Source organism: Paraburkholderia phytofirmans (genome assembly GCF_046028095.1).
Lineage (GTDB): Bacteria > Pseudomonadota > Gammaproteobacteria > Burkholderiales > Burkholderiaceae > Paraburkholderia > Paraburkholderia phytofirmans_A.
This window is the reverse complement of record NZ_JAQQDJ010000010.1, coordinates 228,221-285,891: the sequence shown is the minus strand read 5'-3', so window position 1 is coordinate 285,891 and position 57,671 is coordinate 228,221. Positions and strand designations below refer to the sequence as shown.

Annotated in this window: 45 protein-coding genes (2 of these 45 running past the window's edge); 33 read left to right on the top strand and 12 right to left on the bottom strand. The window is 60.8% G+C overall.

Features of this window, described 5'->3' with window-relative positions:
• From pyrR to PQR54_RS26690, 4 genes are all read left to right on the top strand, one after another.
• Nucleotides 1-160, top strand: partial view of a bifunctional pyr operon transcriptional regulator/uracil phosphoribosyltransferase PyrR gene (gene pyrR / locus PQR54_RS26705; protein WP_408250907.1) — the 3' portion only. 380 nt of this gene lie to the left of the window's left edge; the window shows 160 of its 540 coding nt (coding positions 381-540); the start codon falls outside the window, past its left edge; its stop codon occupies nt 158-160.
• A 197-nt stretch (nt 161-357) separates the two neighbouring features.
• On the top strand, nt 358-1,383 hold the full coding sequence (locus tag PQR54_RS26700; protein WP_179706555.1) for an aspartate carbamoyltransferase catalytic subunit: 1,026 nt from the start codon (nt 358-360) through the stop codon (nt 1,381-1,383).
• A gap of 92 nt (nt 1,384-1,475) precedes the next feature.
• Nucleotides 1,476-2,756: a dihydroorotase gene (locus PQR54_RS26695; RefSeq protein WP_408250905.1), complete on the top strand. Its 1,281-nt coding sequence runs from the start codon at nt 1,476-1,478 to the stop codon at nt 2,754-2,756.
• Between the two features lie 85 nt (nt 2,757-2,841).
• The gene (locus PQR54_RS26690) at nt 2,842-3,687 is read left to right on the top strand and encodes a lysophospholipid acyltransferase family protein (RefSeq protein ID WP_408250904.1); all 846 of its coding nucleotides are present in this window, start codon (nt 2,842-2,844) and stop codon (nt 3,685-3,687) included.
• 49 nt (nt 3,688-3,736) lie between these two features.
• On the opposite strand, the gene PQR54_RS26685 is transcribed toward PQR54_RS26690, so the two are convergent.
• Nucleotides 3,737-4,615, bottom strand: coding sequence for a symmetrical bis(5'-nucleosyl)-tetraphosphatase (locus tag PQR54_RS26685; RefSeq protein WP_408250902.1), 879 nt, complete (start codon nt 4,613-4,615; stop codon nt 3,737-3,739).
• Nucleotides 4,616-4,808: 193 nt separating this feature from the next.
• On the opposite strand from PQR54_RS26685, the gene PQR54_RS26680 reads away from it, so the two are divergent.
• From PQR54_RS26680 to PQR54_RS26610, 15 genes are all read left to right on the top strand, one after another.
• The gene (locus PQR54_RS26680) at nt 4,809-5,720 is read left to right on the top strand and encodes a GDP-mannose 4,6-dehydratase (RefSeq protein ID WP_408250900.1); all 912 of its coding nucleotides are present in this window, start codon (nt 4,809-4,811) and stop codon (nt 5,718-5,720) included.
• Between the two features lie 467 nt (nt 5,721-6,187).
• The gene (gene rfbB, locus PQR54_RS26675; RefSeq protein ID WP_408250898.1) at nt 6,188-7,249 is read left to right on the top strand and encodes a dTDP-glucose 4,6-dehydratase; all 1,062 of its coding nucleotides are present in this window, start codon (nt 6,188-6,190) and stop codon (nt 7,247-7,249) included.
• Nucleotides 7,250-7,259: 10 nt separating this feature from the next.
• A complete protein-coding gene (gene rfbA, locus PQR54_RS26670) occupies nt 7,260-8,153 on the top strand; it encodes a glucose-1-phosphate thymidylyltransferase RfbA (protein WP_408250896.1) in 894 nt (297 codons plus the stop codon).
• The gene (rfbC, locus tag PQR54_RS26665) at nt 8,138-8,689 is read left to right on the top strand and encodes a dTDP-4-dehydrorhamnose 3,5-epimerase (protein WP_408250895.1); all 552 of its coding nucleotides are present in this window, start codon (nt 8,138-8,140) and stop codon (nt 8,687-8,689) included. The genes rfbA (PQR54_RS26670) and rfbC overlap by 16 nt, the downstream gene beginning before the upstream one ends.
• Nucleotides 8,690-8,698: 9 nt before the next feature.
• Nucleotides 8,699-9,595, top strand: coding sequence for a dTDP-4-dehydrorhamnose reductase (gene rfbD / locus PQR54_RS26660; protein WP_408250893.1), 897 nt, complete (start codon nt 8,699-8,701; stop codon nt 9,593-9,595).
• Nucleotides 9,592-10,488, top strand: a complete 897-nt coding sequence (locus PQR54_RS26655; RefSeq protein WP_408250892.1) for a glycosyltransferase family 2 protein — start codon at nt 9,592-9,594, stop codon at nt 10,486-10,488. The genes rfbD and PQR54_RS26655 overlap by 4 nt, the downstream gene beginning before the upstream one ends.
• An 83-nt stretch (nt 10,489-10,571) precedes the next feature.
• Complete coding sequence (locus tag PQR54_RS26650; protein WP_408250891.1) at nt 10,572-12,743, top strand: glycosyltransferase family 2 protein; 2,172 nt, start codon at nt 10,572-10,574, stop codon at nt 12,741-12,743.
• A 41-nt stretch (nt 12,744-12,784) separates the two neighbouring features.
• The gene (locus PQR54_RS26645) at nt 12,785-13,756 is read left to right on the top strand and encodes an ABC transporter permease (protein ID WP_408250889.1); all 972 of its coding nucleotides are present in this window, start codon (nt 12,785-12,787) and stop codon (nt 13,754-13,756) included.
• A gap of 56 nt (nt 13,757-13,812) precedes the next feature.
• The gene (locus tag PQR54_RS26640; protein ID WP_408250887.1) at nt 13,813-16,266 is read left to right on the top strand and encodes a glycosyltransferase; all 2,454 of its coding nucleotides are present in this window, start codon (nt 13,813-13,815) and stop codon (nt 16,264-16,266) included.
• A gap of 87 nt (nt 16,267-16,353) precedes the next feature.
• Entirely contained in the window at nt 16,354-17,829 is a 1,476-nt protein-coding gene (locus PQR54_RS26635) for an ABC transporter ATP-binding protein (RefSeq protein WP_408250885.1), read from the top strand.
• Nucleotides 17,830-17,914: 85 nt separating this feature from the next.
• Nucleotides 17,915-21,970 (top strand): glycosyltransferase, encoded by a 4,056-nt coding sequence (locus tag PQR54_RS26630; RefSeq protein WP_408250883.1) that lies wholly within the window; start codon nt 17,915-17,917, stop codon nt 21,968-21,970.
• A gap of 27 nt (nt 21,971-21,997) precedes the next feature.
• Nucleotides 21,998-23,134: a non-hydrolyzing UDP-N-acetylglucosamine 2-epimerase gene (gene wecB / locus PQR54_RS26625; RefSeq protein WP_134456986.1), complete on the top strand. Its 1,137-nt coding sequence runs from the start codon at nt 21,998-22,000 to the stop codon at nt 23,132-23,134.
• 122 nt (nt 23,135-23,256) lie between these two features.
• Entirely contained in the window at nt 23,257-24,558 is a 1,302-nt protein-coding gene (locus PQR54_RS26620) for a hypothetical protein (protein WP_408250880.1), read from the top strand.
• Between the two features lie 197 nt (nt 24,559-24,755).
• Complete coding sequence (locus PQR54_RS26615) at nt 24,756-25,919, top strand: acyltransferase family protein (RefSeq protein ID WP_408250875.1); 1,164 nt, start codon at nt 24,756-24,758, stop codon at nt 25,917-25,919.
• A gap of 2 nt (nt 25,920-25,921) precedes the next feature.
• Nucleotides 25,922-27,181 carry a hypothetical protein gene (locus PQR54_RS26610; protein WP_408250873.1) on the top strand — a complete coding sequence of 420 codons (1,260 nt, stop codon included), beginning with the start codon at nt 25,922-25,924 and terminating at the stop codon, nt 27,179-27,181.
• A 39-nt stretch (nt 27,182-27,220) separates the two neighbouring features.
• On the opposite strand, the gene PQR54_RS26605 is transcribed toward PQR54_RS26610, so the two are convergent.
• From PQR54_RS26605 to PQR54_RS26575, 7 genes are all read right to left on the bottom strand, one after another.
• Nucleotides 27,221-27,646 carry a GtrA family protein gene (locus PQR54_RS26605; RefSeq protein ID WP_408250871.1) on the bottom strand — a complete coding sequence of 142 codons (426 nt, stop codon included), beginning with the start codon at nt 27,644-27,646 and terminating at the stop codon, nt 27,221-27,223.
• On the bottom strand, nt 27,643-28,926 hold the full coding sequence (locus PQR54_RS26600; RefSeq protein WP_116119128.1) for an NAD(P)/FAD-dependent oxidoreductase: 1,284 nt from the start codon (nt 28,924-28,926) through the stop codon (nt 27,643-27,645). Before PQR54_RS26600 ends, PQR54_RS26605 begins: the two co-directional genes overlap by 4 nt.
• Nucleotides 28,927-28,939: 13 nt before the next feature.
• A complete protein-coding gene (locus tag PQR54_RS26595; protein WP_106314766.1) occupies nt 28,940-29,878 on the bottom strand; it encodes an NAD-dependent epimerase/dehydratase family protein in 939 nt (312 codons plus the stop codon).
• Nucleotides 29,879-29,974: 96 nt separating this feature from the next.
• Entirely contained in the window at nt 29,975-31,609 is a 1,635-nt protein-coding gene (locus tag PQR54_RS26590; protein WP_408250869.1) for a hypothetical protein, read from the bottom strand.
• A gap of 248 nt (nt 31,610-31,857) precedes the next feature.
• Nucleotides 31,858-32,598: an SDR family oxidoreductase gene (locus tag PQR54_RS26585; RefSeq protein WP_408250867.1), complete on the bottom strand. Its 741-nt coding sequence runs from the start codon at nt 32,596-32,598 to the stop codon at nt 31,858-31,860.
• A complete protein-coding gene (locus PQR54_RS26580) occupies nt 32,595-33,911 on the bottom strand; it encodes an FAD-binding oxidoreductase (RefSeq protein ID WP_408250865.1) in 1,317 nt (438 codons plus the stop codon). Before PQR54_RS26580 ends, PQR54_RS26585 begins: the two co-directional genes overlap by 4 nt.
• Nucleotides 33,912-33,914: 3 nt before the next feature.
• Complete coding sequence (locus tag PQR54_RS26575) at nt 33,915-35,339, bottom strand: UbiA family prenyltransferase (protein WP_408250863.1); 1,425 nt, start codon at nt 35,337-35,339, stop codon at nt 33,915-33,917.
• A gap of 365 nt (nt 35,340-35,704) precedes the next feature.
• Here PQR54_RS26575 and PQR54_RS26570 point away from each other — a divergent pair, with 365 nt between their 5' ends.
• From PQR54_RS26570 to PQR54_RS26555, 4 genes are read left to right on the top strand one after another with little or no spacing between them, the layout of a single operon-like run.
• Complete coding sequence (locus PQR54_RS26570) at nt 35,705-36,550, top strand: glycosyltransferase family 2 protein (protein ID WP_408250861.1); 846 nt, start codon at nt 35,705-35,707, stop codon at nt 36,548-36,550.
• The gene (locus PQR54_RS26565; protein WP_408250859.1) at nt 36,547-37,503 is read left to right on the top strand and encodes a UDP-glucose 4-epimerase family protein; all 957 of its coding nucleotides are present in this window, start codon (nt 36,547-36,549) and stop codon (nt 37,501-37,503) included. The genes PQR54_RS26570 and PQR54_RS26565 overlap by 4 nt, the downstream gene beginning before the upstream one ends.
• Before the next feature lie 7 nt (nt 37,504-37,510).
• Nucleotides 37,511-38,542, top strand: coding sequence for an MraY family glycosyltransferase (locus PQR54_RS26560; protein ID WP_408250857.1), 1,032 nt, complete (start codon nt 37,511-37,513; stop codon nt 38,540-38,542).
• Between the two features lie 5 nt (nt 38,543-38,547).
• Nucleotides 38,548-40,425 (top strand): polysaccharide biosynthesis protein, encoded by a 1,878-nt coding sequence (locus tag PQR54_RS26555; RefSeq protein ID WP_106314758.1) that lies wholly within the window; start codon nt 38,548-38,550, stop codon nt 40,423-40,425.
• Nucleotides 40,426-40,539: 114 nt separating this feature from the next.
• Here the strand turns inward: PQR54_RS26555 and PQR54_RS26550 are convergent, their stop codons facing one another.
• Nucleotides 40,540-41,640 carry an MraY family glycosyltransferase gene (locus PQR54_RS26550; RefSeq protein ID WP_012431955.1) on the bottom strand — a complete coding sequence of 367 codons (1,101 nt, stop codon included), beginning with the start codon at nt 41,638-41,640 and terminating at the stop codon, nt 40,540-40,542.
• 271 nt (nt 41,641-41,911) lie between these two features.
• Between PQR54_RS26550 and PQR54_RS26545 the strand changes: the two genes are divergently transcribed.
• Together PQR54_RS26545 and PQR54_RS26540 are read left to right on the top strand one after the other, a co-directional pair.
• Nucleotides 41,912-43,459 (top strand): methyl-accepting chemotaxis protein, encoded by a 1,548-nt coding sequence (locus PQR54_RS26545; protein WP_408250855.1) that lies wholly within the window; start codon nt 41,912-41,914, stop codon nt 43,457-43,459.
• A 391-nt stretch (nt 43,460-43,850) separates the two neighbouring features.
• Nucleotides 43,851-45,338: a hypothetical protein gene (locus tag PQR54_RS26540; RefSeq protein ID WP_408250854.1), complete on the top strand. Its 1,488-nt coding sequence runs from the start codon at nt 43,851-43,853 to the stop codon at nt 45,336-45,338.
• A gap of 96 nt (nt 45,339-45,434) precedes the next feature.
• On the opposite strand, the gene PQR54_RS26535 is transcribed toward PQR54_RS26540, so the two are convergent.
• On the bottom strand, nt 45,435-45,731 hold the full coding sequence (locus PQR54_RS26535) for a hypothetical protein (RefSeq protein ID WP_408250853.1): 297 nt from the start codon (nt 45,729-45,731) through the stop codon (nt 45,435-45,437).
• Between the two features lie 78 nt (nt 45,732-45,809).
• On the opposite strand from PQR54_RS26535, the gene PQR54_RS26530 reads away from it, so the two are divergent.
• The 8 genes from PQR54_RS26530 (at nt 45,810) to PQR54_RS26495 (ending at nt 55,544) form a co-directional block, all read left to right on the top strand.
• The gene (locus PQR54_RS26530) at nt 45,810-46,544 is read left to right on the top strand and encodes a Crp/Fnr family transcriptional regulator (protein WP_408251040.1); all 735 of its coding nucleotides are present in this window, start codon (nt 45,810-45,812) and stop codon (nt 46,542-46,544) included.
• Between the two features lie 1,264 nt (nt 46,545-47,808).
• Nucleotides 47,809-48,870, top strand: coding sequence for a dTDP-glucose 4,6-dehydratase (gene rfbB, locus PQR54_RS26525; protein ID WP_408250852.1), 1,062 nt, complete (start codon nt 47,809-47,811; stop codon nt 48,868-48,870).
• Nucleotides 48,871-48,880: 10 nt separating this feature from the next.
• On the top strand, nt 48,881-49,774 hold the full coding sequence (gene rfbA / locus PQR54_RS26520; protein ID WP_408250851.1) for a glucose-1-phosphate thymidylyltransferase RfbA: 894 nt from the start codon (nt 48,881-48,883) through the stop codon (nt 49,772-49,774).
• A 487-nt stretch (nt 49,775-50,261) separates the two neighbouring features.
• A complete protein-coding gene (locus PQR54_RS26515; RefSeq protein ID WP_408250849.1) occupies nt 50,262-51,752 on the top strand; it encodes an MATE family efflux transporter in 1,491 nt (496 codons plus the stop codon).
• 55 nt (nt 51,753-51,807) lie between these two features.
• Nucleotides 51,808-52,764, top strand: a complete 957-nt coding sequence (locus PQR54_RS26510; protein ID WP_408250847.1) for a glycosyltransferase family 2 protein — start codon at nt 51,808-51,810, stop codon at nt 52,762-52,764.
• A gap of 41 nt (nt 52,765-52,805) precedes the next feature.
• Nucleotides 52,806-53,411, top strand: coding sequence for an acyltransferase (locus PQR54_RS26505; protein ID WP_408250845.1), 606 nt, complete (start codon nt 52,806-52,808; stop codon nt 53,409-53,411).
• A complete protein-coding gene (locus tag PQR54_RS26500; RefSeq protein WP_408251038.1) occupies nt 53,408-54,562 on the top strand; it encodes an NAD-dependent epimerase/dehydratase family protein in 1,155 nt (384 codons plus the stop codon). Before PQR54_RS26505 ends, PQR54_RS26500 begins: the two co-directional genes overlap by 4 nt.
• Nucleotides 54,563-54,635: 73 nt before the next feature.
• Entirely contained in the window at nt 54,636-55,544 is a 909-nt protein-coding gene (locus PQR54_RS26495) for a glycosyltransferase family 2 protein (RefSeq protein ID WP_408250843.1), read from the top strand.
• Here the strand turns inward: PQR54_RS26495 and PQR54_RS26490 are convergent.
• Together PQR54_RS26490 and rffA are read right to left on the bottom strand one after the other, a co-directional pair.
• On the bottom strand, nt 55,507-56,853 hold the full coding sequence (locus tag PQR54_RS26490) for a hypothetical protein (protein WP_408250841.1): 1,347 nt from the start codon (nt 56,851-56,853) through the stop codon (nt 55,507-55,509). The two genes, PQR54_RS26495 and PQR54_RS26490, sit on opposite strands and share 38 nt — an antisense overlap.
• A 124-nt stretch (nt 56,854-56,977) precedes the next feature.
• Nucleotides 56,978-57,671 carry the 3' portion of a dTDP-4-amino-4,6-dideoxygalactose transaminase gene (gene rffA, locus PQR54_RS26485; protein ID WP_408250839.1) on the bottom strand. The gene runs 479 nt beyond the window's last position, so 694 of the gene's 1,173 nt are visible here — the last part of the coding sequence; its start codon lies off the right edge, out of view; it ends in the stop codon at nt 56,978-56,980.

Genomic DNA, 57,671 nt, shown 5'->3' with positions numbered 1-57,671 from the left:
GGTGCTCGCCGATCGCGGCGGGCGCGAATTGCCGGTGGCGGCGCGTTTTGTCGGCGGTGTGGTGAATATTCCCGCCGACGCCACGCTCGTGCTGGCCCGTTCGGACGGCGCGCAGGACCAGCCGCGTTTCACTTTTCATACTGAAGCACGCGTCGATTGAGCGCGGCGTTAGAGTGCGACAGCCGCGCATCGAGCCCGTCGCAATCGGCGCATCGCATTGAACCATCACACGCCACGCACAAGAGAATTTTCGAGCCGTTCGTCGCAGCTCAACGCGCGAAGCACAGCCTGGCATCGTCACACGCAGTCCGCATCGACACCGATCACGTTGAAGCCCGTATTTGAAGCAGGTACATCATGAACACCGCCCCCCAGGCTCCCAAGGATTCCGCCGATAGCGCCACCGAGCGCTTCCGTTACGGCTTCCTCAAGGGCAACCCGCAGCTCACGAAAAACGGCGAGCTCAAACATCTGTTGTCGATCGAGGGCTTGCCGAAGGCGATCGTCAATCACATTCTCGACACCGCCGACCAGTTCGTCAGCGTGACCGATCGCGAGGTGAAGAAGGTGCCGCTGTTGCGCGGCAAGTCGGTGTTCAACCTGTTCTTCGAGAACTCGACGCGCACTCGCACTACCTTCGAGATCGCCGCGACGCGTCTGTCGGCGGACGTGCTGAATCTGAACATCAACGCGTCGTCGACCAGCAAGGGCGAGTCGCTGCTCGACACGATCAACAACCTCTCGGCGATGCATGCCGATATGTTCGTCGTGCGCCACGCATCGAGCGGCGCGCCGTATCTGATCGCCCAGCATTGCGCGCCGCACGTGCACGTGATCAATGCCGGCGACGGCCGTCATGCGCACCCCACGCAGGGGCTGCTCGACATGTACACGATCCGCCACTACAAGAAGGACTTCACGAAGCTGCGCGTGGCGATCGTCGGCGACATTCTGCATTCGCGGGTCGCGCGCTCGGACATTCATGCGCTGACCACGCTCGGCGTGCCGGAAGTGCGCGCGATCGGTCCGCGCACGCTGTTGCCGGGCGGTCTCGAACAAATGGGCGTGCGCGTGTTTCACAACCTCGATGAAGGCCTGAAAGACGTCGACGTGATCATCATGCTGCGTCTGCAGAACGAACGGATGAGCGGCGCGTTGTTGCCCTCGGCGCAGGAGTATTTCAAGAGCTGGGGCTTGACGCCGGAGCGTCTCGCGCTCGCCGCACCCGACGCGATCGTGATGCACCCCGGCCCGATGAATCGCGGCGTCGAAATCGATTCGCAGGTGGCCGACGGTCCGCAATCGGTGATTCTGAATCAGGTGACTTTCGGTATCGCGGTGCGCATGGCGGTGATGGGGATCGTCGCGGGCAATCACGATTGATCCTGCAGATGCAGAGCCGGCACTCAAGCACAGTACGAACCCGCGACACGTAGCGCGGAACTAGCTGAACTCAGCTGAACATAAGGCAGCGCATGAAGATTCATATTCAAGGCGGCACGCTGATCGATCCGGCAGCGGGCACCGAACAGCAGCAGGACATTTTTATCGAAGCCGGCAAGATCGCCGCGATCGGCAACGCGCCTGCGGATTTCCACCCGGAGAAGACGATCGACGCCAAAGGTCTCTGCGTCGTACCGGGTCTGGTCGACCTGTCCGCGCGTTTGCGCGAACCAGGCTACGAACACAAGGCGACGCTCGAATCCGAAATGGCCGCTGCGCTCGCGGGCGGCGTGACGAGCCTCGTCTGCCCGCCCGACACGGATCCGACGCTCGATGAACCGGGCCTTGTCGAGATGCTCAAGTTCCGGGCGCGCAATCTGAACCAGGCGCATGTGTATCCGCTCGGCGCGCTGACGGTCGGCCTCAAGGGGCAGGTCATCACCGAGATGGTCGAACTGACCGAAGCGGGCTGCATCGGCTTTTCGCAGGCCGACGTGCCGGTGGTGGATACGCAAGTGCTGATGCGCGCCCTGCAATACGCGAACACCTACGGCTATACCGTGTGGCTGCGTCCCGTGGACGCCTATCTCGGCAAGGGCGGCGTCGCCGCGAGCGGCGCGCTGGCGTCGCGGCTGGGGCTCTCGGGCGTGCCGGTGTCGGCGGAAACCATCGCGCTGCACACCATCTTCGAACTGGTGCGCGTGACGGGCGCGCGGGTGCATCTGTCGCATGTGTCGTCGGCGGCGGGCATTGCGTTGATGCGCGCGGCGAAGGCCGAGGGCTTGCCGGTGTCGTGCGACGTCACCGTGAATCACGTGCATCTGATCGACCTCGACATCGGCTATTTCGACGCGCAGTTCCGGCTCGATCCGCCGCTGCGTCAACAGCGCGATCGCGAAGCGATTCGCGCGGGTCTGGTCGACGGCACGATCGACGCGATCTGCTCCGACCACACGCCGGTCGACGACGACGAAAAGCTGCTGCCGTTCGCCGAGGCTACACCGGGCGCGACCGGGCTGGAGCTGTTCCTGTCGCTGACGGTGAAGTGGGCCGATGAGGCACGCGTGCCGCTCGCGAAGGCGCTGAACCGCATCACCACGGCGCCGGCCGATGTGCTCAAACTGGACGCGGCCGGCCGTATCGCCGTGGGCGGCGTGGCCGATCTCTGCGTGTTCGACCGCCACGCGCATTGGCGCGTCGAACCACGCGCGTTGAAGAGCCAGGGGCATAACACGCCGTTCCTCGGCTACGAACTGCCGGCGCGCGTGCGTGCGACCATCGTGTCCGGGCACGTCGCATTCGAACAGCGCTGATCGCCGCGACGTTGCTACGCTCGTTGTCCCGCTCATAGGCCAGCTCATAGGCCAATTCACTGGCCCAATCAGGAACGCTCCGACCATGAAGCTCGCGTTACGCAAGGCCCGTCTCGTCGTTCATCTGCTGCACGGCATGTGGATCGTGGCGACGCGCTTTCCCAAAGCCAGCGCCGAGGTGCGTCACACGCTCAATCGCGAATGGTCGCTGAAGATGTTGCGCCTATGCGGCATGCGGCTCGTCGTGCATAACGACAGCGCGCGGCTCGATCGCGGCGCGCTGGTGGTCGCCAACCACATTTCGTGGATCGACATCTATGTGATCAACGCGTGGCGGCCCACGCCGTTTGTCTCGAAGGCCGAGATCCGGCAATGGCCGGTGGTCGGCTGGCTCGCGCAGCAACTGGACACGGTGTTCATTCAGCGCGAGAAGCGCAGCGACGCGAAGCGGATCATGCACGAACTGTCCGACCGCCTGGGCGCGGGCGAACTGATGTGCGTGTTTCCCGAGGGCACGACCTCCAATGGACTCGCGCTGCTGCCGTTTCACGCGAACATGTTTCAGGCGGCCGTGTCGGCGTCGGCGCCAGTGCAGCCACTGTGCATGATGTATGAGGACGCGCAGGGCCGGCAATCCACCGCGCCTGCCTATATCGACGATCTGTCGCTCGCCGATTCGCTGAATCTGCTGCTGAGAGGCGGACCGCTCACCGCGCATATCTATGTCTGCGCGCCGCTCGCGCCAGGTGCGGACCGGCGCACATTGGCGGCGGAAGCGGAAGGCGTGATCGCGGCCGCATTGCGGGAGATGCAAAGCGGCGCCGCGATGACCGGCGCGCTGAAGGCGGAGCGGACCGCTACACCCGCCGCCGTGGCAACGTTGATTGAAGAACCGGTCGATCAGGTCGACCGGTCAGGACGTTCGGCCTGAATTTCGGCCTACGGTCTATCCCAAGATGTGACTGGCCCGGCGCGGCTGCTTAATTGCCACCCGCCGCCGCGCGGCAGTTCTCGCACTCGACCTGTGTCAGCGTGCGCTCCGCGGGCTTTTGCGCGAGACGCACGGCGGACAGTTGTTCGCCCCACACGCAGCCTGAGTCGAGACCGATCAGGTTGTCACGCAGAATCAGCCCGAGCGCGGCCCAATGACCGAACACCACGGTCACATCGGCGGTCTTGCGCGACGGTACATCGAACCACGGCATGCAACCCGGCGGCGCTGCATTCAGGCCGCCGCTGCTGCTGAAATCCATGGTGCCTTCGGCGTTGCAGAAGCGGATGCGCGTCAACGCGCTGCACGTCAAACGCAGCCGCTCGATGCCCTTCAGTCCCGGCTTCCAGCGGTTCGGCTCGTTGCCGTACAAACCGGCGAGCGTCTCCTTCCAGTTCGGCGCGCGCAGTGCGCGCTGCAATTCGTCGGCGAGTTCGAGCGTCAGGTTCACGTCCCACTGCGGCAGCACGCCCGCATGAACCATCAGCATGCCGTTGTCGAAGTGCGCGATCGGACGGTGGCGGATCCATTCGAGCAGGTCGGCAGCATCCGGCGCGGCGAGAATCTCGTCGATCGTGTCGCCTTTCTTCGACTTGCGAATTCCCGCCGACACCGACAGCAGATGCAGATCGTGATTGCCCAGCACCGGCACCGCCTGCTCGCCGAGCGCGATGACGTCGCGCAACGTGGCCAGCGACTCGGTGCCGCGGTTGATCAGGTCGCCCGCGAACCACAGCGGCGTGCCGGCCGGCGGCGCGGCCTTGGCGAGCAGCCGCTGGAACGGCGTGCGGCAGCCTTGCAGATCGCCGAAGGCGAGCGGGTGTAGGGGCGGATCGGAAAGAGCGGAAGACGTGGTGGCGGGTGTCATCAAGGAAATGAGTGCGGTTTGATACACGCTGTTACGCACGAGGCGTGCCGCGTTGGGCAATGCAACATATTAGCGTGACATAATAGCCCGTTTGTAGGGTTGATATCGGGTCGGGCGCCGCCGGCAAGCGGCCTCGCGCAGGGCGCCCCCGATATTGCGACACAACAGGATGACTTTCATGAACGGAGAAAGCATGTCGTCTTTTCATGCAGAGCAACCTATTCGTACGCTCGTCACCGGGGCGAGCGGCTTTACTGGCCGCTATCTGGTCGACAACCTGCTCGGTCGCGGCCACACGGTGATCGAAACGGTCGCCGGGCGCGACGAGCCGGAAACGCCGACGCGCCTGCGGCTCGACATCACGTCGCCGGACGCCTGCCGGCGCGTGATCGAAATCGCGCGGCCCGACTACATTGTCCACCTCGCTGCGATCAGCTTCGTAGGCCATAACGATCCGCTCGACTTTTACCGCGTCAACGTGATCGGCACACTGAATCTGCTGGAGGCGTGCGCGGCCGTCGGTCATACGCCGCGCAAGCTGCTGATCGCGAGCAGCGCGAACGTCTACGGCAACGTGACGAGCGACGCGATCGACGAGAGCTTTCCGGTCACGCCGGTCAATCACTACGCGGCCAGCAAGGCGGCGATGGAAACGATGGTGCGCACGTGGTTCGACCGCCTGCCGATCCTGATCGTGCGGCCGTTCAACTATACCGGCCGCGGCCAGGCTTCCAACTTCCTCGTACCGAAGATCGTCGAGCACTTCGCGCGCCGCGAACCGTCGATCGAACTCGGCAATATCGACGTCGCGCGCGATTTCTCGGACGTGCGCTACGTGGCGAGCGCCTATGAAGCGTTGCTCGACTCCGAGGCCGCCTCGGAAACCGTCAATGTCTGCACCGGCACGCCCTTTACATTGCGCGAAATCCTCTCGGCGGCGAGTGATCTGACGGGACACGAACTCGAGATTCAGATCAATCCCGCCTTCGTGCGGCAAACCGATGTGAAGATGCTGGCCGGCTCGCCCGCCAAACTGCGCACGCTCGTGCCAAAAGTCGAGGCGATTCCGTTCATGGATACGCTGCGCTGGATGCTGGCGGCATAATCGGCCGCATTTGCGCGGCGATCCGCCATCTTTTTGCGTCATGGTGACGCGCGACTTTCGTTCGCGTATAAACAATCATAATGCGTCGTATTGCAGGCTGATTTGATCAGACGTGTGCGGCGTTTGCTCCCGTTTTCCCCAGTGCATTACGCTGAATCAGACCGCTTGCCGTTCCATCGGCGCGGCGTTCCATCATGCTTGCGGCCGTTCACAGCGATATGAGTCATGAAAGTGACGGCCGAATTAAGTGATGGAAACCAAACTTGTCAAGCTGTTTCAAGTTGTTAGGGTTCTAGTTTTTGCCTTTGGCGGCTTTATAATCGGGGCTTCATAAGATTGGCGTTTGAGCGCCCGCCCGCAGTGCCCAAGGGCGGCGGCGGGCGTCCACAAGATTCCGACACCACAACGCGTGGTTGCAGGTCAGTCAAACCATTTCGACCTGCCACCAACATCTAGAAGGGAATTTCATGATTCTGGTAACGGGCGGCGCCGGTTTTATCGGCGCCAATTTCGTGCTCGACTGGCTCAATGCGTCGGACGAAGCGGTACTGAACGTGGACAAGCTGACGTACGCCGGCAATCTGGGTACGCTCAAGTCGCAACAAAACAATCCGAAGCACATTTTCGTGCGCGCGGATATCTGCGATCGCGCCGCGCTCGACGCGCTCTTTGCCGAGCATAAGCCGCGTGCCGTGCTGCATTTCGCCGCCGAGAGCCATGTGGATCGTTCGATCCACGGCCCGGCTGATTTCGTGCAGACGAACGTGGTCGGCACCTTCACGCTGCTCGAGGCGGCCCGTCAGTACTGGACTGCGCTCGGCGAGGCCGACAAGGCCGCGTTCCGTTTTCTGCACGTGTCGACCGACGAAGTGTTTGGCTCGCTCTCCGCTACCGATCCGCAATTCTCCGAGACCACGCCGTACGCGCCGAACAGCCCTTACTCGGCTACGAAGGCAGGTTCTGACCATCTGGTGCGCGCCTACCATCACACGTACGGCCTGCCGGTGCTCACCACGAACTGCTCGAACAACTACGGTCCGTACCAGTTCCCCGAGAAACTGATTCCGCTGATGATCGCCAACGCGCTCGGCGGCAAGGCTCTGCCGGTGTATGGCGACGGTCAGAACGTGCGCGACTGGCTGTATGTCGGCGACCACTGCAGCGCGATCCGCGAAGTGCTCGCGCGCGGCACGCCGGGCGAGACGTACAACATCGGCGGCTGGAACGAGAAGAAGAATCTCGACGTGGTCCACACGCTGTGCGACCTGCTCGACCAGTTGCGTCCGAAGACGGGCGCGTCGTACCGCGATCAGATCACCTATGTGAAGGATCGTCCGGGCCACGACCGCCGTTATGCAATCGACGCCCGCAAGCTCGAACGCGAGCTCGGCTGGAAGCCTGCGGAAACGTTCGAGACGGGTCTCGCGAAAACGGTCCAGTGGTATCTGGACAATCAGGAATGGTCGGATGAGGTCGCCTCGGGCGACTATCGCAAGTGGGTTGAGACCAACTACGCGCAGCGCGCGTAAAGGCACGGCAATGGCGCGCAAAGGCATTATTCTCGCGGGCGGTTCGGGCACACGCCTGTATCCGATCACGCACGTGGTATCCAAGCAGTTGCTGCCGGTCTACGACAAGCCGATGATCTACTACCCGCTGTCCACGCTGATGGTGGCGGGCATTCGCGACGTGCTGATCATTTCGACGCCGCAGGACACGCCGCGCTTCGAAGCGATGCTGGGCGACGGCAGCCAGTGGGGCATGAATATCCAGTACGCGGTCCAGCCCTCGCCGGACGGGCTCGCGCAGGCGTTCATCATCGGCCGGGAATTTGTGGGCAACGATCCGTCGGCGCTGATTCTCGGCGACAACATTTTCTACGGCCACGATCTGGCGAAGCAGCTCGAGCGCGCCAACGAGAAGACCGACGGCGCGACGGTCTTTGCGTACCACGTGCACGATCCTGAGCGTTATGGCGTGGTCGAATTCGACAGGCAGTTCCGCGCGCTGTCGATCGAAGAGAAGCCGGCCAGGCCGCGTTCGAACTACGCGGTCACGGGTCTGTACTTCTACGACAAGCAGGTCTGCGACATTGCGGCGGACATCAAGCCGTCGTCGCGTGGCGAGCTCGAAATCACCGATGTCAACTCGCGCTATCTCGCCAACGCGGCGCTCGAAGTGGAAATCATGGGCCGTGGTTACGCCTGGCTCGACACAGGCACGCATGACTCGCTGATCGAAGCCGCGACCTTCATCGCCACGCTGCAGAAGCGCCAGGGCCTGGTGGTCGCGTGTCCGGAAGAGATCGCTTACCGGCAGCAGTGGATCGACGGCGAGCAGTTGCAGGCGCTCGCCAGACCGCTCGCGAAGAACGCTTACGGCAAGTATCTACAAAACCTTCTTACGGACCAAGTGGCATGGCCATCCAAGTAACCGCTACCACGCTGCCTGAAGTCAAGATCATCGAGCCCAAAGTGTTCGGCGATGCGAGAGGCTTTTTCTTCGAGAGCTTCAATGCGAAGGAATTCGCGGAGCAGGTCGAGCCGGGCGTCGAATTCGTGCAGGACAACCATTCGCGCTCCGCGAAGGGCGTGCTGCGCGGGCTGCACTACCAGGTCCAGAATGCGCAGGGCAAGCTCGTGCGCGTCGTCGAAGGTGAAGTGTTCGATGTCGCTGTGGACATCCGCAAGAGTTCGCCGAATTTCGGCAAGTGGGCGGGCGTGGTTCTGTCGGTCGACAACCATCGGCAATTGTGGGTACCGCCCGGTTTCGCGCACGGTTTCGTCGTGCTGTCCGAGTCCGCGCAGTTCCTCTACAAGACCACCGACTACTGGTATCCCGAGCACGAGCGCAGCATCGTCTGGAACGATCCGTCGATCGGCATCGAGTGGCCGATCGACGAAGAGCCGCTGCTGGCGGCGAAAGACGCGGCGGCCAAGCTTCTGGCCGATGCTGACGTCTTCGCATAAGGGGCAGGCATGAGCGCACATGATGCCAAGCGGACGATCCTCGTCACCGGTGTGAACGGCCAGGTGGGTTTCGAGCTCGCGCGTACGCTGCAAGGGCTCGGCACCGTGGTCGCGGTGGATCGCGCCGCGATGGACCTGTCCGATCCGGATCAGGTTCGCGCCGTGGTGCGCAACATCCGGCCTACGCTGATCGTGAATCCCGCGGCCTATACGGCGGTGGACAAAGCCGAAGAGGAACTCGATCTCGCCATGCGCATCAACGGCGAAGTGCCGGGCGTGCTCGCTGAAGAAGCGAAAAAGCTGGGTGCGGCGCTGGTTCACTATTCGACCGACTATGTGTTCAACGGCGAGAAAGACGGCGCCTACGTCGAAGACGATCCCACCGATCCGCAAAACGCGTACGGGCGTACCAAGCTGGCCGGCGAGCAGGCCATCGCCGCGAGCGGTTGCGCGCACCTCATTTTTCGCACGAGCTGGGTGTACGGCACGCGCGGCAAGAACTTCCTGTTGACGATGTTGCGCCTCGGCGCGGAGCGCGACGAATTGAGCGTGGTTGCCGACCAGATCGGCGCGCCGACCTGGTCGAAAACGATTGCCACGCTCACGGCAAACGTACTCGCCCAAGCAGCGGCGCCGGGTCAGAGCGACTGGTGGCAGCAGCATTCGGGCGTCTATCACCTGACCGCGGCGGGTTCCGCGTCGTGGCACGGTTTCGCCGAGGCCATTTTCGAATTGTCGGGCCTCGCGAAGACGCCGACCGTCAAACCGATCCCGGCTGCTTCCTATCCGACGCCGGCGAAGCGGCCCGGCAACTCGCGCATGTCGAATGACAAGCTTGCACGGACGTTCGGCGTGCAGGCGCCGGATTGGCGCGACGCCTTGCAACTTTGCCTGGGCGAGCGTTGAGCGGCACCCCGCTGACATCGCGTACGGGTGCCGTCGTTGTTTTCTACAACCCCGATGCGGCGTGTATCGAGCGGGCCAACCGGCTCGCCGCACGGATGCACTGCGTGGTGGTCGACAACACGCCGGACGTGCGCCCGGCGAGCGAGCTGGGACTGGCCGCCGCGATCGAGTACCTGCCTAACGGCGAGAACGCGGGCATCGCGACGGCGATCAATCAGGGTGTCGAAGCGCTGATTCGCGGCGGCTTCGACATGGCGATCATCTTCGATCAGGACAGCGAGCCGCCCGCGTCGCTATTCACGGAGCTGCCGAAGGTCATCGACGCGGCCAACGCAGCGGGCGAGCGGGTCGCGCTGGCGGGTCCGGCCTACGAAGACGCGCGCCTGCGCGGCCTCGCGCCGTTCGTGCGCTTCAAGTGGGGCACGCTGGAGCGGATCGTGCCGCAGGGCGATCAGCCTATCGAGGTCGACTTCCTGATTTCGTCGGGCTCGTGCATCAATTTGCGCTGGTGGTCGAGCATCGGTCCGATGGACGACGCGCTTTTCATCGATTTTGTCGACCTGGAATGGTGTGTGCGTGCCAAGCAGAAGGGCTACCGGGTGCTGGGCGTGCCATGGGTGCACATGCGCCATGAACTTGGTGGCGAGCCGGTCCGCGTACTGGGTCGCGCGTATCCCATGCATAGCCCGTTGCGCCACTACTACCTGTTCCGCAACGCCGTTGTGCTGATTCGCCGCTCCTATGTGCCCTGGACGTGGAAATCGTCCGAACTGGTCAAATTTCCAGTGCGGCTCGTCATCTATTCATTGATGCCCTCGCAACGGCTGGCCCATCTGAAAATGGCCTTGCTCGGTATGTGGGACGGCATCCGTGGGCGGTTGGGTAGACTTTAGAACGCGGTACGACAGCAGTCGGTGCCATTGGCGGTAACTCCGCGGGCAGCCGGCATCTCGTCGGACGCGTAGGAAGGAATTGCATGAATACGAAATTTAGCGAGCATCAGCAGGACTCAGTTGGTCAGGACGTCGCCCACGATGAGCCGTCGTCCCCCGGCGCGGAAGATGCACGCCGTCTTCAGGCGCGCGTGACACAGCTCGAGAAACAGCTCACCGAGGCGCTCAACGACGGCGAGTCGATCGCCAAGCTCAACAATCGGATTCTGAAGCTGGAGGTCGAGCAGGCCACTTTGCTCCATTCGACTTCGTGGCGCGTGACAGCACCGCTGCGTTCGGTGAGCCGTATCGCGGCGGCGGTCCGCCTCGCATTCAGCACCATTGGCCGGCAGGCCGAGGTCAGGGGCGGGCTGGGCAGCGCGCTGGGCTATTACGCGTCGGTAATCGGGCGCGAAGGTCTGCCGGGCGTCGTGGCGCGCGTGCGCCGGCTCAAAAGCGGACGCGGATTCGCCGACGGTCCGCCGCGCGACGAGGTCTACCACGAGTGGATCAGTCAGTACGATACGGTCACGCCGGCCAAGCAACGCGAAATCGAAGCGGAAATCGGACTGTTGGCGCGCAAGCCGCTGATCTCCGTCGTTGTGCCCACGTTCAATAGCGACGAGCGTTTGCTGCGCGAAATGGTGGCATCGGTGCAGGCGCAGATTTATCCGCACTGGGAGCTGTGCATCGCGGACGATGCGTCGACCCTACCGCACGTCAAGGCCGTCCTGCAGGAGCTTGCCGCGGCTGACAGCCGCATCAAAGTCGTCTTCCGTGAGAAGAACGGCCACATTTCCGAAGCCAGCAATAGTGCGCTCGCGCTTGCAACGGGCGAATACGTCGCCTTGCTGGATCACGACGACCTGCTGCCGCCGCACGCGCTGTACATGGTGGCGCGCTACATCAATCTGCATCCGCAAGGCCGGATGTTCTACAGCGACGAAGACAAGCTCACCACCGAGGGCAAGCGCACCACGCCTTACTTCAAGTGCGACTGGAACCCGCAGATGTTCCTGACGCAGAACATGTTTTCCCATCTGGGCGTGTTCGAGACGAAGCTGGTTCGGGAGGCGGGCGGTTTCAGGAAGGGCTTCGAAGGCAGCCAGGATTACGACCTGGCGTTGCGCTGCGTGGAACTCGCCGGCGACGACAGCGTGATCCACATTCCGCATGTGCTGTATCACTGGCGCATCGTGCCCGGCAGCACGGCGGGCAGCGGCAGCGAGAAGCCGTATGCGCTAGTCGCCGCGATTCGCGCGCTGGAAGATCACCTGAAGCGCGCGAACATCAGCGCAACGGTCGAGCATCCGGTGGAATCACTCGGGGTGCTGCGCGTGCGTTATACGCTGCCGAGTCCGCAACCCAAAGTGTCGATCATCATTCCGACGCGGGACGGGCTTGCGCTGCTCAAGCAATGTGTGGACAGTGTTTTTGCCTGCACGCTTTATCAGAATTTCGAAATCATCATCGTCGACAACGGCAGCGTGAAGCCGGAGACAATGAAATATTTCGACGAAGTGTCGCAGCGTCCCAATGTGCGTGTATTGCGCGATGAATCGCCATTCAATTTCTCGGCGCTGAATAATCACGCGGCGCGCGTGGCGACCGGTGAATTCCTGTGTCTCCTGAATAACGATATCGAGGTGATCTCGCCGGACTGGTTGAATGAAATGGTCAGTCTGGCCAATCTGCCGCGCGCCGGCGCGGTGGGCGCCTGCCTGTGGTATCCGACTGATGCGTTGCAGCACGGCGGCGTGGTGATCGGTCTTGGCGGGATTGCCGGCCACATGCATCACATGATGAAGCGCGGGCACTTCGGGTACTTCGGTCGCGCGGTGGCGACGCAGAATCTGTCGGCGGTGACGGCCGCTTGCCTCGTCGTCAAGAAGTCGGTCTACGACGAAGTGGGCGGTCTGGAAGAAGACCTGGCCGTCGCCTTCAACGACGTGGACTTCTGCATGAAGCTGCTGAAGGCGGGCTACCGCAACATCTGGACGCCGTATGCCGAGATGTACCACCACGAATCGGCGACCCGTGGCTCGGACCTCGATCCGGCGAAGTACGACCGGTTCGTGAGCGAAATCCGCCGCATGGAGGCACGTTGGGAAGGCTGGTTCGAACGCGATCCGGCGTATAACCCAAATCTGTCGCTCAGTTGCGAGGTGCTGCCGTTCACGCTGGCATCGCCGCCGCGCATCGGCCAGTTCGAATAGCCGCGCAGGCGCCCTGGTGTCCGCATGAAGCCACGTGAGGCGTGCTGGGGCTTGATTTGACGGCGTTCAGTCCGCTACGGCAGAATGCCGGGTTAAGATGGCGGCGGCTGTATCCACAAATAATCATGACGTTCCGGCGCGCCTGTCAACATGCCGCCGGAATTTTTAGCACCGTTTGCATCGGTTTGACAATCGAAGCGCAGACGGTTTGTCGGAACCTATCAATGCAAATTTCTGTTTTGCGGCATCGGTCGCTCTTGTGGGACTTTGTCCGCCGTGACCTGGCGACTAAATTCCGCGGTTCGGCGCTCGGCTCCGTCTGGATGATCGTTACGCCAATCCTGACTTTGCTGGTCTATTTCTTTGTTTTTAGCGTGGTGTTTAAGGCGCGCTGGGCCGGCGAGGGGTTAAACAGCAAGGCGTCCGCACTGATTCTTTTCAGCGGACTGATCACTTACACGTTCTTTTCCGAATGCTTTCTGCGCGCGCCGATGCTGATGCGCGAGAATCCGAACTTTATCAAAAAGGTCGTGTTCCCGCTGGAGGTGTTGCCGCTCGCCATTACCTTGTCCGCGGTCGTGAACGCGGCGATCGGCTACGGCCTTCTGCTCCTGTTCAACCTCGTGTTCGTCGGCTTGCCGCCGCTGTCCGCCATTGCATTGCCCATTGTTCTGCTGCCGATGTTTTTCGCCGTGCTGGGCGTGACGTATCTGCTGGCGTCGCTCGGCGTGTATCTGCCCGACATCAAGCTGCTGGTGCCGCCGGTTTCCATGGCTATCATGTATCTGAGCCCGGTGTTTTATCCGCTCGACATGGTGCCGCAAATCCTGCGCTTCGCGGTCGCGATGAATCCTTTTACACCGGTGCTCGAAAACGTTCGGCACGCATTTTTCTTTGGCCAATGGCCGGATGCGGTCGGCATGATTATTCAGTTGGCCGTGTCGATTGCTTTTCTGTGCGCATGCTATTGGTTTTTCATGAAATCCAAAAAAGGATTTCCTGATGTACTTTAGGAAATTCGCTTAAAGGTATAAGTCGAATTAACGTCGGCAGGTATTGGATTAATATAATGAATAGCAAGAAGGCGCGTGTTGGCATTGTTATCGTAACCTTCAATTCAGCGGAGGTGTTCGCGCTTGCGATCGAGAGTCTGATCAAGACCCGAAGCGATACGGAATTCGTGGTGGCCGCGATCGATAACGCATCCCGGCCGGCTGAGCGTGCCGCCGTGCAGGCCACGTTCGAACACGCCGTCGCCCAGCAAGGCTTGCAAGGCAAATTCTTTCAGCAAGACAAGAACCTCGGCTTCTCCGGTGGCAATAACATCGGGATCCAGTACTGCCTGGCGGATCCGACGATCACGCATATCTGCCTGCTCAATAGCGACGTCATCGTCACCGACCATTGGCTGGACTATCTCGTCGCGGCGGATAAGGATGCGATCGGTCCGCTGACCAACGCGTCGAACAATGAGCAGGGCATTCCCATTCCCTACCATCTCGGCGACCGCAACCGGTTGGGCGAAGGCAGCGCCGCGCTCGATATGCCGGTGCTCACGGAGTTTGCGATTCGCCGGCGCGAAGCCTGGCTCGGCTTGACGGTCGACAGCGACTTCCTGAGTTATTACTGCGTGCTGTTTTCGCGTGAGTTGATCGAACGCGTCGGCACGCTCGACGAGCGCTTCTATCCAGGGGCATACGAAGACGACGACCACTGCGTCCGCATTTTGCAAGGCGGATTCAAGATGCACGTGGCGCGTGATGTATATATCCACCATTGGGGCTCGGCGTCGTTCGGCAAGCTGGATGTCGTGGAGGCGCAAGGCTTCGCCGCGCAGAATCGCGCGCGTTTCGAAGAGAAGCATGGCCGCGCATGGCAGGACCGCACGCGCCTGTCCGTGACCGCGTGGATGCAGGATTCGTTGTTTGCGATTGCCTCGCCGAAACGGTTTCCGATTCACCTCGAAACGCATCACCTGTACGCGCGCCAGATGCGCACGCTCGTGGACGGCCTCGAGGCCTATTCGAAGCACCTGAGTGGAGAAATCGCGCGCAGGCATGCTGAACAGTTGAACGATCTGCGTTCGCTGGTGATGGGGCGTCATGTCGACGAACCCGTGTCGGTGGCGTCGTTGTTGCCCGTGATCAACGGCATCGACGCGGACATCGAGCAATACCTGTCGGTGGACGGCGAAGGGGCCTCGCCGGAAGTCGTGCAGCGCATGAAGGTTCGATTCGAGTCGTTCGCAAATGAACTGGATGCGCTAGTCGCCAGAACGTCGCGTACGGCGCGCGAGCTGACCGCGATGCAAGCCGCCAAGTCGCAGGACAAGCCGCTCGGCCTCAAACAGCGCGTGACGAACCGGCTGGCTCGCGCGGCGCAATTCCCCACCTCGAAGGTGAGCCGCCTCGTGCGCGGATACGAATTGTTGCAACTGCTGCGGCATGGCGACGGAATTCTTTTCTTCGCTCCGTATCCGACCAGGGAGCGTGAGCGAGACGGCTATTTCCAGCGCGTCAAGGCGATCGATTCGCTGTTTCCCTCGAAGCACCGTGTGTATTGCGATGTGCGCGGTCATCCGGAGGCCAAGCCTTTCATCGAAAGGGCGGCGCATAACGCCTGGGTGCTGAACATCTCGCTGGCGTCGCGCAATCAGCGCTGGCTCGTCGCGCTGCTGGCACGCCGCTTCAAACGCGTTTATTTCCACAGCGTCTTGCGCATGCCGAATGCGGCAGCGGAAGCGGCGCTTCGCGCGCCGGGCCTGAAATGGGTGCTCGACGTGCACGGTGTCGTGCCCGAAGAGTTCCGGATGCACAATGATTTCTTCTCCGCGCGCATCCATGACGATTGCGAGCGCATGGCGGTGGAAAAAGCGAGCCGTGTGATCGTCGTGTCGCAGGCCATGGGCAACTATCTCGCGCACAAATATCGCGAGCTGTTGCGCGCGAAAGTGATCGTGTTGCCGATCTTCGCATTGGAAGAAGGAAGCGAAGCGGCGCGGCCCTACAAGGATGGCCGACCCACGGTCATTTATGCCGGCGGCACGCAGAAGTGGCAAAACGTACCCGCCATGATGAACGTGGTCGCGCGAGCACTGGACCACGCCGACTGGTGGATGTACACGCCGGATGTCGACGTAATGAGAAACGCGGCGGCGCCCGAGGTTCGAAGCCACCCGAACTTCCATGTGGCCAGCGCGACGCGTGCCGAGCTCAACGAGGTGTACCAGCAGTGCCATTTCGGCTTCATTCTGCGCGACGACATGGTGGTGAACCACGTGTCCTGTCCGACGAAGCTGATCGAGTATCTGGCGTTCGGCATCGTGCCCATCGTGGACACGCCCAATATCGGCGACTTCAACACGTACGGCATGCGTTACGTGAGCGTCGAGGATTTTGCCAAGGGGCTGATTCCGGACGCGGCCACGCGCATGGAGATGGCCGCGCACAATCGGGCCATCTGCGAGCGGCTGGTCGAGCAGAAGGCCACGGGCGAGAAGGAACTCATCGAGGCGCTGACCTAGTCGGCTAACCGGGGCCGTCGCGCAGAGAGGCGGGCGGCTCCCGATCACAGCTTTGTGTAAAGCTGTTCATCAACAAAGAGAGTGGTCTTGGACGATATAGCTATCCACGTTCGCGATTTGAGCAAGCGTTACGAACTTTATGCGAAGCCTCACCATCGGCTGGCGCAGATGCTGCTTCGTGGGCGTCGGCAGTTTTTCGGCGAATTCTGGCCGCTGCGCAACATCTCCTTCAACGTGAAGAAGGGCGAGGCGGTGGGTATCGTGGGCCGTAACGGCGCCGGTAAATCGACACTGCTGCAGATCATCGCCGGCGTCCTGTCGCCCACCCAGGGCGACGTGGAGGTCCACGGCCGGGTCGCGGCCCTGCTGGAATTGGGCAGCGGTTTCAACCCCGAGTTTACCGGTCGCGAGAACGCCTATCTGAACGGCTCGATTCTCGGCCTGACGCGCAAGGAAATGGACGCGGCCATGCCGGAGATCATCCGCTTCGCGGCGATCGGCGATTTCTTCGATCAACCCGTCAAGCACTACTCGAGCGGGATGATGGTGCGCGTCGCCTTCGCGGTGCAGGTGCAACTGAACCCGGACGTGCTGATCGTCGACGAGGCACTGGCCGTTGGCGACGCGCTGTTCCAGAAGCGCTGCTATCAGCGCATTCGCCAGCTGCGGGATCGTGGCGTCGCGATTCTCTTCGTATCGCACGACATCGAGTCGGTCCGAACGTTTACCGACCGCGCGATTTTGCTCCACCACGGCGAGGTCATGGCGGCAGGGCCGTCCGGTGAAGTCGTGCTGGCCTATCGCAAGCTGTTGCACGACGAGGAAAACCTCGCCAAGCAGAAGGAGATCGCCGAGCACAAGCAGGCGCTCAAGGCGAACACCCCGTCGGCGGTCGCGGCGCCCGTCGAATCGCCGCAACTGACGGCGCCTACTGCGACGGCCGAACCGCTCGAGACCGCTGCCGCTGAAGGGCATCTCGGGGAAGCCGTGTCGAACGTCTCGGACGCAGCGGATCAGATGGAAACGGAAGCGCGCAACGAAGGCGGCAAGTTCGAATTCGGCAGCCTCGAGGCGTTGATTACAGACGTCTCCGTGCTCGACGGCGCGGGCGAGCAATGCACCACGTTCTATACCGGCGATACAGTCAAGATCGTGGTGAAATTCTCGATCCGTGAGGACATGGACAAGCTCTATGTCAACCTGCGTATCCGCAACAAGGAAGGCATCAAGATGTACTCCTGGGGGACGTTCAACCAGGACGCCGAACTGATCGCCGGCAAGCAGGACGGTTTCATTTTCTGGAACCGCAAATTCCGCGCGGGCGAAGAGCATTCCGTCGTCTTCACGATGGACTCCTGCGCGCTGGGCGAAAATTTCTACGAAGTGCAGGCTTCGCTGATCCACCAGGAGTCGATGAACTTCTCCGATCAGGCGATCTTGCACTGGATCGACGAGGCCGCGTTCTTCATGGTCCGCGCGCGCGTCGACACACATTTCTTCGGTGGCGTGTGCGATCTGCACATGCGCGCCGAACTTGAAGCACCCACCGGCGAAGCCTCGTAAGTCAACGCCTGTCAGTCGCAACAATCAGAGCGGCTGACCTTCTTCGACAAAACGGCTCGCCGTACAAAACCTTGGTATCGACTGTATGACCGTGTTTTCAAGCCACGATGCGCGAGCATGCTTGCGCCAGTGCGTCACCTGTTTCGGGCACGGCAGGATCCTGTACATCGGCGCGCATGCCGCTGATGCGCTCGACTTCCTGCTGGCCGCGGGAACCGATCCGTACGCGCTTTCGCTCGACGCGGATGGCGGCGCGCAAGCCGATCATCGGTTCGTGTCCGAGCGGCTCGAAGCGGCGTCCTTCACGGCGCCCGCTCTCGACATTGCCCGGCGCGAATCTTTCGACGCGGCGATCGTGATTCTCCCGCTGAACGGCCTGGCCGCCGAAGCGGCAACGTGGCTCGAGCTGATTGCGCAGGCGGGGATCAGGAACGTCGCGCTGGTGACGCCGGTCGCGCAGAACCGCAGCGACGCTGCATCAGCCGGCCAGGCCAAAAAACAGGCCTTCGAACTTGGGTTCCGCATTCACGCCCGCTCGACGTTCGCGCGACTGACTCATCCGCTGCCGCCGTTGGGCGGCTACGAAGTCTGCGCGTTCGAGCGTGCTGCGAACGCGTCGACGGAACAGCACCCCGCGCCGGCCGAAGATATTTTGCGGCATATCGACCGGGCGTCGCAAACGGCAGTCGCCGAGTTCACGCAGATCGACGGTTTCGTTCGAGTCGGCGACACCGTTCTCGTGCTGGACGATACGGCCGGCAGTGGCGCTTACATCGTTGCGCAGAATTCAACCGCGCGCCACGTGCTCGGCATCGTGCCGGACGCGTCGCGGTGCGGCTATGCGTCGACGCAGTATGGCGTGGCCGGACGCGTCGATTTCAAGCCGTGGGCCAGTGACGCATTGCAGGACCTTGCGAGCCGTTCATTCGACGTGGTGATCTGCCGCGACCTTCGCCGCTTCGCGCCGCTGGACTGGCCACGGCTCGCCGACATCGTGCGGCCGGGCGGCCGGTTGATTCTCGGGCTTCGGGCGCCGGAAAGCACGGGCGACGCATCTGTCGGATTACAGTCTCCGGCCGAACTGCTGCACGCGAGTACCGGTTCGACCCACGCAAGCTGGCTGCCGGAATGCGCGTTTATTTTGCCGCCGGGTGCGCCGTCGGACGTCGCCTGGCGCAAGATGGCACTCGACGAGCGCCTCGTGGCCAGCGACGGGCATCTGATTGTCGTTTCGATGCGCGATCCTGTCGGCGCGGATGCGTCGGCATTTGTCGATACGATGTACCAGCACGCCGATTCGCCGGCGTTCAATGTCTTGCCGGACGGGCGCAGCATGGTGAATCCATGGCTCTTCCGGAGCATGGTGACCATCGGCACGCGCATGAACAACGATGCCGAATTGGGACGCCTGCAAGCGCGAGTCCTGGAACAGGCGCCGCACGACACCGCCGACTACGGCGCCGCGCTGTGCGGCCACGCGTATCGCGTGCTTGCCGCACGGGCCTCGACCGACACGGTGCGCACGTGCGTAGCGGAGATTCAGGCGTACCTCGATACGAACAAGAACGACGCGCAATATCTGCGGTGGTCGATCTCGCAGAGTTTTGTGGCCGCGAAACTGTTGCAGGCGGTAGGCGATCTGGAAGGTGCCGAGGCTTGGGCATTGAAGTGCGCCGCGTTGGACCCGGTTCCGTTTAGTCCGCTGCTGACAACCAAGACGGTTGCCGCGCTCGATCTGGCGGCCAGCTTTGCCGTAGCCCGCCGCGACTATGAGGCCGCGCGCCGGTATCTCGAGCGGGCGGTGCAGGAAGTCCAACGGGTTCTGTCGGGCGACTGGGTGAACATTCTCGGCGACACGGCGAAGCCGCTCAGTTTCGGGTTGCCGGAAGTGTCGCAACTGGCCGAATTGGGCGCACGGTGCGCTTATCTCCTGAATTATCTTGCCGATGCCGAGTATCGGCCCGGGCTGGTGTGGCGTGAACACCGGGGATTTTACGAGCGCGTGTTCGAAGCAAAGGACACTCAGCTCGAAGCCTTGTTGGACCGCAACACCTTCCTGTACGGCGAGACGCAGCGTCTGGAAGATGTCGTGCGGCACCTGAAAGGCGAAGCCGACCGGCTGGAAGGCGTCATCCTGCAAGGCAGGGATGAGGCAGATCGGCTCGAAGGCGTGATTAGAGAGAAGGATCGTGAAGTGGCTGCGCTCAGAGAGCGCGCTGCCGCAGACGAAGCAGAGAAAGCTCGTCTCGCGGTTGCGCTCAAGGAGCAGGTGCTCACTAGCGAGGCACTGCGTGTGGCCGTTGCGCGAACCTTGAAGGCCAGGTTTCTGCGTGCGGGTCGTGCGCTTTCGCGGCGGCTCGGTGTGGCCCGCGCACGCGAGCCCGCCTCGGCCGTCCCGACCCCGGCGCCGGTCCCGGTCCCGGCGCCCGTCAAGCGCTTCCCCAGTGCGCCGTTGTTGCTGGACGAACGGCACGTCGCGAAGTGGCTCGGGCAGTTCGACGCGGATGCGCCGCGCTGGGCATCCAGCCAGGCGCTCGCGTCTGTCTTGCCGGCAAGCGAGCGCGGTGCGGTCGACCTGACTGCGGACGACGCGCAACTGAAAATCATCGCCGCTGCCGATTTGCGATCTTTGGGACCGCAAGCGCCGGGCGTGGTGATCGTCGCCGTGTTCGAAGCGGGCGACAACCCGTACGCATTGCGCAGTGACGTCTACGACCATGTGGACCTGTGTATTGCACTGGACCACAAAGTGTTCCTGGGACTGGCGTTGCTTCACCCGATGGTGATCGAAGCGGCACCCGCGAACGTCGTCGACTCCGCGCGCCGTTTCTGCAAAGCGATCAATAGCACGCAGCCGCTGATCGTGCCGGACGCGGCAGCCTTCAACCCGTCGGTCGCGCCGGTTGTCATGCTGCAGGTCGACAGCTTCATGGTCGGCGGTCTCGAACGTGTCGTCTTCGACTTGCTGGACCGTTTGGGCAAGGCGGGCTTTCAGCCCATGCTCGGCGTCACGGGCGACATCGCGACCGAGGCCGAGGCCGAACTCAAGCAGCGCCAGTTCGACTACGTGCGCCTGCCTGGCGATCCCGCCGAGCTTCGCGCGGTGCTGATCGAGCGGAAGGTGGCGCTCGTCAATGCTCACTATTCGCTGACGCTCAGCGACGTGTGCGCTTCGCTGAAAATACCGTTCGTCCAGACCGTGCATAACATGTACATGTGGCTCGACGCCGCGGGCAAGGAACAGTGGCGTCGCGTGGATGAAGTGACGGACGCGTATATCTGCGTGTCGGCTAATGTCGCGATGTTCGCCGATGTGAATCTGCGCCTGAGCGCGGAGCGCATGATCGTCGTGCCGAACGGCTGCGACTCGGGCAGCGCGAAGCCCTTGCTCGAACCGGAGCGCGACCTCGCGCTGCGCGAGGAACTCGGATTTCCCGCGGCTAGTCCGGTCTTCGTCAACGTCGCCTCGATCAATCCGGTGAAGGGTCAGGGTCTGTTGATCGACGCGTTTGCGATCGCGCATGCAAAGCGGCCCGACATCCGTCTCGTGATCCTCGGCAAGCATTCGGATGCCGGCTACGCCGCGCGGCTTCAGGAGCGCATCGCGCATCATGGCTTGCAAGGCGTGGTGTCGATGCCCGGCTATCGGTCCGACGTCTATCGGTTTGTCGATCTGGCGCGCGCAGTCGTGATGCCGTCCTTTACCGAAGGGTGGAGTCTGGCGATATCGGAGACGCTTCAGCGCAACGCGCCGGTCATCGCCACCGATGTCGGCGGTGCCCGTGAACAGTTGATCGGCGAGGCAAGCACAGTGATTCGCGCCTATCGTGACGACTGGTCGACGCTGGACGGCCCCGAGTTCTATCAGGCCATCGCCAACGAGTGGGAACTGCACGCGGTTCGCGACGAACTGGCCAGGACGATGATCGAGCACGCCGAGCGGCCGGTGCGTCAGCCGCGCGAGAGTTTGCAGCAGTCGTTCCAGTCGATGACACCGACGGAAGCCTACACGCGGCACGCGGAGATTTTCGCGGCCATCCTGACTCGCACGAACGCCGATTGCGTTCGCTATGCGTCGTATCTGCCTCAGCGTCAAAGCCGTTACTTCAAGTTGACCGATGCGCGGCCCGAAGTGGTCTGAAGCTGCCGCTATCAAAGGATATCTACCATGGCAAAGAAAAAAGTAGTGGTGTTTGCCGGCACGCGGCCGGAAGCGATCAAGGTGATCTCGGTGGTGCAGGCGCTGCGCGCGGCGCCCGACGATTTCGACGTGTGCCTGTGCTCGGTCGGCCAGCATCGGGAAATGTTGATGCAGGCTTTCGCGGACTTCGGCGTGACGCCGGACGCGAGTCTGGACGTGATGTCGCAGAACCAGTCGCTGGCGGGGCTGAGCGCGCGTCTGTTCACCGCGATCGACGAATTCCTCGCCGCGCAGTCGCCTGACATCATCCTCGTGCAGGGCGACACGATGACGGTTCAGGTGGCGGCGTTGACGGCGTTCTATCGTCGCATCCGAGTCGGGCACATCGAGGCCGGCTTGCGCAGCCATGACATGGCCGCGCCGTTTCCGGAGGAACTCAATCGACGCGTGGCGTCGCTCGTGACCGATCTCCATTTCGCACCGACGGAACTGTCGAAAAAGAATCTGCTGGCGGAGCAGGTGCCCGCCGAACAGATCTTCGTAACCGGCAATACCGTAGTCGACGCGCTGTATCTGATGCTCGAGCGCCTGAAGAACGAGCATGTCGAGTTGCCGGAGCGCGTTGAGGCCGCACTTGCGGAAGGGCGGCGCATCGTGCTGGTGACGGGACATCGTCGCGAGAGTTTCGGACCTGGCTTCGAGAACATCTGCACGGCGTTGCGGACAATCGCCGAGGCGCATCCGGACGTACGTATCGTCTATCCGGTGCATATGAATCCGAAGGTCCGGGAGGTCGTCAACCGCGTGTTGAGCGATCAGCCGGGCGTCTATCTGGAAGAGCCGCTGACCTACAAGCCGTTCCAGCGGCTCATGGCGGCGAGTCACATCATCCTGACCGATTCGGGCGGGATTCAGGAGGAAGGGCCCGCGTTGGGCAAGCCGGTTCTCGTGATGCGCGATGTGACCGAGCGGCCGGAAGGCGTCGAGTCCGGCGTCAACAAACTGGTCGGCACGGATGTGGCCACGATCGTTCGCGAGACGGCGCGTTTGCTCGACGATCCCGCTGCTTATCAGGCCATGTCCGCCGGCAAAAACCCGTTTGGCGATGGAACCGCGGGCGCTCAGATCGTTGCCATTCTGAAGTCGAAGTTCGCGCAGTCCTGATTGGCATTTCGCTGTTAGCCGCGGGCCGGACATCGTTGAGTTTGCCCGCTCGCGCTTGCGTTCAGCCCGCATTCGGCCGACCGCTGTCAGCGTGCCCATGTCGTATTGATCGATAAAAAAATATGAAATCCAAAGACCGCACTTGGGCAGCCGGGGCGCCCATCACGGCCGGCCCGAATGCTCCGGTGATCGAAGACGAGGCCTCCAACGGGATCTGGCTGCTAGCCGTCTTTGCAATCACCCTCGGGCTGACGTTTGCGCGGATGCCGCAACGCCTGACACAAGGTTTCCTTTGGGCGGAGGATGTATCGATCTTTCTCAAGGGCGGCTACGAGGAGGGCTTCAAGTCGCTATTTGCGCCGTACGCGGGCTATCTTCACGCCGTTCCGCGCCTGGTCGTCGCGGCGTACGCATCGGTGGGGTCGCCTGTCCATGCGCCGCTGGTCCTGGCGTGGATCTGCGCGATCGTGCTGGCCGGCGCTGCAACGCTGCTCTTCACTGCCGTGTATCGGCATGTCGGCCGCGTTGCGGCTATGTGCTTCGCGCTTGCGCTGATTGTCGTCCCTCAGGATGGCGAAATATGGCTGACCGTCACCAATCTCCAATGGATCCTCGGGCCTTTGCTTCTCGTTCTACTCTGGCGGGAATTCGTGGCCAAACAGGTTATTCCGGCGCGAGTGTTTTACCTCGACGCGGCGCTAATCGTCCTGCTGGCTCTGACGGGTCCGTTTGGCCTTGTGTTCAGTGTGTTCGTCATTGGGGCTGCCTTCATCAAAGGGCGGCACGACTGGACACTTCGCACATGGGGCCTGTTTGTCGCATACGGTTTGGCACTGACGGCCCAAATGGCGTGCTTGATGCACGCGAGCTCGCAAGGCGGGCTGGTCAATTTCAATCCGGCTGATTTCCACTGGATCAATTCTTTCCTGCGGTATTTTGTTCTCGATTTTATAAGTCCAGCTTCGTTGAACGACAAATGGAGCGTTGGCATGCGTATTGGCGTGTCGCTTATCGCTCTCGCATGTTGTGGTTTTGCGCTGTACAAGACGCCCGGCAATTACCGTTTTGCGTGTGCCGCACTTCTTTTTCTCGCTGTCCTGTTCTGGGTACTTGGCATAGCCCGGTTTGGACGCACGGATCTCCCCATGCGATGGTCGATGGGTGGATCGAGATATCTTTACGTGCCGTTCGTGTTCTGCTTCTGGACATTGGTCATTTGCGTTTCAAAGGTGAATGGCGTTGGTGCCAAATTGGCAGCGGGTGCGCCCCTGCTGCTGATCTGTATTTCCAGCGCGACTGGTTTTGCGAGCGGGAAATGGCCCGCGACGAATATCACGTCGCTTGTGACCGGAAATGCCGTCTCGTACCGGTTATCGCCTCCGCCTGGCGATTTATTCGTGACGACCATCAGGACCGCGCGGTAAGGCCCTTAAGCCGTCGCGTGCCATCGGAAAATCCACCTATGGTCTCGGCAGATAGTGCTGCGCAAAAAGGCTCGCTCCATCAATTGATGTCGTGCATTGGGGAGATTCCGCTCCCGCCGAATCGTGGGAAGGGAAAAATGCCGGAAAATCACTGGTAAAATCGTTGTCTCAGAAATAGGCGGCGGGAGAGGCGATTTATGGTGGATTCGGTAAACGCGGGAAAGGACCGAGCGCCGTCGCTGGACATGCTGCGCGGCTATGCGGCCTTGATCGTCGTTTTCGCGCATACCACGGTGGCTGGGCTTTACAAGGTCGAGCCGCTGTGGGGATGGCTGAAATGGACTCCCCTGCGTGTTCTGTGGGCCGGCCACCAGGCAGTGATCGTGTTCTTCATGCTCAGCGGCTATGCGCTCGCGCATATGTACGGCGAACTGAGGTCGCGCCGTTACCTTACGTTTGCCGCCGCGCGAATCATCCGGCTTTATCCTCCGTTCATTGGGTCGCTCGTGGTCGCCGTCGGTCTGTACTGGCTCGTCGGCCGCGCGGGCTACGTCTGGGAGCGCGGCTGGATGTACACGGCGCATCCGGTACTCGATAAGCAGGTGATCTTCGATCATCTGAAAATGATTGGAAGCTACGACACCGGCGCGATCAATCCACCGATGTGGTCGATTGTGCATGAGATGCGATGGTCACTGGCATTCCCCATCATTGCCTTTCTCGTCAACCGCTTTCGATTCAAGGCTGTGATCGCAGCATTGGTGAGTTCGACGCTCATCGGTATCGCGGCGCTGGCCGGATCGCCTACCCATATTCCATGGCCGCTTCAGGATGCGCTTCTGACGACGCACTACGGCACGTTCTTCGTCATAGGCGCGTGGTTTTATTCGTGTCGTTTCGAGATTGTCGACAGGGTTGCCGCATTGCCGGCCAAGTCACGCGCCGTGTGGTGGATCGCGGCTTTGGTCCTGTTCTCATACCCGTTCGACAATCCGTGGAGCATCGGCGGACGCATTTTCGGCGACCTCGGGGTTTCGATCGGAGCATTCCTGCTGATGGCGCTGTCCTTCACCATCAAGGAAGGGCGCGTTTATTCGATTGGACACTGGTTGGGGAAAATCTCCTACAGCCTGTATCTCAACCACTACGTGATACTGAGCGTGTCGCTGGTGATTCTCTATCCCCGCTTCGGGCCGGTTCCCGTCTGGATCGCCACGGTTTGTGGCGCACTGGTTCTCGCGTTCGTGATGAACAGGCTGGTCGAGGTGCCGTCGCAAAACTGGGCGCGGGCTTTGCGCCGCCGCTTGTCGCCAAAGGTGGCTGAGCGTTCAGCAAATAGTGCGAACCTTGTTCAACGATAAGAATGGCTGAGATTCAGATAGACCCCGTTTCCAGCATCGAGAATGAGCTGTCGCCGCGCCGGACTTTAGTCGATGGCGCCTTTGTATTCCTTGTCGCTTTTGTCGTCCTATTTATCCGCATGCACGGGCGACTCACGCATGGTTATCTGTGGGCTGAAGACGCACCCATTTTCATCAAAGAAGGTTTCGAACTTGGTGCGCGAGCCATCATCACGCCTTATGCAGGATACCTGCATGCGGTGCCGCGCCTGCTGATATACGGATATACGTGGTTCGGAACAGTGACCTCAACGCCGCATGCGTTTGTGTGGCTAACCACGTCCACCACGCTTGTTTCCTGCCTGTATCTGTATGTGATCGCCGCGCGCTATCTGCCGCGCACCGGCGCGTGGCTCATCGGTCTGTCGCCCGTTCTCATTCCTCACAATGGCGAGGCCTGGTTGACCGTCACGAATCTCCAATGGGTGCTCGCGCCCGTGCTTATTGCGATGATTTGGGACTGCACGCAGCGCACCGACACGAACCGGATCTTCGGCCGCTGTGTCGCCATCGGTCTCCTCTCGCTGACCGGCCCGTTCAGCATTCTGTTTTCGCCCATTGCCGCGCTGGGCATCGTGGCTCACCTGAAGCGGTCTGGAAAGCGCCTCTGTTCATTGCCGCTGCTGATGGTCGTGGCCGGCGGCCTGGTGCAACTGGTGACGCTGCTGACAAGCCCGCCGAACCATCCTGCTGCCCACGCAGCCAGCGAGTATTTACACTTCGGCTGGTTGGGAGCGTTCTTCCACTATTTCGTGCTCGACTTCTTACTCGCCGACCGGTGGATCAATGGTTTGGGCAAAGGCCTGTTTTATGTTTCGTTCGCGCTGTTCGCCGCGGTTCTGGCGTGCGTGGCGACTTTGCCCGGCAAATGGCGCAACGTGTGCGTGATTGCGCTCGCGCTCGCCGTCGTCTTCTGGATGCTCGGCGTGGTGCGGAGTGACGCGCCGGAGTTGCCCGTCCGGTGGTCGGGCGTGAGTGCGCGGTACACCTTCTTTCCGCTCATTCTGTGCATGTGGACTTTCGTCATCGCGGCCGCCAGAAGCAGAATGGCGCTTGCCCGTTACTGCGCTACGCTGCTTTTATTGCTGATGCTGGTGAACAGCGCATTGCGCTTCGCGGTTCCGTGGTATCCCTACGAGATCGTATCGCCGCAAGGCGGCGTTTTCCTTGTCCACGCGCCACCCGGTGATGTGTTCCGGGCAGAAGTCAAACCGGTGCGTTGATCGTACGGACGCATAGATCGGCTGCTTCACACTGAACTTTCAGTGCTTGAAGCTCCACTTCTTGTGCCCCACGTAGCTCGTGAACACCGGTACCGCGACGCCGACGGCATGCGCCAGATCGCGCGCATGCCAGGTCATGCCCAACCGCGGAAACACGTAGTACGCCAATCCGACACTCACAGCCCAGGTCTGCACGACGGCAACGAGATTGACGAGCGTAAAGAAGAACACCGACCGCCCTGTCGACTGCGTGCTCTTCGTGAACACGAACAGCTTCGCCAGAATGAACGCGGTAATCATCCCGGTGATATACGCGACGACAATGGCGGACGAGTAAGGCATCCATTTGTTGTAGAGAATCCGGCTGCCCCAATTGACCGCCGCGGCAAAGCCGCCGGTCAACAGGAACAGCAGAAAGCTCTTCGAGACGAAGGTACGCTTGGCGAGTGAATGAACCCGGGTCATATCATCTTCGCCATCTTGCGCGATAGGCCGATACTTTCCGAGATGCCACGGTCTTCCGGGTAGTAGTAAGACGTATCGGCCACGAGCAGGCCTTCCACCGGCAACTGGATCGGCGGCAGGCGGTCGAGATAACCCGGCTCGCAAATCGGTTGCGCGAAGCGATACCGGCTCGCGCGCACATCGATGAAATCGTCCGGCTTCAGCGCCGGATTGATTTTCATCAGATAGCGTTTCACCTTGTCGATGAACGCCGAATCCGGTTCCTGGTACTTCGGATGTTCGCCCGGAATATAGAACGGCACGTAGACCACGTGATGATCGAGCGGCCGCAGATTCGTGTATTCGACAATGCCCGGAATATCCATCTCCGGATCGTTAGTGTTCAGCCAGAAGTTTTCGGTGACCGGTTTCTTCAGCTTCGCGATAATGCACACCACGGCCACGTTCTTGACGCTGCGGAATGCGTCGAGAATCTCGGTGGGCAGATCCGGCATCACGCGCGGCACATAGGGCAGCGGAATCGTGCTGATGACCTTGTCGAACGGCAGGAACTCACCGCCGGCTTCGATGCCTTTGACCTTACCGTTCTCGATCACGACCTTCTGCGCGGGTGTGCCAAGACGAAACTCGCCGCCGTTGGCCTCGATATAACGGCGCATACCTTCCAGCAACGTATCGGAACCGCCTTCGAGATAGCCGAGTTTCTCGTGAAAGAGGTTATAGCGCGAACGGCCGATACGGCGAATACGACTCCAGATCCAGGCTGCGGAGAGGTTGTACGCGTAGTCGTAGAACTTGTAGTCGAACAGACGCCGCCACAACACTTCCCACGCTTCTTCGCCGATCCAGCGGCGAATCCAGCCCGTCGCTTCGACGTGATCGAGCGGTTTCCAGTCATTGCGCTTGGTCGACAGAAACGCGTGCAGGCCATAGCGGAATTTGGCCTGCAGGCTGAGTCCTTTGAACTTCAGGAGCGCCATCGGGTTGCCCCACGGCTGCACGCGGCCTTGATAGAAGTAGCCCATCTTCGTTTCGCGCCACTGCATTTTTTCTTCGAGTCCGAGCTCGCGCAGCACCTCGAAGAAAGCGTGGTCCGAAATCGCGTGGAAGTGGTAGTAGCGTTCGATGGAGAGGCCGCCGAAGTCGAAGCACGCGGCCATCCCGCCAACCCGGTCGTCTGCTTCGAATATGACCGGCTTGCGCCCGTCCTTGACGAGCTGGTAGGCGGCGCCGAGGCCCATCGGCCCGGCGCCGAGTACTGCAATGCGTTGTTCGCTCATAACGTGGCTCTGCTCAGAATTCCAGTGCGATGTGGCTATACGTCGGATCGTTGAAGGTCTCGTCCATGGCCTTTGCGAACGGCGTAGCGCGGATCTTGAAGATGCCTTCCCAGTCGATCACTTCGAATTCGTCCCCGGCCGTCAATGCTTTGAGCTGGTCCGCGGTGAACGGCGGGTTCTTGTCGAAGATGGCATACACCTTCAGCAGCACATAGAAGAGACCATACGGAATTCGCACGATCGCGCACGGTGCACGAGTGGCGCGCTTGATCTGGCGGATGATGTCGATATAGTCCACGCGTTCAAGGCCGGTGATATTGAACGACTGGCCCTTGATGCGCGACTCGATGCAACTGATGATCACATTGCAGAAATCGCCGACGTACAGCGGCTGACGCATGTATTTGCCGCTGCCGGGAATCGGGAACACCGGCACGCGATGCATGAAGCGCGACAGCCAGCCGAGGTGCTTGCGGTCGAACCAGCCGAACATCAGCGTGGGCCGCAACACCACGCATTCAATGCCCGAGGCGTGCACGATCTCTTCCTGCTCGCGTTTCGTCTCGGTATAGAAATCCTCGCCCACGGAATTCACCACCGAGGAACTGATGTGCACGGTGTACGGAATCTGGTTGCGCTTGATTACGTCGAGCACGTTTCGCGTCGACGTGATGTTGTTGCGAATGAACGGTTCGATGGTTGGAGCGCCGATCTGCGCCTGCAGCATCACGACGAGATCCGCGCCTTCGAAGTGCTGCTCCCACCCGCCCGGTTCGGCCAGGTCGGCATAAATTGCCGTGACGTCAGGATGGACCTTGCGAAGCACTTCCAGGTTGGCCTTGTGCTTGTCGATCACGACCAGATTGTCGTACCCGCGCGCTTTGAGGCGCGCAACGAGGTTCTGGCCGACGAGGCCGGCGCCGCCTGGAAGAAGAATGCGGGTTTGGTTCATGCGTTAACTCAATTGCTGTCGCCAGCGCGGTTCGCGGGTTCAAAATTATACAGTCAGGGAAAATCGGCTTCGGCGCACACGCGGATTGGCGCTGTGTCATTTTCCAGCCGGAGCCAGTTCAAGAAACTCAACGTGAAACTGGCGGCTCCAGAACTGCGGCTTGTCCGACACGAATCGTACGGATTTCACTCTCAGTTGATTCGCGCCGTCTTGCGCCATGCGCACGAAGCTCTCATTCGATTCGACGAAGGGCGATATGACGAACCCATTGGTGCCCATCGCCGGTATATAGCGACGCGTGACGACCGTGCCGTTATCGAGCGTTAGTTCGACCTGCATGATCGGCGAGCGGAATACGGTGGAAAGCATGCGGCCGAGCAACGACTGGGTGATGCCGACCTTCGCCACGACGGGCTGGTCGCTGCGCGGCACGGCAATGGGAGCGCTGAGCGAAAACGTCCCCTCCGAAAGCAGACTGGGCTCGCCGGGCGCTGCCGTGGATCGACGCTTCATCACGACAAAGCGCCGACCGATTTCGCTGACCGTGTACCGGGAACGCAGAATCGGCCAACTGCTGGCCTCGTCCAACGCCGCGAGGCGACCATCGATTGGCGAGATATCGAAGAAGATCGTGTCGGGCGCGGTTGCGCCAAGCAGATGCTGCGCGTTGGCTGCTTCGAGAGCCGGCGTGTAGGCTGAGTAGCTTTGGAACACAGGACGGCCCGACCACGCGAGGTCATTGGCAAAGATCGCCGAGAGATCCACAGGATAGATATCGACCGTGCCCTGGATCGTCGGCAGCGGAGTTTGTGCCGCAATGGCCTGGTTCGCGGCGCGGAAGGCTGCGCGCAGATCGTCGGCTGTCGGCGGATGCAGTGCGGCGCCGACCATGCTGCGATATGAGTCGATCGATACGTCGCGTAGTGCGCGCAGAGGGTATGTCTTCGGCAGAGCAGAATAGGCGCACAGCGCGCTGATCAGCAGCAGCGTAATGGCGGCGCGCGCATTCACGAGCGAGGCTGCCCAGATCGTTACCAGCAGGAGTGCGCCGGCCCCGATGATGGTATGCGCGTCCTGGCGGATGAAGCCGGCCTTGAAGGAAACAAACAGGTAGAGCAGGGCGCCGAGCGTCGCGATCACGCGGAACGGCAGCGGCAGCTTCCAACTGCGCCATATGCAGGCGACCACGATAAGCGAAGCGATCGCATAGAAGACGACTGCGCCTGCAGGGCCAGGGTACGACATTGCCTCGGTGTAGCCGCTGATAATGGGCGATTGTGCGATGAAGAACGCCGGCAGCGCCTCGACAGGTTGTCCGCACCAACACCAGGCGGTGATCATTGCGACGGCCGGCACGATCACCACGAGCGCGGCGAGGCCGAAACGCCGCCCCCAAATGAGCGCCACGAATCCCAACAGTGCCTGCACGGCGGCGATGCCCGCAAAGCTACCCTTGACCAGCGGAACAAGGCCGATGCTTAATGATGCGAGCGCCAGCAGGATCACGGTGCATAGATTGGCGGGCAAATGATAGACATCGCGCGCTGGCAGGCCTACGCGCACGCATGCTACGAGGAACAGGAACGCGGGGATCGTGAATGCCGCATCCCGTATCTCGAACGGTGCGATCACGACGATCATCAGCAGGAACGACACGGCCCAACGTCGTGCGAACGCCAGCAGTACGCCGGCCCAAACCGAGAGAGCGAGCAGGGCGCTGCCGATGTCCATGATCCACAACGTGGCCGGGTGAAACTGGCGCGTGTAGGCTGAAGCGAGTGGGCCAAACGTGAAGATGATGTCGCGGCCAAACACCAGATGCCGTGCCACGCCTTCGTTCAATGCATACATCCATGAGGCATCGAGCCCTGGGGTGGGCAGCCTCGGCGCGAGCGGAACGTATAGCACGCACAGCGCGATCAGTGCGGCGACTGCCCCGAGGCCGACAGTGCGAGACTCGACGCGACTGGGCGTTGATTTCACAACGACGCCCGCTTGAACATAAACCGCGGCACCGAGCGGATGATCAGCATGATGATCGCCCAGAACCAGCGCGTATACAGCACGTCCTTGCGCTTGTCGACGGCGCGCACGATGTCGGTCGCCACCTGGTCGGGCGTCGCGACGAGCGGACCGGGCAAGGGCAAGCCGGCTGTCATCGGCGTCGCCACGAAGCCCGGTTTGATGGTCAGAACATGGACCCCGGCTTTGAATAGCCGTGCATTCAGTCCCTCGCAGAATGCGGAAAGCGCGGCCTTCGCGCTGCCGTACAGATAGTTCGAGGGCCGGCCGCGATCGCCCGCCACCGACGAGATGACCGCCAACGCACCGCGCTTTTGCGCTTCCAGAATGTTGGCAATCGGTGTCAGCAGCGCGATAACAGAAACGGCATTGGTGTTGAATTCACGCACGGCCACCGCGGGGTCCGCCTGGCACGCGGCCTGGTCCGGCAAGGTGCCGGGCGCGACCAGCACGATATCGAGCGCGCCGAGTTCTTTCTGGCACTGTTCGAGCATGCCCGCATGCAGATCCAGGCGATCGATATCGAGTTGATGACAGGCTGCCAGTTGCGCGCCGCGCGCGGTCAGATCCGCGGCGACCTGCTGGAGGCGTTCGCCGTTGCGGGCAACCAGGAAAAAACGTGCGCCTTGCGTGGCCCATTGGCGTGCACAGGCGATGGCGATCGCCGACGTGGCGCCGACGATAAGAATGTTTTTCATGTTCGAGTGGTCCGTTCCCAGAAACGCGAAAGTAACGCGGGGTCGCGCAGCGCTTCGAGTTGCTGCCATTGAGGGTAGGCGGCGCGAAAGTCGGCGCCGGGCATGTGCGCGTCTTTAGCCGGATAGATCCGGCCGCCGGCTTCGCGCACGATTGCATCGAGATTCGCAAAGAGCCGGGTGTTCAATGCGTCGCGCTGCGGGAAATCGAGAGCGAGGGACGTGCCTTCCATCGGAAACGACAACAGGCCCGGCGAGCGCAAATCACCACAGCGTTTCAGTACGGCGAGAAAAGAGCCCGTGCCGCTTGCGGCAATTGCGTCGAGAATCGCGCGCGTCGCATCGCGCGCCGTGGCCGACGGCACCACGCATTGGTATTGCTGAAAGCCCGCGCGCCCGTAGATTCGATTCCATTCCAGCAAGCTGTCCAGCGGGTAGAAGTAGGCGTCGTAACCGACCTGCGCAACGACTTCGCCGCGCTGCTGCTTCTGATAGTAGAGCTCGTTGAACGCGCGCAACGTGAAGCGGTTGAACACGGGAATCGGCAGCGTGAAGGGCACCGTACGTTTCTTTCGCCGCGTGACTTCGAGCGGTCCATCCGTCGCATGGTCGCCGGCCATGAAGATACCGCGCCCGAGCGCCGAGCCGCGACTCTGGCAATCCACCCACGCCACGCTGTATTCATGCAACGGGTCGAGCTTTTCCGACAACGCGAAGAATTCGTCCAGATCGCCGAAGCGGATACTGGTCATGTCGATCATGCTCGAGCGGATCGGCATCAACTGGATCTCCGCCCACAGGATCAGCCCGGTCAGCCCGAGGCCGCCGATCGTGGCGGCGAAAAATTCGGTTTGCTCGTCGGGCGAGCACTCGAACTGCGAGCCGTCGCTGCGCGCGAGCGCGAAGCGGCGCACATGCCGGCCGAAGGTGCCTCGCACATGGTGATTCTTGCCGTGGACGTCGTTGGCAATCGCTCCGCCCAAGGTCGCGTACTTCGTGCCCGGTGTGACCGGCAGCATCCAGCCGCGTGGAATCGCGACGTCGAGTATTTGCTCGAGTGTGACGCCGGGTTCCGCGCGCAAGACGCCGGTTTGCCAGTCGGCGGCAATCAGCCGGTCGAGCGGCAGCGTTTGCACGACATGGCCGGAGGCGGCGAGGCAACTGTCGCCGTAGCTGCGGCCATTGCCGAAGGCGAGCGTGGTGCCGTGATCCCGGGCCGCGTCCGACCATGTGGCGCGCGCGGCATCACGCCATGCAATCGCATGCGCTTCCTGCGGTATTGGCGGGTAACGTCCCCAAGAGAGAACTCGACTCATCGTCTAGATCGCGGCCCAGAAAATCAGGCCGCACAGTACGACGACTGCGAGGCTGACCCGGTCGCGCGCCGCGAAAACGATCGGATCGTCGTGCATCAGACCGCGATGCGCAATGATCCAGGTGCGGCTTACCCAGTAGAGCAGCAGCGGACAGGCGAGCCAGATGACTTGCGGGTGGCGGTACATGCCGGCGGTTTTCGCGTCCTGAATATAGAGCGCAAGCACGAGCACGGCCAGATAGCCGGACGAGGTCCCAAGCGATGAGATCAACGACAGGTCGCTCGCCACATAGCCGCGCCCGCGCGTCTTCACGAGGCCGCGCGCTTTCATCGAGTGCAGTTCGGCGTAGCGCTTGACGAGCGCGAGGCTCAGGAAGATGAACATCGAGAAGGCGAGCAGCCAGAACGTCAGTTGCGCGTCGACCGCCGCCGTTCCGGCGATGATGCGCATCGTGTACAGCATGGCCAGCACCACTACGTCGACCATCACCTGGCGTTTCAGAAACGTGGAGTACGCGAGCGTCAATACGTAATAGCCGAACAGCGCCGCGGAGAATTGCCAGGGCAGGAAAAGCCACGCCGTGACGAACGCGACCACCAGTAAGACAGGAAAGAGCGCGAGTCCCCATGTGAGCGGCAGCGCGCCCGAAGCAAGCGGACGTTTGCGTTTGACGGGGTGATGACGGTCGTCTTCGAGATCGAGCAGGTCGTTGAGCAGATAGACACTCGAGGCGCACAAGCCGAACGTGAGAAACGCCAACAGCGCGGCGAGAGTCAGTTCAGGCGAAGACAGCTTATGTGCGGCCAGCAGCGGCAAGAAGATCAAAAGGTTCTTCAGCCACTGATGCAGGCGCAAGGATTTGGCCCACGTCTTGGCAGCGGGAGGGCGTGATTCGATCACCCGCTCCACATTGCCGATCTTGCGGGCGGCGCGTTCCACCCCATTGGACGGATTCACCACGTACGCGCGGTCGGCGGATTGCCAGACTGCCAGGTCGTCGTGTGAATTGCCGGCGTAGTCGAAGCCTTTCTCGCCGTACTCTGCGACCAGCGTATCGCGCTTGTTGTGAGCGGACAGGTTGATGCTGCCGTTCGTTGCGAACGTTCTGTCGAAAATGCCGAGATGGGCGGAGATGGCCTGCGCGTAACGTTCGTGGCTTGCCGTGGCCAGCACCAGCGAGCGGCCGGCGTCGCGTTCAACTTTCAGCCATTGCAGGACCGTGGCGTCGTAGGGCAGCACGGCCACGTCCACGTTCGTCGCGTCGGCGAGGCCCGCTTTCAAACCCGGCTTGCCGCCACGCGCGAGCCACAGCAGCGGCTCATAAAAGCGTTGCGGGGCTGCCTTCAGATAGGCAAATCCAGACTCGATCAGGATGTCTGAGCGAATCAATGTGCCATCGAGGTCGACGACGAGTGGTCTGCTGCGCATTCATTCTGCCCTGAGGGCGGTTGTCAGATTTGTTGAGCGGACGGCTGCCGTCTGTGGCGATGCGCTGAAGCCCGAATTTCGTCCGATTACGAACGGCCGGAGTTTGGCGGCGTTACTTTACTATTCCGCGATAATGCGCACAACCTTACAGGCGAAGTGCCTGATTCTGAGGCAAGAATGCCGAATCAAAACATAATAAATAGCGGTTAACGGAATCGTATCCGGCGTAACAAAGGGAAAGACGGGTTGCCGAACAGCGAAAATTTGAGCAAACTTCGGGTTTGTTGCGTCTACGCAACGTAGGTTTTCGTCGTGCCCACCCGAAGTGCCCACCGAAGTGCCCACGATAAGGCACGCAGTTCTACATGAAAGAAACGCGCACTCTGCATCCCCTGTCCGACGGGTTGTCCGTGTCGGTGGTGGTCTACCATCCGGATACAGAACAGTTGGTGTCCACGCTCACGGGGCTTGCCGTCGCGTGCGATGCGCTGCACATCAGCCGGCCCGAACTCCCGGTGACGCTATATCTGGTGGACAACGGCGGCCTGCCCGACATCCCGGCGACGCTACAGGAACTCCGGGCTCGCGGCATCGTTTGTACGATCATCGCGGGGCAGGGAAACGTAGGCTACGGTAGAGGCCACAATCTGGCAATCGAAAGCAGCGCCAGCCGCTATCACCTGGTGCTGAATCCCGACATCGATCTGGCAAGCGACGCGCTTCGCGAAGCGCTCGATTTTTTCGATGCACACCCCGAAGCGGGCCTCATCACGCCATGGATCGGTGACGAGCATGGCGAGCAACAGTTCTTGTGCCGACGTTACCCCACGTTGCTCGATCTGTTTGTACGCGGCTTTTTGCCCTCGGGAATGCGTCGACTGTTTGTCCGCCGACTCGCCCGCTACGAGATGCGCGACCGGATCAATGCGCGCGACACAGTGTGGGATCCGCCGATCGTCAGCGGCTGTTTCATGCTGTTTCGCATGACGGCCTTGAAGCAGCTGGCGGGCTTCGACGCCCGTTATTTCCTTTACTTCGAAGACTATGATTTGAGTCTTCGCGCGCATGACGTCACCCGCGTCGTCTATGCGCCCGCGGTGCGCGTGTTGCATCACGGCGGCGGTGCGGCGCGCAAAGGCTCTGTGCATATCCGCATGTTCATGTCTTCGGCGTACAAGTTCTTTGACCGGTTCGGCTGGAAGTGGCTATGAGCCGGGTGCTCGTTACGGGAGCCAACGGCTTTGTCGGCCGCGCGCTGTGCCGCGCGTTGCGTGACTCCGGCAACACGGTCACCGGCCTTGTACGGCGGGAGATGCGGCGAGAGCGCGGTGTGGACGAATGGGTCGACCCCAGCGTGAATTTCGCGGGCATCGACGCGAACTGGCCGGCCGCATTGCAAGTGGATTGCGTCGTGCACCTGGCGGCGCGTGTGCACGTCATGCTCGAGGACGCCACCGATCCAGAGGCTGCTTTCCAGGCGACGAATGTCGAGGGCACGCTGCGTGTCGCGCGCGCCGCGTGGCGGTACGGCGTGCGGCGCTTTGTCTTCGTCAGCAGCATCAAGGCGATGACCGAAGCCGATTCGGGCCGCCCCGTGCGCGAAGACGATCCGCCGGCGCCGCAAGATCCGTACGGTCGCTCAAAACGCGCTGCCGAAGAAGCGCTGATCCGCCTGGGTGTGGAGACCGGCCTCGAGATCGTGATCGTGCGCCCGCCGCTGGTCTATGGTCCTGATGTGCGGGCTAATTTCCTGAGCCTGATGAGCGCCGTGTGGAAGGGCGTACCGCTGCCGCTCGGCGCGCTTCGCGCAAGACGCAGCCTCATCTACGTCGACAATCTCGCGGACGCTTTAGTGCATTGCGCGACCGACGCGCGCGCTGCCGAGCAGTGCTTTCACGTCGCGGACAATGACGCCCCGACGATCGCCGAACTGGCGCGCGCGCTTGGCCGCCACCTTGACCGGCCGGCGCGCTTGCTGCCCGTGCCCGAGAGCTGGCTGCGCCTCGCCGGCCGCCTGACGGGGCGCACGGCGCAGGTAGACCGGCTCGTCGGCTCATTGCAGATCGACACCAGCCGGATTCGCACGGTGCTGGGTTGGCAGGCGCCGCATTCCACCGAAGAAGGGCTGGCCGCGACAGCCCACTGGTACCGATCCACGCATTGAGGCACGCATGCTGATGTCCCCTTCCACGATGCCGGGCTGGACGACCGTGATCCTGATCGCGCTCGGCTCCGCCTGCGCCTGCGCGGCGATCCTGTGGACGCTGCTCAGGAGCGGCCTCGCGTGGCGTCTGGCCACCGATATTCCCAACGACCGCTCGTTGCACACGCGGCCCACGCCGCGGGTAGGCGGCTGGGGCATCGTACCGGTGGTGGTCGTGGCGACGCTGATCGTTTCGCCGCACCTCTGGCTTGCCGCGCTGTGCGCTGCGGTGCTGGCGGCGGTCTCGCAGATCGACGACCGGCGCGGACTGCCCGCGCGGGTCAGGTTCGCCGCGCACCTGGCCGCGGTGGCGGTCTTCGTCTGGGCGCACCCCGCGCCTGCGCCGCTCTGGCTGCTGGCGGCCTTGTCGTTTTTACTGCTCTGGCTGGTCAATCTTTACAATTTTATGGACGGTGCGGACGGCCTGGCCGGTGGTATGACGCTGTTCGGCTTCGCGGGCTACGCCGCAGGCGCCGCGCTCACCGCGCATCCGTCGCCGGAACTCACGTGGGCGTCGGCGGCCGTGGCGGGCGCTGCCGCGGGCTTTCTGGTGTTCAACTTCCACCCGGCGAAAATCTTCCTCGGCGACGCCGGGTCGATTCCGCTCGGCTTCCTGGCGGGCGCTTTCGGCTATTGGGGCTGGAGCGACGGCGTCTGGCCGATCTGGTTTCCCGCGCTGGTGTTTTCGCCGTTCATCGGCGACGCGTCGGTCACGCTGCTGCGGCGGCTCCTGCGCGGCGAGAAAATCTGGCAGGCGCACCGCGAGCACTATTACCAGCGCATGGTCCAGTACGGGCTCGGGCATTCGAAGACGGCCATCCTATGGTATGCAGTAATGGCGGCTGGTATAGTACTTGCTGTCGTGTTGCTTGGGTGGCCTTCAGCGCTTCAATGGTGTAGCGTGGGCGCATGGGTGATCGTGCTGGTATTGATTGGTATCGGAGTCGATTCACGCTGGCGTCGATTCCGGATAGCAGATTCCGAACAACCTGAGGTGTGACGCCGATGTTTCGACACAAAGCCTCATGGCTATCATTTAGCGCTTTCGCCTTCGACCTTTGCGCCGTCGCGGGCACCTGGCTCGCGGCATATCTGATCCGCTTCAATGGCTACGTTCCGGTCGAGTTCTGGTCCGGCGCCGTCCGAACCCTCATCTGGGTCCTCCCTGTCTACGGTGTGATGTTCCGCATCTTCGGCCTCTACCGGGGCATGTGGGTGTTCGCGAGCCTGCCGGACCTGATGCGCATCGCCAAGGCCGTGCTGGCCGGCGCATTCGTGATGATGATGGTGGCCGTCATGGCCCAGCCGCATCCCATTATTCCGCGCTCCGTCCTCGCTGTTTCTCCGCTTCTGTTGTTCCTTGCCATGGGCGGCTCGCGCGCGCTCTATCGCGCCTCCAAGGAGTTCTATCTGTACGGCGGCCTGGTCGGACAAGGCAAGCCGGTGGTGGTGCTCGGCGCGGGTAACGCGGGCGCGAACCTGGCCCGTGAACTGTCGCGTTCGAGCGAATGGCGGCTGGTGGGCCTGCTCGACGACGACCCCGCCAAGCAGGGCCGCGAAATTTACGGCTACAAGGTGTGGGGGCCGATCAGCGACCTGCAGCACTGGGCTTCGGACATGAAGGTCGAACACGCGATCATCGCGATTCCATCGGCGTCGGTCGATGCGCAGCGTCGCGTGGCAACGCTGTGCGTGCGCGCCGGCGTGCGGGCCATGGTGCTGCCCGCGCTGACCACGCTGACGCAGGGCGAAGCGTTCCTGTCGCGCGTGCGACAGATCGATCTGGAAGACCTGCTGGGCCGCGAGCCGGTACGTATCGACATGCCGCACGTCGAAGCGCTGTTGAGCGGCCGCGTGGTAATGGTGACCGGCGCGGGCGGCTCGATCGGCTCGGAGTTGTGCCGCCAGATTCTGCGCTTCGAACCCGCGCAGCTGATTGCGTTCGATCTGTCCGAATACGCGATGTACCGTCTCACGGAAGAATTGCATGACCGCTTTCCGAAGCTCTCCGTGGTGCCGGTGATTGGCGACGCCAAAGATTCCTTGCTGCTCGATCAGGTGCTGTCGCGCTACACACCGCACATTCTCTTTCACGCCGCGGCCTATAAGCATGTGCCGCTGATGGAGGAGTTGAACGCATGGCAGGCGGTGCGCAATAACGTGCTGGGTACATACCGTGTCGCGCGCGCGGCGATTCGTCACGACGTGAAGCATTTCGTGCTGATCTCCACCGACAAGGCAGTGAACCCGACCAACGTGATGGGCGCGAGCAAGCGCCTCGCGGAGATGGCTTGTCAGGCGCTGCAGCAGACCAGCACGCGCACGCAGTTCGAAACTGTGCGGTTCGGCAACGTGCTCGGCAGCGCGGGCAGCGTGATTCCCAAGTTTCAGCAACAGATCGCGAAGGGTGGGCCGGTCACGGTCACGCATCCGGAGATCACGCGCTTTTTCATGACGATCCCGGAGGCGTCGCAACTCGTGCTGCAAGCGTCGAGCATGGGGCACGGCGGTGAGATCTTCATTCTCGACATGGGCGAGCCGGTCAAGATCGTCGATCTCGCGCGCGACCTGATCCGCCTGTATGGCTTCAGCGAGGAGCACATCCGCATTGTGTTCACGGGCCTGCGTCCCGGCGAGAAGCTCTACGAGGAACTGCTGGCCGACGATGAGGCAACCACGCGCACTCCGCATCCGAAGCTGCGCATCGCGCAGGCGCGTGAAGCGCCCGACAATCTCCTCGACGAACTGCTGCCGTGGCTGATGCAGCATCGTGTGCCGAGCGATCAGGAAGTGCGCCGCGATCTGCGGCGCTGGGTGCCGGAGTATCAGCCGGCTGCCGCGCCGGCGTTGCATAGCGTGGCGTCGGCGACGCGGGCTTCGTGAGCATGAACTGGTGACGGCTGCGTTTCGCGGCGGCTTTGAATCGTAAGCCTGCGGTGAAAACTGCGGTGAAGAAAGTCACAAAGCAAAAGGCGCTCATTCGAGCGCCTTTTTTCGTTACCGCCGGGTCTTCCTGACCACCATCCAGCGTGGCGACTTGAACCGCACGATACTTACGTAGAGCCAGACATATGTGGCGGCGAACACCACCACGAAACAGAACAGATGCAGCGTATGCCGCCAGAACAACGTGGCCGGCACGACCGCGATCAGACACAGCAGCCACAGGTACGGCGACGTCAGCGAGTTACGCCGCGTCAATTCGCGCGCGGTACGCGTGCCGACCGCCCAGCGCATCAGCCGTTTGTACACCAGCATATGCAGATGCACGCCGTCGGGAATGCCGGGCGACATGCCGCGAATGAATTTTTTCCGGTAGATCGAGAAGCAGGTCTCGAAGATCGGATACATGAACAGCAGCACCGGATACCACGCGGACACGTCGCGATTGCGCATCACCAGCATGATCGACAGCTCGGCCAGCATGAAGCCGATGAAATACGCGCCGCCGTCGCCGAGAAAGATCAGCCCCGCCGGGAAATTCCAGATGAAGAAGCCGAGCACCGCGCCCATCATCATGAACGAGGCGGACAGCACGATCGGATCGGACACCTGGAACGCCACGTAGGCGAGCGAGGCGAACATCATGAACGCGACCATCGACGCCAGTCCGTTGAAGCCGTCGATGATATTGATCGCATTGGCGAGCGCGGCCACCGCCAGCACCGTGACCGCGCAGGAGATCACCGCGTACGAGAGCAGGAAGTCGAGCGGCGGCACGCTGATGCGCGTCACGGCGATGTTCAGCAGGAAATAGGCGAGCGCGGCCGCCGCCATCGTGCAGACGAGCCTTGCAAGCGGCGACACGCGCTTGGTCAGGTCTTCGACCAGTCCTGAGCCGAAGGCCGGCATGCCGCACGCAATCAGCCCGAGAATGCCGCCCGACACGGCGGGATACGCGTGATGCAACTGCACGGCGGACACGATCAACCCGAGCAGAATGCCAGCCCCGCCGATACGCGGCACCGGGCGCACATGGAATTTCTGCACGCCGGCCAGATCGGTGTCGGTGGAGAATTTTTCATGCAGATGCGCGTAGCGCACGATCAACAGCGTGATCAGCAGTGAAACGAGAAAGCCGAGCGCAAAACTAAGCATGAAAGTGGGCCTGAGCGAAGACGCCGAATTATACAAACGAAACGCACCATGCCCGGAAAAGCAGCGGTGCCGCGCGGTCACCCGAAGATCCCAGATAGTGAGGTGAAAACGGCTCGCAAACGCCCGCCGGTCATGGATTCCACCTATTTAGCAGCGGCCGTGCGAGGTCGTTAACCTGGATGCGGCGAAGAGTAAGACACGCGCAAAAAAGATCGCGCGCGCGCCTGCCAACCTGTTTCGCCGCCGATCGGCAAGACGTTCCGGAGACCCAATGCTAAATAACATCACAATTCGTGGCGGCCTGACGCTGGTGATCAGCGTATTCGTCGCTTTTCTGCTGACAGTGATCGGTGTCGGCTATGGCGCGCTCAAGCTCGCCAACAGCAGCCTCGACGACACGCAGCGTAGCGCGGCCGCGTTGTCGCATTTGAAGGCGAGCTCGGAGAAGCTGCTGCAAGTGCAACTCGCACTGGGTTCGTATCAGACGCTCTTTAGCGTCGGCAAGCAGACCGACGACCTGCTGCCGGCCGCGCACAAGGTGCTGGTCGAATCGAACAAAGACTTCCGCAATTACATGGCCGGCCCATTTGCGGACGATAACGAGCAGAAGCTCGCGCAGGCCGTGGAGCAGGCTCGCAGCGCGCTGGTCGATAAGGCGATCGAGCCGGAGTTCAAGGCGCTTGCGGACTTCGATTTCAATACCTTCCGCAATATTCAGGGCGAGACGGCGAACAGTTTTTACACCACTTATTCGAAAGCGATCGACGCGCTCGAACGCTCGCGGATCGACAGCCAGCATCAGCAAGCTCAAACGGCCGCGCAGCGCTTCCAGATCGCGACATTGCTGTTTGCCGCGATCGGCGCCATCGCGCTCGTGATCGGCGTGGCCGCGCGCATCGGTTTGTCAGTAGCGTTGATCAAGCCGGTCAACGCGACCGTCAAGCATTTCGAGCGCATCGCCGCCGGCGATCTGACCGTCGCCATCAAGATCAAATCGCGCAACGAGATGGGCCAATTGCTGGGCGCGTTGACGAAGATGCGCGACGGGCTCGTCGAGACCGTTTCGAAAGTGCGCGGCAGCACGACGGCGATTACTCAGGGGGCCAACGAGATTGCGTCGGGCAATGCGGATCTGTCCTCACGCACCGAGCAGCAGGCTGCGGCGCTTCAGCAGACCGCAGCGAGCATGGAGCAGTTGTCGGCCACGGTAAAGCAGAACGCGGACAACGCGAAGCAGGCGAACCGTCTCGCCCATGGCGCGCTCGACACGGTCACGCGCGGCGGCAAAGTGGTGTCGCGTGTCACTGAAACGATGGATGGGATCAGTGAGTCGTCGCGCAAGGTGACGGAAATCATCGGCATGATCGAGGGGATTGCGTTTCAGACCAACATTCTGGCGTTGAACGCGGCAGTGGAAGCAGCGCGCGCCGGCGAGCAGGGGCGCGGGTTCGCGGTGGTGGCGTCGGAAGTGCGCAGCCTCGCTCAGCGCTCAGGCGCGGCGGCGAAGGAAATCAAGGAGTTGATCGGTGAGTCGGCCGCCAAGGTTCAGGAGGGCGCGTCCCTCGTGTCCGACGCGCAGAAGACGATTCACGAAGCGATGAGCGCCGTCGAGCGCGTGACCGGCGTGATGAACGAGATCGAAGCGTCGGCGCTCGAACAGAGCGACGGTATCGAGCAGGTCAACAAGGCCGTCTCGCAGATCGACGAAGTCACGCAACACAATGCGGCACTTGTGGAAGAAGCCGCTGCAGCGGCGAAATCGCTGGAAGAGCAGGCGACCATATTGCGGGATGCCGTGGCGGTGTTCCAGATGGCGTAATGGCGCAGGGGCGTGCGCTCGCGTAGTTGGCGAGCGCCAACTCCAACCGTGAATCGAATGGAAATTTAATTCAGACATCCTAATTGTTAGATTTTGTAAAAACAGCGTGCCTGTTTAAGCGTTCAGCTGCTCGTACTGGTGTGCCAATTGCTAACTAAAAGCATTTTTTTCCGACGCCATTCCGGTCCGGAAAATCCTTCCGTACAGCAAAATATTTTGCTGTTGACGCCTTGCGGTAAGGTTCCGAAATATTGTCCGTGCGCGAGCGCACAGAGTGATGCTTCGCATTAAGGGATATTGTGTGTTGAATCCGGTCCGAGGAATGTCCTCGACGCCGGCAACGCACATGGTGCACATCATTCACAGCGGACAACTATCGAGCCCCAAAGTCATGCAGAGGTCCTCAGCGGCAGATCCGGATAGTTCCAGGAGCGTACCCAGCGATTACTCGTGTGTGTTGTGCGGTGCCGGCCCAGCAGGAATGGGCTTCCTGTTCTATGCGTTCAAGAGCGGCAAGCTGGCAGAGGTGGCCAGAAACGGCCTGCTGATCATCGACAAACGAGTGAGTCTCGGAGCAGGCAAGCTTGGCGACTATGTGAACGTCACGGGCAACTCGGTCGCCAGATCTTTCCTTGCGTGCCTCGAACACGAACGCTTCGATGAGGTGTTCGGCGACATCCGCGAATACAACGAGTTGCACAGGAAACTGGCCGCGGACCCCGACGGCGCACCGCTGCTCTCTGAGGTCGGAGAGCTGCTTACGCTGGCTGCCGAGCGGCTCATCGCGCACCTCGTCGAACATTTCGACGTCGATGTACTGCGTGGACACGAAATCGACGCGATTCGTCATAGCCAGGACGGCCGCTTCGAAATTGCTTATCACGACACGCGCAGGCCGGCGGCGCGCCGGATGATGATCTGCGACACTGTCGTGATGAATCTGGGCGGAACGCAGCGCGTCGAAGAGGTCGACGATCTGTGCCGCACGCTGGACATTCCATTGCCGGGCAACGGCGTCATCACCTGCACGTCGGATGAACTGCTGCGCCTCACGAGCACGCAACTGGTCGATACCTTCGCGCCCATGTTTGCCCCTGCCACGGCCCGGGGCACGAACCGGATCACGATCATCGGCGGCTCGCATAGCGCGTTCACGATGACCGAGCGTCTTGCGGCTGATCTCGGTGACGCCGGACTCGATGAAATCGCGATCATTCACCGCTCGCCGATCCGGCTGTTTTTCGAAACCGAGCAGGAAGCCCGCGCGTGGGGCTATGCAGTCGATCCAGTCAACGATATTTGCCCGATCACGGGGCGCGTTAATCGTTCGAGCGGTCTGCGCTACCGCGCCTTCGAAATCGCATGCTCGGTGATGTCGCACGGCCTTGTAGCGGGAACGAAGCCGCGAGTCGAATTGATCGATGCCGGCTCCGGGGACCACGAGCGTGCCCGCGCTGCTGCCTGTCTGGCGCACTCATGTGGCGTGATCCATAGCGCCGGCTATGGGCCCAACATGTCCACACTGGTCGACCATCGCGGGGCGGCCATTCCGCTGCAATATTGCCGGAGCGGCTTCGAGGTCGACGAGTTTGCCCGTCCGCTCGACATCAACGGCAAGGTGGTGCGCGGACTCTTCACGTTCGGGTTGGGGTCCGGGTTTCGGCCCGACCCAGAGATCGGGAGCGAGGCTGCATTCTCTGGACGAATCCATGGCGTCTGGATCTTTCACCATCAAATCGGTCAGCGGATTCTGACCGGCGTTCTGAAGGCGCTGGCTGAGAAGGACGCCGGGCAGGAAGCGGAAATGATCACGACGGCGGATGACGACGGACATGCCAGTGGCCGGCCGCGTCGCGGTCGAGCGGACCATCGCCGCTGACTGATGACGTGCAATTCTAGTCATGTCCTCTGGCTTGCCGATTCGAGTTGCTCGGACAACGCATAACGTCCAGTTTATTCCGTTCTATAGACATCCTTAATAAAATAGACATATTGCGATTGTCGGAATAGGAATCGTTGGCAATTCAACCAATATCGGCTTTCTTTCCATCTGCAGTAAAGTGACATTGGCGTCCAGCGTTCTGGCGAACGTCCCGCGAAAAATAGTCCTCTTAATTCCGCCGATCGTGCGGGCTATTCCGCCAGCATTATTGGCGCGGACTTCCTCGCCGGTTATGCTGCATTGCGACATCGAACGCAACGCGATGACCAGTGCGAAGCTTTGATCGTCTCCATTACCGCTTCTGTTTGCCGGCCGCACGAGTGAGGGCAATGCATCGTCATTGGCTCCTCGATTCGAGCGGAGGCCTGCTATACCCAGGCAGGCTGCGATACTTACGTGAGGGAAATGATGACGACATTCCAGTCATACCGCCGTGGTAACCGTTTGCTCGAGGCGCTTCCCACGCATGAATGGGAAGCGCTGCTTCCTCATCTCGAACTCGTCGAATTGAGTCCGGGTCAACTGCTGTCGAAATCCGGTGAAATCATCCGAACCGTCTATTTTCCGGCCACAGCGATCGTGTCCCTGCTGCAGACCATGGAAAACGGCAGCTCGGTGGAGATCGCCGCGATTGGCAGGGATGGCACGACGGGCGTGCCGATCCTGACGGGCGGAGACACCATGCCGGCCAGCGTTCAGGCTCAGTGCCGGGGTTTTGCTTATCGAATCAGCGCTGCGGCACTGCGCGAAGCATTGCGCAATTGCGCAACGCTGCGCTCATCGATGCTGCTGTTCATGCAGGCTCTCCTCACCCAAGTCGCACAGACTGCGGCGTGCAACAGGCTGCATCGACTGGACGAACAACTGTGCCGGTGGCTGCTGGTCGATATCGATCGTTCGGGCACCAGCGATTTGCAAGTCACGCAGCAAGTCATTGCCGACATGCTCGGTGTGCGTCGTGAAGGCGTGACCGAAGCGTCCGGCAAGCTTTGCGACGCTGATCTGATCCATCACAGTCGCGGCCGTGTCCGGATCCTCGATCGGACTGGACTCGAGGCGCGTTCATGCGAATGTTATGCGATCGTAAAACGCGAATTCGACCGCTTATTGCCGCGGATCAACGCGATGGAAGTCACGCGTTGAGGGTTGCCGTATCTACATTCCGAATTGACGTCTGGGACGATTAGCAATACGTCGGGGCGTTCGCGTAGATTGCCGATGGCAAGACGATAAAATGCGGCGAGCACCTGACTTGCGGGATCTGACGCAGGCATCGGAAAGAGTGGCCTTGCCGCTCGCGTATCGCGATATCGGTAAGCTTGCGGTTGATTAGCCGCGGCGCGCGTAGAGAAAGAAGAAAGAAGGCCTAGAGATAAATGGTCAGGTCCTGGCGAAGAATGACCGTATCGCGGTCCGTGTGTTCGGGATCGCGTGCGGTAGTTTCTCCCGCTTGCTGAGAGCTATTCGCGCGTGACAGCAATTGCGCTCGCGCGGAGTGCCCGCCTGGACTCATCGGCCTGCCGTCCTGGCATAGGCCGCGCAATCTGATCGGAAATTGCCGTTCGTCGTCTGCGTTGTGTGTCAAACTGCCTTTGCGCGGCGGCCTGCGGTTCTTGCCTCGCATCGCACCACATCCGTGCTTTTGTCGACCTTTGCCATCCTCGTAAGCGCGGCTGGTTTCATGCTGTGACCTCCAACGGGCGCGATCGTGCGCGTTCGATTGGTCCGATGTCGCATCCACTGCCACGCCATACGTGTACCGCTTCAGCTGTACCGTTTTTCGACTTGGTCGCGATTCTAGTAAAGTATGATGATTGGCGCTTCCACCGCCGCGTCATACTATCGCTGTTGCCTGTGTGTCTTTGATGTTTTACTGGCTGCATGCGGTGATTTTTCGGTGAATCGCGAAGGAGGTGAATCGTTATAAATTCAATCTCGCCTCAATTGAAAGGACCAGGTAAATGTCGAGCGTTGTGACACATTTTTTATGCTTCATATTCGGCGTGGTCATTGGCGTTTTCGTATGTGCATTATGTGTCGCACGTTCGAGAACGCCACGAGACGATAAATAACTCCACCTCGGCGATAAGGCCGAACAACGTCAACGCCACGCGGTCGAAACACGGGCAACGCGAATACTGCAAGCGTTGCCCGACCGCGCGAAGCTCCCCTCCATACCCTCCGGTTAGTGCAGGCGAAAGCGTGTATGTTGCTTTCCGCACGGAAACAAGTTTTCTAGAACCCTACACTGAGTTGGCTGTATCTGTTCGCGGCGATGTAAGTCGCGATGGAACGCTATAGCAAAGCTGCTTATCGACGTCCGGTGGCCGCACCATTCACCGGATGTCAGCCAGATTCCGAACGACCTTCCGCGCAACTTCGTGAAGGCGGCTTCCAAAGGGCTCCCATGATCTTCGTGACAGGCGGCGCCGGTTTTATCGGCGGCAATTTCGTGCTTGACTGGCTGCAAATCTGTGATGAACCCGTGGTGAATGTCGACAAGCTCACCTATGCGGGCAATCTGCGTACGCTGAAATCGCTACAGCGTAACCCGCTGCATATTTTCGAATGCGCAGACATTTGCGACCGCACCGCAATGGACGAATTGCTGGCCGAATATAAGCCTCGTGCGATTATCCATCTGGCGGCGGAGACTCACGTCGATCGGTCGATTTGCGGGCCGGAGAGCTTCGTGCAGACCAACGTCGTGGGTACCTTCACGCTACTGGATTCGGCACGCTCATATTGGAGCAGGTTGAACGACGCTGCCAAAGCGGAATTCCGTTTCCTGCACGTGTCGACCGACGAAGTGTTCGGCTCGCTCTCCGCTACCGATCCGCAATTCTCCGAGACCACGCCATACGCGCCGAACAGCCCTTACTCGGCTACGAAGGCGGGTTCTGACCATCTGGTGCGCGCCTACCATCATACGTACGGCCTGCCGGTGCTCACCACGAACTGCTCGAACAACTACGGTCCGTACCAGTTCCCCGAGAAGCTGATTCCGCTGATGATCGCCAACGCGCTCGGCGGCAAGGCTCTGCCGGTGTATGGCGACGGTCAGAACGTGCGCGACTGGCTGTATGTCGGCGACCACTGCAGCGCGATCCGCGAAGTGCTCGCGCGCGGCACGCCGGGCGAGACGTACAACATCGGCGGCTGGAACGAGAAGAAGAATCTCGACGTGGTCCACACGCTGTGCGACCTGCTCGATCAGCTGCGCCCGAAGACGGGCGCGTCGTACCGCGATCAGATCACCTGTGTGAAGGATCGTCCGGGCCACGACCGCCGTTATGCAATCGACGCCCGCAAGCTCGAACGCGAGCTCGGCTGGAAGCCTGCGGAAACGTTCGAGACGGGTCTCGCCAAGACGGTCCAGTGGTATCTGGACAATCAGGAATGGTCGGACGAGGTCGCCTCGGGCGACTATCGCAAGTGGGTTGAGACCAACTACGCGCAGCGCGCGTAAAGGCACGGCAATGGCGCGCAAAGGCATTATTCTCGCGGGCGGATCGGGCACACGCCTGTATCCGATCACGCACGTGGTATCCAAGCAGTTGCTGCCGGTCTACGACAAGCCGATGATCTACTACCCGCTGTCCACGCTGATGGTGGCGGGCATCCGCGAAGTGCTGATCATTTCGACGCCGCAGGACACGCCGCGCTTCGAAGCGATGCTGGGCGACGGCAGCCAGTGGGGCATGAATATCCAGTACGCGGTCCAGCCCTCGCCGGATGGGCTCGCGCAGGCGTTCATCATCGGCCGGGAATTTGTCGGCAACGATCCGTCGGCGCTGATTCTCGGCGACAACATTTTCTACGGCCACGATCTGGCGAAGCAGCTCGAGCGCGCCAACGAGAAGACCGACGGCGCCACGGTCTTTGCGTACCACGTGCACGATCCTGAGCGATATGGCGTGGTCGAATTCGACAGGCAGTTCCGCGCGCTGTCGATCGAAGAGAAGCCGGCCAGGCCGCGTTCGAACTACGCGGTCACGGGTCTGTACTTCTACGACAAGCAGGTCTGCGACATTGCGGCGGACATCAAGCCGTCGTCGCGTGGCGAACTCGAGATCACCGATGTCAACTCGCGCTATCTCGCCAACGCGGCGCTCGAAGTGGAAATCATGGGCCGTGGTTACGCCTGGCTCGACACAGGCACACACGATTCGCTGATCGAAGCGGCTACGTTTATCGAAACGCTGCAGAAGCGTCAGGGTTTGGTGGTGGCGTGCCCGGAGGAGATCGCATTTCGCCAATCTTGGATCGACGAGGAGCAATTGCTCCAACTCGCCAAACCGCTCGCCAAGAATGCATATGGCCAGTATTTGCTCAATCTTCCGAAGGATCAGGTGGCATGGCCAAGCCGTTGACCCCGTCGTGCTCGAATGGACTGAAGCCGCTCGCGACTTCCATGCGGTAACTGATACGCAACTTGCGGAACGTGCGGCGCCGCACATTTAAATTAAGGCTGTACAGGTACGCTTCAGGCGTAGACCGCAGTGACGCGCATTGTCAGGTGGCTTGCGCGAAGTCTTCACACGCGGGTCTGTTCACGCAGTCGAAGGGTGTTCGCCAATAGTCACGCTACGCCCGCAGACCGCATCAAATACTTTGGTAGTACACCAAGTTTCACAAGTAGTGATTTTTCCCTCTCTTCGATACGCGTTGCGCTCAGCGTGAATTGTCATTCCGGCTTCGACCGGCAGGAATGGAGGTGGCATCTTTCGGTCGCTTGGCAGATCAAACGCTCGCCCTGAGACGTGTTCGCATTGAGTTGATATTAACGATGTCAAATTCAGAATTCGCGGCGACTCTGGCGGTACCTTCGGCCCTTACCTAATTTACTGGCAGACCGCGATGTTGAGACGAACCCTGCTCGCAAATTTCGTTGGACAGATGGTGACCGCGTTGCTCGGCATCGTCATGGTCCCGATATACGTGCATCATCTCGGCGTGGAAGCTTATGGGCTGATTGCCATCAACGCGGTGGTTCTCGCATGGGTGCTCGTTCTCGACTTCGGGCTTTCGCCCACGTTGTGCCGCGAGCTCGGCAGCCTGCGGGCCGGTACCGGTTCGAAAGCCGAGGTCGGGCTGCTGCTGGAATCACTGGAAAAGCTGATTCTCGGCACCAGCGCCATCTTGTTCGTCTTGTCGATTTTCATCGCCCCTTATTTCGCCGAACGATGGCTGAATGCGTCCACGTTGCCGCCGAGCGTGATTCGTACGGCATTTGTGCTGATGATGCTGACTGCCATCGCACGTTGGCTCGGTGCTCTATACCGCGGGGGCGTGGTCGGCATCGATCGACAAGTTGCACTCAACGGCATTGTCATCACCTTCGCCGTGATACGCACGGTGCTCGTTGTGCCGATCATCATGATCTGGCCGCGTATCGAGTTCTTCTTCGTTTGGCAACTTCTGGCGATTGTCGTAGAAGCAGCCGCTATGCGCACGCTGCTCGGCCGTACGATCGATATACCGTTTGTGTCCATGCGTTTCTCATGGAAGGTACTCTCGTCGCGCGCGAAGCTATCGCTTTCGATTGCATTGGCGACGGTAATCTGGGCCTGTACCACACAGATCGACAAGATCGCTCTCTCGAAAATTTTGCCGCTGGCGGATTTCGCGGTGTTCAGCTTGGCGACTCTATTGGCGAGCGGAATCTTGTTGTTGGCAAATCCGATTCAACAAGCATTCATTCCACGGCTGACCACGGAAACCTTCGGCGGCGGGGGAAAAATTCGCGAGATGTATGCGCTGGCCACCGAACTGACGTCATTGGCGGTGATCCCGGTCGCGGCAGTGTTCATCTGTGCGCCTGAGGCGGTGCTTCGATTCTGGTCCGCAAGCGCGCCATTGAGTCCCGAAGCATTGCGAACGATGCAGTGCTATGCAGCTGGGAACGCGTTCTCGGCGATCGCTTCTCTAGCGTTTATTGTCCAGTATGCGAAAGGGGACCTGTCTCTGCATCTGAAAGGCAATATCGGCTTCCTCTTGCTCTATGCGCCTGCGGTCCTATTTGGCGGAATTCATCTCGGGGCGGTCGGCGCGGCTTATGCATGGGCGGCGATGAACTTTCTGCTCCTGTTTGGTTGGGTTGCGATCGTTCACCGAAAGTTTATCCCCGGTATCAACTCGAGTTGGTATTGGGGCCTCGCTGCACGTATCGCCGCGCTCTCACCCGTCGGACTGTTGCTGAGTCTTGCGGACCTGACAAGCTGTTCACGTATTGGTCTGTTCTTTGTTTTATCTGGAGCGTGGCTCGCCATGGCTGCATTGACCATCGCGGTCTCGCCGATCATACAACGAAAGGCTCGCCACCTGGCCGGGTGGCTGGTCTTCAACTGAGACAAACAGCATGGATACTAATCTTCCCCATCCGGTCCACGAGCACACCGCGCCTGTGTTGTCGGTCATCGTGCTTTGCTACCGGCAAGGCGAGTACGTCGGTCCGTGTCTCCAAAGCATTCTCGACCAGAAACTCGACGTGCCATTCGAGGTGATCGTGGGTGACGATAATTCGCCCGACAATTCTCTCGACGTTATCGAGTCGTTTCGATCGCGGTATCCGGATGTGATCAAGGTCATTTCGCACGACGTCAACGTCGGCTTCGCCGCGAACTTCGCCGATACCGTCGCAATGGCAAAGGGCGAATACATCGCGAACATAGACGGCGACGACGTCATGCTTCCCGGCAAGTTGCAGCGTCAACTCGACTTCTTGAGAGAACATCCCGAATGCGGTCTCGTCGTCCATCGGATGCGCACCGTGGATCAGGATACGTTGGAGTCCGTGCCGTATCCGTTGCCCCAAAAAAAGCCAGCAACGTTTGACGCTGCGTACCTCATCAAGAACGGACCGCACTTTTTTCATAGCTCGGAAATGTATCGGGCCCACCTGCGTCATCGCAGTCCCGTTGATGTAGGTCTGAAAGCGGTCTGTGATCTGGCTCATCTGGTGCAGGTCGTCGTCGGATCGCAAGGCTGCTATCTGGACGAGGAGTGGGGCCTTTACCGCGTTAATCGGACTGGCATGACCTCGTTGCGAATCAACAATCCCGAGCGTCACAGAGAAAACACGAACGACATGATCCAGACCTGCCAGATCGCAGCCGATCTCGGCGTGGCGAGCGACGCGGTCAACCGTGGGCGCGCGCGGTTCTATCTGACCTCGGCCATCTTCTATCTGGAGCACGGACGCGACGACGGCTTTGAGGATTGCATCGAATCGAGCTGGCGTGCGGCAAGAATCGGCATGAAGCAGCTGGTTCTGTACGCCATGCGTCGTTGGCCACGTGTGTTGCGCACGGTCTATAGGCGGCTCAAGCAGATGGCCGGACGACAACGGATCAACGCATGAGTACGACCGTACAGGAGAACGAGCGGCTCGCCGCGACCAAAGTGAGGCTGCTCGATTTGTGTAACCGGGCGTCATTAGCCTGGTATCGGGTAAAGACGCGTGTCTGGTACGCACATATATTCCAGTCGGTCGGCGCGAAAACAACGATCTTTCGCCCCATGCTGCTTGTCAACGTACACCATGCGTCGATTGGCGAGCGTGTGTTGATCCGGCCCGGCGCGCGCATTGAACTTGTAGTGACGGATCCGGCTGCGCCGCCGCGGCTCACGATTGGAAGCCGGGTCAATATCGAGCAGAACGTGCACATCGTATGCGGCTCTTCAATCGAGATCGGCGACGGCGCGACCATTACCGGGAACGTTGCCATCGTCGATATCGAGCATCCCTATGAAGACGTGAACGACGCCACCCGTATCGGCGAGCGTATTCGCACGCGAGGCAATTATGTGCGGATCGGGCAGGGCGCATTCATTGGCTTTAGCGCGGCCATCTTGCCCAATGTGAAGATCGGTCGTCACGTCGTGGTGGGCGCCCACTCGGTGGTGACCCGCGACGTTCCCGACTATTGCGTGGTCGCAGGCAATCCGGCGCAAATCATGAAGCGCTACAACTTCGAAACGAAATGTTGGGAAAGGGAGAAACAATGAAAGTTCTGATTACGGGTGGCGCCGGCTTTATCGGCTCGAGTCTGGCGCGCAAGCTCTGCGCCGACAATGCGGAAGTAACGGTGCTCGATAACCTTTCCCCGCAGATTCACGGGGAAAATCCCAGTGTCACGTCTGCGATCTTCGCATCGTTGCCGGAAAGCGTGCACTTCGTGAAAGGGTCGGTGACCGACCGGGCCGTTCTCGAACGTGTCATGCAGGGGCAGGACGCGATCGTTCATCTTGCGGCCGAGACAGGTACGGGCCAATCGATGTACGAGGTCGATCGCTATGTCGACGTGAACGTGCACGGCACGGCGTTGATCCTCGACATACTGGTGAAGAACAGCAGCAATTCGGTGCGCAACGTGGTCGTCGCTTCGTCGCGTGCGATTTACGGCGAAGGGAAGTATCGTTCTTCGGCCTCGGGCATTTTGTATCCTGGTCCGCGCAAGGAAAAGGATATGCTCGAAGGCCAGTTCGAGCACCTCTGCCCGATAAGCGGCGAAGCAATGGAATGCGTGCCGACCGACGAGGAATCGAAAATCCATCCGACGTCGCTTTATGGCATTACCAAGCAAACTCAGGAACAGATGGTGATGACGACTTGCCGTTCTATCGGCATCGCTGCTTCGGCATTGCGTTACCAGAATGTCTACGGCCCGGGCCAGTCGCTATCCAATCCTTACACGGGCATTCTCTCGATTTTTTCGACGCGCATCAAGAACGGCAATCCGATCAATATTTTCGAGGACGGCCTGGAAAGCCGCGACTTCGTCTATATCGATGACGTGGTCGATGCGACCTATGCAGCGCTCACGAACGCCAACGCGGCAGACAACGTTTTCGGAATCGGCTCGGGCGTGCGCACTTCGGTCATGGACGTTGCCAGGACACTGTGCGAGGTGTATGCCAGCGATGTCAGCATCACCGTAACAGGCGCATTCCGCCTGGGCGATGTCCGCCATGTCTATGCCGATTTGACCAAGGCGAGGGACATGCTCGGCTTCGAGCCCAAGGTGTCGTTCAGCGAAGGCATCACGCGCTTTGCCCATTGGGTCGACCAGCAGCAGGTGATGGCCGATACCTACGAGAAGAGCATTGCCGAGATGCGGGAGAAGGGTCTTTATAAGGGCTGTGAACGCGCGGCCTGACACAGGACGAGACCGTCACGCCACGACGGAGGCGCGCAGTGGCCGTCTCCGCAACTCATTTGAAGGAAGCGATATGTCAACGAGATATGGTTCGCCGCTGATCGGGATTGTCACCGTACTGTATCGCTCGGATTCCGTACTTCCCGACTTCTTCAAGAGTCTCGCCGCCCAGCGCGATGCGAATTTCAAGCTGTACGTGATCGACAACAGCGAAAAGGACACGGGAAGCGCGATGTCCCGCGAACTCGCGACTCTCAACGACATCGACGCTGACGTCGTGTTCAATAACGACAATGTCGGCGTTGCACGCGGCAACAATCAGGGTATCGAAATGGCGCTCGCGGACGGATGCGAGTACGTGCTGCTGGCCAACAACGACACCGATTTTCCGGGTTCCGACGTGATCGCAGGGCTGGTGCGGCACACCGAGGAGGCAGGCGCTTTGGCCGCCGTTCCCAAGATCACCTATCACGGTACCAATCGCATATGGTGTGCGGGGGGAAGGTTCTCGCCGCTTACCGCCACCACACCGCACGTGGGCGACCGGAAAGAAGATCGCGGGCAGTTCGACGAAGAAATGTTTACGGAGTACGCGCCGACCTGCTTTATGTTGCTGCACAAAAGCATCTTCCAGAAGATCGGCATGATGGACGAAAAATACTTCGTCTATTACGACGACAGCGACTTCGTCTGGCGCATGAAAAGTGCCGATATCGGCCTGCTGTACGTGCCGACATCGAGTGTCGGTCACAAGGTGGCGGTGTCCACCGGCGGCAATGAAAGCCCCTTTAGCCTGTTTTATACGGCACGCAATCGCGTTTACTTCAGCCGCAAGCATCTCGCGCCCACGCATCGTGCGATTGCGATTGGTTACGCAATCCTGACGTTGACGGTCAAGTGCGTGAAGTTCTCGCCCGCGGCCAGGTCGAGTGTGTTCAAAGGACTCAGAGCCGGTTTCGCGTTGTCAGTCGCCGATCATTGACTGAGCGACCACCTGGCAGCGCGCCGTTACTCCGGTCTGTTGCCAGTTTGTCGGCACGCACCCGGGCATAAGCGATGGCGACGAAAGTCCACGGCGCGAGATAGGAAAACTCCGGCACCGATATCATCATCATCACCCACGTTGTGACGCAACACTGGCGCAATGCCATTCCCTCAGTCGACCAGTCGAGCTTGAAGGCCGGGTACAGAATCAGCACGCTCACGAGAACGAGACCTACTACCCCTGTATTGACCAGCAGAGTGGAGAAAAGATCGGTCGAGCGTATGTAGCCGAAGCCGACGCCGAACAGTTGGTTGGCGAGCGATCCGCTCGCCCACATGCCCACGGAATCGTGGAAGAGGTCCGATCTTTCAGCGCCGGATACGTTGGTGCCGTCCAGCTTGTCCACGACCATTTGTTGAAAGAGATCGCCAATATAGTCGCTAGCCAGATACGCCACCACAAAGAGCACCAGCGCGCCGGCTAACACCTTGATCGGATGGAAGCGGATCTTCCGCAGGCGGATGAGGAAATAGACGACATAGCCGATAAAAGCCGTCGACGAAGTACTCATGACAAGCGACGCACCGATGATCCATACCGGCAGGCGTCTCTTCGACATCGCGTTGAAGTAAACCCAGAACGGGAACATCGACATTGCATACATCGATGGTTCACCGGTGAGGCTCTTTAGCCGTTGTACAGTGAGGCCGGCGACATCGATCCGCTGGATGGAGGTTCCGGTCGCGGCACCTTCCGGTCTGGTAGCGCCGTTATTCGGAAAGTCGGTACCGTAGCCACGGTTGGAGATAAAGTCCCCAGGCCGGCCCATCACGATGAAGTAGATCACTTCATAGATGCCGTACGCGGCGAAAATCGCGGCGGCGGCTAGCAGCCACTGCTGCCACGATGGCTTGTAGAAAATATAGACGTATGACGCATAGAGCACTACGGCAGCAAGGTAGATCGTCTGTGTGAACAGACTCTTTCTCAGGACGAAGGACGACACATCGCTGTCGTCGATGAGCACCACCTTCGTCAGGTCGGGTTCGTAGGTGAGTGCGGTGTCGGCGAGTTGGGATGCCAGGAAGAAAAACGTCCACACCGAAGCCGCGACAATCAGGAAATTGATGTAGCGGCTGCGTGACGCACCGGCGCATGCCAACGCCACCGGCAACGAGAGAAAACACATGAGGTAGCCGAGCGTCGTCCCCTGGACGGAGGGCACGATCAGCACCGACGTCACGGGCATGGCGAATGCCCAGATGAAATAGTACAGGTCGGCGTGCGAGGAGATGCTCTGTTTCATGAGATTCCAGGAGAAGCATGCAACCGGTCCCAGGAAGCGTCAATGAATGACATCCGGGCTGTTGACGAAGACTTCGGCAACACCCGGATGCAGTTTTTGCGCGCCCGTTTACTAGTTGGCCGGCTTATTTCAGAAGTACGCCGAGAAGGTCGACCACGCGCAATTGTTGTGTCTCGGTCAAGCCGGCCCAGAGAGGAAGACGAATCAGGCGTTTTGACTGGCTTACTGTAACGTCTAATGAGCCGGCCACCTTGCCGTAACGCTGCCCGCCAGGAGACGAATGAAGCGGAACATAGTGAAATACCGAGCCTATTTCCTGTCTTCTGTATTCGTCGAGTATGAGCTGACGCACGTCTTCATCTTCAACCAGCACGTAGTACATATGTCCGTTGTGCTGACATTCCTTCGGAATGACAGGGCGACGAAGCGCGCCTCTGCGCTCGAACGGCTCAAGGAGTGCGTGATATCGCTCCCAGCTCGCAAGGCGTGCCTGCGTGATCTTCTCTGCGGCTTCCAGCTGAGCCCAAAGATAAGCGGCGATCAGCTCGCTTGGCAAGTATGAGGAGCCGACTTCCTGCCAGGTGTATTTGTCGACTTCTCCGCGGAGATAGCGACTGCGATCGGTGCCTTTCTCGCGAATTATTTCTGCGCGTCTCGTGAGAACGGGATCGTTGACGAGCAGCGCGCCGCCTTCGCCTGAGATGATGTTTTTGGTTTCGTGAAAACTGTATGTTCCGAGGTCGCCAATGGAGCCCAAGCCACGGCCTTTATAGGTGGCCATGACGCCTTGCGCGGCGTCTTCCACGACTTTGAGTCCG

Bases quoted from the DNA above. Each gene is read 5' to 3' on its own strand.
- PQR54_RS26700 (WP_179706555.1), top strand. From the start codon at position 358: ATGAACACCGCCCCCCAGGCTCCCAAGGATTCCGCCGATAGCGCCACC.
- PQR54_RS26695 (WP_408250905.1), top strand. From the start codon at position 1,476: ATGAAGATTCATATTCAAGGCGGCACGCTGATCGATCCGGCAGCGGGC.
- PQR54_RS26690 (WP_408250904.1), top strand. From the start codon at position 2,842: ATGAAGCTCGCGTTACGCAAGGCCCGTCTCGTCGTTCATCTGCTGCAC.
- PQR54_RS26685 (WP_408250902.1), bottom strand. From the start codon at position 4,615: ATGACACCCGCCACCACGTCTTCCGCTCTTTCCGATCCGCCCCTACAC.
- PQR54_RS26680 (WP_408250900.1), top strand. From the start codon at position 4,809: ATGTCGTCTTTTCATGCAGAGCAACCTATTCGTACGCTCGTCACCGGG.
- rfbB (WP_408250898.1), top strand. From the start codon at position 6,188: ATGATTCTGGTAACGGGCGGCGCCGGTTTTATCGGCGCCAATTTCGTG.
- rfbA (WP_408250896.1), top strand. From the start codon at position 7,260: ATGGCGCGCAAAGGCATTATTCTCGCGGGCGGTTCGGGCACACGCCTG.
- rfbC (WP_408250895.1), top strand. From the start codon at position 8,138: ATGGCCATCCAAGTAACCGCTACCACGCTGCCTGAAGTCAAGATCATC.
- rfbD (WP_408250893.1), top strand. From the start codon at position 8,699: ATGAGCGCACATGATGCCAAGCGGACGATCCTCGTCACCGGTGTGAAC.
- PQR54_RS26650 (WP_408250891.1), top strand. From the start codon at position 10,572: ATGAATACGAAATTTAGCGAGCATCAGCAGGACTCAGTTGGTCAGGAC.
- PQR54_RS26640 (WP_408250887.1), top strand. From the start codon at position 13,813: ATGAATAGCAAGAAGGCGCGTGTTGGCATTGTTATCGTAACCTTCAAT.
- PQR54_RS26630 (WP_408250883.1), top strand. From the start codon at position 17,915: ATGACCGTGTTTTCAAGCCACGATGCGCGAGCATGCTTGCGCCAGTGC.
- wecB (WP_134456986.1), top strand. From the start codon at position 21,998: ATGGCAAAGAAAAAAGTAGTGGTGTTTGCCGGCACGCGGCCGGAAGCG.
- PQR54_RS26620 (WP_408250880.1), top strand. From the start codon at position 23,257: ATGAAATCCAAAGACCGCACTTGGGCAGCCGGGGCGCCCATCACGGCC.
- PQR54_RS26615 (WP_408250875.1), top strand. From the start codon at position 24,756: ATGGTGGATTCGGTAAACGCGGGAAAGGACCGAGCGCCGTCGCTGGAC.
- PQR54_RS26610 (WP_408250873.1), top strand. From the start codon at position 25,922: ATGGCTGAGATTCAGATAGACCCCGTTTCCAGCATCGAGAATGAGCTG.
- PQR54_RS26605 (WP_408250871.1), bottom strand. From the start codon at position 27,646: ATGACCCGGGTTCATTCACTCGCCAAGCGTACCTTCGTCTCGAAGAGC.
- PQR54_RS26600 (WP_116119128.1), bottom strand. From the start codon at position 28,926: ATGAGCGAACAACGCATTGCAGTACTCGGCGCCGGGCCGATGGGCCTC.
- PQR54_RS26595 (WP_106314766.1), bottom strand. From the start codon at position 29,878: ATGAACCAAACCCGCATTCTTCTTCCAGGCGGCGCCGGCCTCGTCGGC.
- PQR54_RS26590 (WP_408250869.1), bottom strand. From the start codon at position 31,609: ATGGACATCGGCAGCGCCCTGCTCGCTCTCTCGGTTTGGGCCGGCGTA.
- PQR54_RS26585 (WP_408250867.1), bottom strand. From the start codon at position 32,598: ATGAAAAACATTCTTATCGTCGGCGCCACGTCGGCGATCGCCATCGCC.
- PQR54_RS26580 (WP_408250865.1), bottom strand. From the start codon at position 33,911: ATGAGTCGAGTTCTCTCTTGGGGACGTTACCCGCCAATACCGCAGGAA.
- PQR54_RS26575 (WP_408250863.1), bottom strand. From the start codon at position 35,339: ATGCGCAGCAGACCACTCGTCGTCGACCTCGATGGCACATTGATTCGC.
- PQR54_RS26570 (WP_408250861.1), top strand. From the start codon at position 35,705: ATGAAAGAAACGCGCACTCTGCATCCCCTGTCCGACGGGTTGTCCGTG.
- PQR54_RS26565 (WP_408250859.1), top strand. From the start codon at position 36,547: ATGAGCCGGGTGCTCGTTACGGGAGCCAACGGCTTTGTCGGCCGCGCG.
- PQR54_RS26560 (WP_408250857.1), top strand. From the start codon at position 37,511: ATGCTGATGTCCCCTTCCACGATGCCGGGCTGGACGACCGTGATCCTG.
- PQR54_RS26555 (WP_106314758.1), top strand. From the start codon at position 38,548: ATGTTTCGACACAAAGCCTCATGGCTATCATTTAGCGCTTTCGCCTTC.
- PQR54_RS26550 (WP_012431955.1), bottom strand. From the start codon at position 41,640: ATGCTTAGTTTTGCGCTCGGCTTTCTCGTTTCACTGCTGATCACGCTG.
- PQR54_RS26545 (WP_408250855.1), top strand. From the start codon at position 41,912: ATGCTAAATAACATCACAATTCGTGGCGGCCTGACGCTGGTGATCAGC.
- PQR54_RS26540 (WP_408250854.1), top strand. From the start codon at position 43,851: ATGCAGAGGTCCTCAGCGGCAGATCCGGATAGTTCCAGGAGCGTACCC.
- PQR54_RS26530 (WP_408251040.1), top strand. From the start codon at position 45,810: ATGACGACATTCCAGTCATACCGCCGTGGTAACCGTTTGCTCGAGGCG.
- rfbB (WP_408250852.1), top strand. From the start codon at position 47,809: ATGATCTTCGTGACAGGCGGCGCCGGTTTTATCGGCGGCAATTTCGTG.
- rfbA (WP_408250851.1), top strand. From the start codon at position 48,881: ATGGCGCGCAAAGGCATTATTCTCGCGGGCGGATCGGGCACACGCCTG.
- PQR54_RS26515 (WP_408250849.1), top strand. From the start codon at position 50,262: ATGTTGAGACGAACCCTGCTCGCAAATTTCGTTGGACAGATGGTGACC.
- PQR54_RS26500 (WP_408251038.1), top strand. From the start codon at position 53,408: ATGAAAGTTCTGATTACGGGTGGCGCCGGCTTTATCGGCTCGAGTCTG.
- PQR54_RS26495 (WP_408250843.1), top strand. From the start codon at position 54,636: ATGTCAACGAGATATGGTTCGCCGCTGATCGGGATTGTCACCGTACTG.
- PQR54_RS26490 (WP_408250841.1), bottom strand. From the start codon at position 56,853: ATGAAACAGAGCATCTCCTCGCACGCCGACCTGTACTATTTCATCTGG.